Source organism: Bradyrhizobium stylosanthis (assembly GCF_001641335.1).
Lineage (GTDB): Bacteria > Pseudomonadota > Alphaproteobacteria > Rhizobiales > Xanthobacteraceae > Bradyrhizobium > Bradyrhizobium stylosanthis.
Genome location: NZ_LVEM01000007.1, coordinates 56,180 through 112,877, shown reverse-complemented (window position 1 = coordinate 112,877; position 56,698 = coordinate 56,180). Strand labels below are relative to the sequence as shown.

At 65.0% G+C, this 56,698-nt stretch carries 55 protein-coding genes (2 of these 55 cut by a window edge); 41 read left to right on the top strand and 14 right to left on the bottom strand.

Going from position 1 to position 56,698, the window contains the following annotated elements; genetic code table 11:
- Window positions 1-350, top strand: the 3' portion of a protein-coding gene (locus A7X65_RS37375; RefSeq protein WP_063694410.1) for a flagellar basal body rod protein FlgC. The gene continues 76 nt to the left of window position 1, outside the view; 350 of the gene's 426 nt are visible here — the last part of the coding sequence; its start codon lies beyond the left edge, outside the window; it ends in the stop codon at window positions 348-350.
- A gap of 33 nt (window positions 351-383) precedes the next feature.
- Here A7X65_RS37375 and A7X65_RS37370 read toward each other — a convergent pair whose 3' ends face one another.
- Entirely contained in the window at window positions 384-1,325 is a 942-nt protein-coding gene (locus tag A7X65_RS37370) for an ornithine cyclodeaminase family protein (RefSeq protein WP_063694497.1), read from the bottom strand.
- 165 nt (window positions 1,326-1,490) lie between these two features.
- On the opposite strand from A7X65_RS37370, the gene A7X65_RS37365 reads away from it, so the two are divergent.
- Entirely contained in the window at window positions 1,491-1,703 is a 213-nt protein-coding gene (locus tag A7X65_RS37365; protein WP_063694409.1) for a hypothetical protein, read from the top strand.
- Between the two features lie 3 nt (window positions 1,704-1,706).
- Here the strand turns inward: A7X65_RS37365 and A7X65_RS37360 are convergent, their stop codons facing one another.
- The 3 genes from A7X65_RS37360 to A7X65_RS37350 all read right to left on the bottom strand — a co-directional run bounded on the left by A7X65_RS37360 (window position 1,707) and on the right by A7X65_RS37350 (window position 5,207).
- Window positions 1,707-2,282 (bottom strand): GNAT family N-acetyltransferase, encoded by a 576-nt coding sequence (locus tag A7X65_RS37360; RefSeq protein WP_063694496.1) that lies wholly within the window; start codon window positions 2,280-2,282, stop codon window positions 1,707-1,709.
- 6 nt (window positions 2,283-2,288) lie between these two features.
- Window positions 2,289-4,646, bottom strand: coding sequence for an Orn/Lys/Arg family decarboxylase (locus tag A7X65_RS37355; protein WP_063694408.1), 2,358 nt, complete (start codon window positions 4,644-4,646; stop codon window positions 2,289-2,291).
- Between the two features lie 81 nt (window positions 4,647-4,727).
- Window positions 4,728-5,207: an Lrp/AsnC family transcriptional regulator gene (locus tag A7X65_RS37350; RefSeq protein ID WP_063694407.1), complete on the bottom strand. Its 480-nt coding sequence runs from the start codon at window positions 5,205-5,207 to the stop codon at window positions 4,728-4,730.
- A gap of 143 nt (window positions 5,208-5,350) precedes the next feature.
- Between A7X65_RS37350 and ald the strand changes: the two genes are divergently transcribed.
- The gene (gene ald, locus A7X65_RS37345; protein ID WP_063694406.1) at window positions 5,351-6,466 is read left to right on the top strand and encodes an alanine dehydrogenase; all 1,116 of its coding nucleotides are present in this window, start codon (window positions 5,351-5,353) and stop codon (window positions 6,464-6,466) included.
- 3 nt (window positions 6,467-6,469) lie between these two features.
- On the opposite strand, the gene A7X65_RS37340 is transcribed toward ald, so the two are convergent.
- The 4 genes from A7X65_RS37340 to A7X65_RS37325 form a co-directional block, all read right to left on the bottom strand.
- Entirely contained in the window at window positions 6,470-7,105 is a 636-nt protein-coding gene (locus tag A7X65_RS37340; protein ID WP_063694405.1) for a 2-hydroxychromene-2-carboxylate isomerase, read from the bottom strand.
- A gap of 185 nt (window positions 7,106-7,290) precedes the next feature.
- Window positions 7,291-9,201, bottom strand: a complete 1,911-nt coding sequence (locus tag A7X65_RS37335) for a flavin-containing monooxygenase (protein WP_063694404.1) — start codon at window positions 9,199-9,201, stop codon at window positions 7,291-7,293.
- Window positions 9,198-9,839, bottom strand: a complete 642-nt coding sequence (locus A7X65_RS37330) for a TetR/AcrR family transcriptional regulator (protein ID WP_063694403.1) — start codon at window positions 9,837-9,839, stop codon at window positions 9,198-9,200. Before A7X65_RS37330 ends, A7X65_RS37335 begins: the two co-directional genes overlap by 4 nt.
- The gene (locus A7X65_RS37325; protein ID WP_063694402.1) at window positions 9,836-11,329 is read right to left on the bottom strand and encodes an AMP-binding protein; all 1,494 of its coding nucleotides are present in this window, start codon (window positions 11,327-11,329) and stop codon (window positions 9,836-9,838) included. The genes A7X65_RS37330 and A7X65_RS37325 overlap by 4 nt, the downstream gene beginning before the upstream one ends.
- A 172-nt stretch (window positions 11,330-11,501) precedes the next feature.
- Here A7X65_RS37325 and A7X65_RS37320 point away from each other — a divergent pair, with 172 nt between their 5' ends.
- The 7 genes from A7X65_RS37320 (at window position 11,502) to A7X65_RS37290 (ending at window position 17,783) form a co-directional block, all read left to right on the top strand.
- On the top strand, window positions 11,502-12,761 hold the full coding sequence (locus A7X65_RS37320; RefSeq protein ID WP_063694401.1) for an ABC transporter substrate-binding protein: 1,260 nt from the start codon (window positions 11,502-11,504) through the stop codon (window positions 12,759-12,761).
- Window positions 12,762-12,844: 83 nt separating this feature from the next.
- Window positions 12,845-13,747, top strand: a complete 903-nt coding sequence (locus A7X65_RS37315) for a branched-chain amino acid ABC transporter permease (protein ID WP_063694400.1) — start codon at window positions 12,845-12,847, stop codon at window positions 13,745-13,747.
- The gene (locus tag A7X65_RS37310) at window positions 13,744-14,763 is read left to right on the top strand and encodes a branched-chain amino acid ABC transporter permease (protein WP_063694399.1); all 1,020 of its coding nucleotides are present in this window, start codon (window positions 13,744-13,746) and stop codon (window positions 14,761-14,763) included. Before A7X65_RS37315 ends, A7X65_RS37310 begins: the two co-directional genes overlap by 4 nt.
- A 2-nt stretch (window positions 14,764-14,765) precedes the next feature.
- Window positions 14,766-15,521 (top strand): ABC transporter ATP-binding protein, encoded by a 756-nt coding sequence (locus A7X65_RS37305; protein WP_063694398.1) that lies wholly within the window; start codon window positions 14,766-14,768, stop codon window positions 15,519-15,521.
- Window positions 15,518-16,231, top strand: a complete 714-nt coding sequence (locus A7X65_RS37300) for an ABC transporter ATP-binding protein (RefSeq protein ID WP_063694397.1) — start codon at window positions 15,518-15,520, stop codon at window positions 16,229-16,231. Before A7X65_RS37305 ends, A7X65_RS37300 begins: the two co-directional genes overlap by 4 nt.
- 163 nt (window positions 16,232-16,394) lie before the next feature.
- Entirely contained in the window at window positions 16,395-16,613 is a 219-nt protein-coding gene (locus A7X65_RS37295) for a hypothetical protein (protein ID WP_063694396.1), read from the top strand.
- Window positions 16,614-16,724: 111 nt separating this feature from the next.
- A complete protein-coding gene (locus tag A7X65_RS37290; protein WP_063694395.1) occupies window positions 16,725-17,783 on the top strand; it encodes a YeiH family protein in 1,059 nt (352 codons plus the stop codon).
- Between the two features lie 329 nt (window positions 17,784-18,112).
- On the opposite strand, the gene A7X65_RS37285 is transcribed toward A7X65_RS37290, so the two are convergent.
- The 5 genes from A7X65_RS37285 to A7X65_RS37265 form a co-directional block, all read right to left on the bottom strand.
- Window positions 18,113-18,985 carry an ABC transporter ATP-binding protein gene (locus tag A7X65_RS37285; RefSeq protein WP_063694495.1) on the bottom strand — a complete coding sequence of 291 codons (873 nt, stop codon included), beginning with the start codon at window positions 18,983-18,985 and terminating at the stop codon, window positions 18,113-18,115.
- Window positions 18,982-19,890, bottom strand: a complete 909-nt coding sequence (locus A7X65_RS37280; RefSeq protein WP_156528421.1) for an ABC transporter permease — start codon at window positions 19,888-19,890, stop codon at window positions 18,982-18,984. Before A7X65_RS37280 ends, A7X65_RS37285 begins: the two co-directional genes overlap by 4 nt.
- Complete coding sequence (locus A7X65_RS37275; protein WP_063694393.1) at window positions 19,887-21,308, bottom strand: ABC transporter substrate-binding protein; 1,422 nt, start codon at window positions 21,306-21,308, stop codon at window positions 19,887-19,889. Before A7X65_RS37275 ends, A7X65_RS37280 begins: the two co-directional genes overlap by 4 nt.
- A 180-nt stretch (window positions 21,309-21,488) precedes the next feature.
- Window positions 21,489-22,262: a Crp/Fnr family transcriptional regulator gene (locus A7X65_RS37270; protein ID WP_063694392.1), complete on the bottom strand. Its 774-nt coding sequence runs from the start codon at window positions 22,260-22,262 to the stop codon at window positions 21,489-21,491.
- Window positions 22,263-22,477: 215 nt separating this feature from the next.
- Window positions 22,478-22,783: a gamma-butyrobetaine hydroxylase-like domain-containing protein gene (locus A7X65_RS37265; RefSeq protein WP_063694391.1), complete on the bottom strand. Its 306-nt coding sequence runs from the start codon at window positions 22,781-22,783 to the stop codon at window positions 22,478-22,480.
- A gap of 195 nt (window positions 22,784-22,978) precedes the next feature.
- Here A7X65_RS37265 and A7X65_RS37260 point away from each other — a divergent pair, with 195 nt between their 5' ends.
- The 17 genes from A7X65_RS37260 (at window position 22,979) to A7X65_RS37175 (ending at window position 42,720) form a co-directional block, all read left to right on the top strand.
- A complete protein-coding gene (locus tag A7X65_RS37260) occupies window positions 22,979-23,752 on the top strand; it encodes a ferredoxin--NADP reductase (RefSeq protein WP_063694390.1) in 774 nt (257 codons plus the stop codon).
- A 101-nt stretch (window positions 23,753-23,853) separates the two neighbouring features.
- Window positions 23,854-25,596 (top strand): fumarate reductase/succinate dehydrogenase flavoprotein subunit, encoded by a 1,743-nt coding sequence (locus A7X65_RS37255; protein WP_063694389.1) that lies wholly within the window; start codon window positions 23,854-23,856, stop codon window positions 25,594-25,596.
- Window positions 25,597-25,627: 31 nt separating this feature from the next.
- Window positions 25,628-25,861 (top strand): 4Fe-4S dicluster domain-containing protein, encoded by a 234-nt coding sequence (locus A7X65_RS37250; RefSeq protein WP_063694388.1) that lies wholly within the window; start codon window positions 25,628-25,630, stop codon window positions 25,859-25,861.
- 2 nt (window positions 25,862-25,863) lie between these two features.
- Window positions 25,864-26,841: a HEAT repeat domain-containing protein gene (locus A7X65_RS37245; RefSeq protein ID WP_063694387.1), complete on the top strand. Its 978-nt coding sequence runs from the start codon at window positions 25,864-25,866 to the stop codon at window positions 26,839-26,841.
- Between the two features lie 135 nt (window positions 26,842-26,976).
- Window positions 26,977-28,149 carry a fumarylacetoacetate hydrolase family protein gene (locus A7X65_RS37240; protein WP_063694386.1) on the top strand — a complete coding sequence of 391 codons (1,173 nt, stop codon included), beginning with the start codon at window positions 26,977-26,979 and terminating at the stop codon, window positions 28,147-28,149.
- A gap of 370 nt (window positions 28,150-28,519) precedes the next feature.
- Window positions 28,520-29,485 (top strand): galactofuranose ABC transporter, galactofuranose-binding protein YtfQ, encoded by a 966-nt coding sequence (gene ytfQ / locus A7X65_RS37235; protein WP_063694385.1) that lies wholly within the window; start codon window positions 28,520-28,522, stop codon window positions 29,483-29,485.
- Between the two features lie 117 nt (window positions 29,486-29,602).
- Entirely contained in the window at window positions 29,603-31,147 is a 1,545-nt protein-coding gene (locus A7X65_RS37230) for a sugar ABC transporter ATP-binding protein (protein ID WP_063694384.1), read from the top strand.
- Window positions 31,144-32,136, top strand: a complete 993-nt coding sequence (locus A7X65_RS37225; protein WP_063694383.1) for an ABC transporter permease — start codon at window positions 31,144-31,146, stop codon at window positions 32,134-32,136. Before A7X65_RS37230 ends, A7X65_RS37225 begins: the two co-directional genes overlap by 4 nt.
- On the top strand, window positions 32,133-33,113 hold the full coding sequence (yjfF, locus tag A7X65_RS37220; RefSeq protein ID WP_063694382.1) for a galactofuranose ABC transporter, permease protein YjfF: 981 nt from the start codon (window positions 32,133-32,135) through the stop codon (window positions 33,111-33,113). Before A7X65_RS37225 ends, yjfF begins: the two co-directional genes overlap by 4 nt.
- Entirely contained in the window at window positions 33,110-33,886 is a 777-nt protein-coding gene (locus tag A7X65_RS37215; RefSeq protein WP_063694381.1) for a FadR/GntR family transcriptional regulator, read from the top strand. Before yjfF ends, A7X65_RS37215 begins: the two co-directional genes overlap by 4 nt.
- Window positions 33,883-34,809, top strand: coding sequence for a Gfo/Idh/MocA family protein (locus tag A7X65_RS37210; protein ID WP_063694380.1), 927 nt, complete (start codon window positions 33,883-33,885; stop codon window positions 34,807-34,809). The genes A7X65_RS37215 and A7X65_RS37210 overlap by 4 nt, the downstream gene beginning before the upstream one ends.
- 2 nt (window positions 34,810-34,811) lie before the next feature.
- Window positions 34,812-35,891, top strand: a complete 1,080-nt coding sequence (locus A7X65_RS37205; RefSeq protein ID WP_063694379.1) for an aldose epimerase family protein — start codon at window positions 34,812-34,814, stop codon at window positions 35,889-35,891.
- Entirely contained in the window at window positions 35,891-36,769 is an 879-nt protein-coding gene (locus A7X65_RS37200) for an SMP-30/gluconolactonase/LRE family protein (protein WP_063694378.1), read from the top strand. Before A7X65_RS37205 ends, A7X65_RS37200 begins: the two co-directional genes overlap by 1 nt.
- A 73-nt stretch (window positions 36,770-36,842) precedes the next feature.
- Window positions 36,843-37,913 (top strand): multiple monosaccharide ABC transporter substrate-binding protein, encoded by a 1,071-nt coding sequence (chvE, locus tag A7X65_RS37195; protein ID WP_063694377.1) that lies wholly within the window; start codon window positions 36,843-36,845, stop codon window positions 37,911-37,913.
- Between the two features lie 187 nt (window positions 37,914-38,100).
- Complete coding sequence (gene mmsA, locus A7X65_RS37190) at window positions 38,101-39,672, top strand: multiple monosaccharide ABC transporter ATP-binding protein (RefSeq protein ID WP_063694376.1); 1,572 nt, start codon at window positions 38,101-38,103, stop codon at window positions 39,670-39,672.
- A complete protein-coding gene (gene mmsB, locus A7X65_RS37185) occupies window positions 39,669-40,859 on the top strand; it encodes a multiple monosaccharide ABC transporter permease (RefSeq protein WP_063694375.1) in 1,191 nt (396 codons plus the stop codon). The genes mmsA and mmsB overlap by 4 nt, the downstream gene beginning before the upstream one ends.
- Before the next feature lie 604 nt (window positions 40,860-41,463).
- Window positions 41,464-42,720, top strand: coding sequence for a sensor histidine kinase (locus tag A7X65_RS37175; protein WP_347336399.1), 1,257 nt, complete (start codon window positions 41,464-41,466; stop codon window positions 42,718-42,720).
- Window positions 42,721-42,745: 25 nt separating this feature from the next.
- On the opposite strand, the gene A7X65_RS42965 is transcribed toward A7X65_RS37175, so the two are convergent.
- Window positions 42,746-42,901 (bottom strand): hypothetical protein, encoded by a 156-nt coding sequence (locus tag A7X65_RS42965; RefSeq protein WP_167358335.1) that lies wholly within the window; start codon window positions 42,899-42,901, stop codon window positions 42,746-42,748.
- Between the two features lie 172 nt (window positions 42,902-43,073).
- On the opposite strand from A7X65_RS42965, the gene A7X65_RS37170 reads away from it, so the two are divergent.
- The 14 genes from A7X65_RS37170 to A7X65_RS37105 form a co-directional block, all read left to right on the top strand.
- Window positions 43,074-43,649, top strand: a complete 576-nt coding sequence (locus A7X65_RS37170; RefSeq protein WP_063694372.1) for a cytochrome c oxidase subunit 3 family protein — start codon at window positions 43,074-43,076, stop codon at window positions 43,647-43,649.
- Window positions 43,650-43,651: 2 nt separating this feature from the next.
- On the top strand, window positions 43,652-43,912 hold the full coding sequence (locus tag A7X65_RS37165; protein WP_063694494.1) for a cytochrome C oxidase subunit IV family protein: 261 nt from the start codon (window positions 43,652-43,654) through the stop codon (window positions 43,910-43,912).
- A gap of 95 nt (window positions 43,913-44,007) precedes the next feature.
- Entirely contained in the window at window positions 44,008-44,460 is a 453-nt protein-coding gene (locus A7X65_RS37160) for a c-type cytochrome (protein WP_063694371.1), read from the top strand.
- 39 nt (window positions 44,461-44,499) lie between these two features.
- On the top strand, window positions 44,500-45,846 hold the full coding sequence (locus tag A7X65_RS37155) for a cbb3-type cytochrome c oxidase subunit I (protein WP_063694370.1): 1,347 nt from the start codon (window positions 44,500-44,502) through the stop codon (window positions 45,844-45,846).
- A 60-nt stretch (window positions 45,847-45,906) separates the two neighbouring features.
- Entirely contained in the window at window positions 45,907-46,719 is an 813-nt protein-coding gene (locus A7X65_RS37150; protein ID WP_063694369.1) for a CbbQ/NirQ/NorQ/GpvN family protein, read from the top strand.
- 10 nt (window positions 46,720-46,729) lie between these two features.
- Entirely contained in the window at window positions 46,730-48,649 is a 1,920-nt protein-coding gene (locus A7X65_RS37145; RefSeq protein WP_063694368.1) for a nitric oxide reductase activation protein NorD, read from the top strand.
- 142 nt (window positions 48,650-48,791) lie between these two features.
- Entirely contained in the window at window positions 48,792-49,304 is a 513-nt protein-coding gene (locus A7X65_RS43445) for a hypothetical protein (RefSeq protein ID WP_245324048.1), read from the top strand.
- Between the two features lie 115 nt (window positions 49,305-49,419).
- A complete protein-coding gene (locus A7X65_RS37135) occupies window positions 49,420-50,757 on the top strand; it encodes a TAXI family TRAP transporter solute-binding subunit (RefSeq protein WP_245324047.1) in 1,338 nt (445 codons plus the stop codon).
- A gap of 85 nt (window positions 50,758-50,842) precedes the next feature.
- A complete protein-coding gene (locus A7X65_RS37130; RefSeq protein ID WP_063694367.1) occupies window positions 50,843-51,505 on the top strand; it encodes an HAD family hydrolase in 663 nt (220 codons plus the stop codon).
- Window positions 51,506-51,511: 6 nt separating this feature from the next.
- The gene (locus tag A7X65_RS37125; RefSeq protein WP_063694366.1) at window positions 51,512-52,462 is read left to right on the top strand and encodes a sugar-binding transcriptional regulator; all 951 of its coding nucleotides are present in this window, start codon (window positions 51,512-51,514) and stop codon (window positions 52,460-52,462) included.
- Window positions 52,463-52,712: 250 nt separating this feature from the next.
- Window positions 52,713-54,023 (top strand): ABC transporter substrate-binding protein, encoded by a 1,311-nt coding sequence (locus tag A7X65_RS37120; protein ID WP_063694365.1) that lies wholly within the window; start codon window positions 52,713-52,715, stop codon window positions 54,021-54,023.
- Between the two features lie 84 nt (window positions 54,024-54,107).
- Complete coding sequence (locus tag A7X65_RS37115; protein WP_063694364.1) at window positions 54,108-54,980, top strand: carbohydrate ABC transporter permease; 873 nt, start codon at window positions 54,108-54,110, stop codon at window positions 54,978-54,980.
- A 1-nt stretch (window position 54,981) separates the two neighbouring features.
- Window positions 54,982-55,812: a carbohydrate ABC transporter permease gene (locus A7X65_RS37110; RefSeq protein WP_063694363.1), complete on the top strand. Its 831-nt coding sequence runs from the start codon at window positions 54,982-54,984 to the stop codon at window positions 55,810-55,812.
- Between the two features lie 10 nt (window positions 55,813-55,822).
- On the top strand, window positions 55,823-56,698 hold the 5' portion of the coding sequence (locus A7X65_RS37105; RefSeq protein ID WP_063694362.1) for an ABC transporter ATP-binding protein. Its footprint extends 96 nt past the window's final position; only the first 876 of its 972 coding nucleotides appear in the window; its start codon is at window positions 55,823-55,825; its stop codon lies off the right edge, out of view.

The following is a 56,698-nucleotide window of genomic DNA, read 5'->3' as shown; positions in this document are numbered from 1 at the left end:
CCAACGTTCAGACCACCGGTCCGCTGCCTGCGTCGGGCGGATCGAGCACACCGGCCAGTCCAGGCATTGCTCCGACGTTTCCCGCGGCCTATGTGCCGCTGCGGGTCGATCAGGTTTCGACGCCCGGCGGCACGGCCGCGACCGTATCCGCGGTGTCGCCGAGCTATACTGCGCAATCCGACCCGAGCGCGCCCTTCGCAAACCAGGACGGTCTGGTCGCCGCACCGAATGTCGATATCGCCAGCGAATTCGTCGAGCTGGCGACCGCGAAGTACAGCTTCATTGCGAATGCGAAGGTCATTCAGGCCTACGCCGAAACGACGGATACGCTCCTCGACATCAAGGCGTGATCGCTGATGACGGCCCGTCTCGGGGGCGGGCGCCTACCCCAGCTTTGTGCCGATCTGCCTGAACACGGCCTCGCACGTCATGAGGTCGAGATGGCCGCCGCCCGCGTTCTTGAAGAAGGTGATGTCGGACGGTGACGTGCGTCCTCGCACGCGGCCACTCGCGAGATCGTAGTGATCGCCGAGGACGTCCTTCTCGCTGATCGCGCCGCTTGCGATCGGCTGCAGGATGTCGCCGACGCCGTGGAAGGCAGATTCCCGCATGTCGACGAACACACGCGACACCTTTGCTGCATCGTCATCAGCCTCGCGGGTTTGCGGCGTGTAGCCGCCGACGAGATCCAGATGCGTGCCCGGCCGCAGATTGCGGCCCTTGATCAACGGCTGATGCGCGCGGGTGCAGGTGGTGATGACGTCGGCCTCCCGCGTCGCCGCGTCGAGGTCCGTGACGGTCTCCGCCTTGATGCCGTCCGTGGCCAGTCGCCTGGCGAGATGATCCGCCCGGTCCGGGCTGCGGTTCCAGATCAGCACCCGTTGCAGGGACGGCCGCACGGTGCGGTGGCCCCGGATCAGCCACTCCGACATCTCACCGGCGCCGACGCACAGCAGCGTCTCGGGATTGGGCGGGGCGAGCAGTTTCGTGCCCAGCGCGGAATCGGCGGCGGTGCGCCAGTGCGTGATCTCGGTGCCGTCCATCGCCGCCAGCGGCCGCCCGTTGGTGCCGTCGAACAGCACGCACACGGCCTGCACCGCCGGCATCTTGCCGTGCGCCAGATTGGCCGGAAAGCTGGTGAACATCTTGCTCGCCATGTACCGGCCGGGGTCGACGGCACTGCGAATGACGTATTGCCCCTTCTCGTCTCCAAGGAAGGCGTCGAGCACTTCCATCTTCGGCCGGCGATGCGCGTCTTCCAGGGCCGCAATGAGGATCGGGAAGGTCAGAACCTTCGTGACTTCGGTATCGGAGGCAAAGTGCAAGACGGAATCCTCATGGGCGACCGGCATTTGCCCATAAACCTGCGCGGTAGGTTCCGCAATGAATCTTCGGCGTTGATTCGAGCTGTCCTTGATCCGCGTCAAAATCTCCTTCCCCCGTCCGGCCTAAATGGGATTAGAGTGCCGCCGGGGCAGCAGGGAGGTCCCATGTCAACTTTTGTGGTCAAGTTCATGAAGGATGTGCTCGGCCAGTACGGCCGCGAGATCGAGGTGTGCCAGGGCACGCTCGAGATCGATGCAGCCGACGAGGACGAGGCCAAGGAACGGGCGAAAGCAAGATTCTGCAAGGACCAGGCGTTGCATCATTGGTCGCTGCATGCCGACCGTATCCAGGTCAGGCCGGCTGACTTTCCTTCGTAAGATCTAGCGTCCGGGTGCGGTGACGGGCGGGGGCGCTGTCGTGCCGGCCCCGAGCGAGCGCTGCACCATCACGGTGTCGGACCAGCGGCCGTGGCGATAGGCGACGCCGCTGAGCAGTCCCGCGCGCGTGAAGCCGAACCTTTCGTGCAGCGCCAGCGAGGGCGTGTTGTCGGCGTCGATATAACCGATCATCTGGCGGAACCCTGCCGCAGCGCAGGCATCGATCATTGTCCCGAGCAACAGCCGTCCGACTCCGCGGCCGAGATGGGCGTGGTGGACGTAGATCGAATGCTTGGCCGTGTAGCGATAGGCCGGGCGCTTGCGGAACAGCACGGCATAGGCATAGCCGATGACCTCGCCGCGATAGGTCGCGACCAGATGCGGCAGGCGGGTCTGCTTCAGGTTCTTGCGGCGGTCGCGCAGGTCGTCCGGCTCCGGCGCACCGGTTCCCTCGACGTCGCGCGGCACACCGGTGCGGACGTGATGGCGGTAGATCGCCAGCATTGCCTCGACATCGCCCTCGCGTGACGGCCTGACCAGGACGGGTTCGTCACTCGCGCGCGCAGCTGTTTCGTTCATCGGCACCTACTCGGCAACGACGTAGGTATAGAGCCCGATGCGTCCCTGGGCATCGATCTCCTTGTAGACGCCCTGGATTTCGACGTCGAAGCCCGGGAAGGTGTTGAAGCAGGTCTCGAACATCTTGAGGTAATCGATCATCGGCTTTGCCCGTTCGGTCAGCCGCTCGCCGGGCACGATGGTGGCGATGCCGGGCGGGTAGACCACGAAGGGCGTGGTGGCGATGCGGCCGGCGATCGCCTCGATCGGCAGGTAGTCGACGTCGTTCTTGAACAAATAGCGGGCGGCATCGCGCGGCGACATCGCGATCTCGGGCATGTGTTCCGGCATGAACTGCCGGGCCTGCAGCGCACTGACGTCGGCGGCGCGGAAGAAGCGGTGCATGTCGCCGCAGAGGTCGCGCAGGCGCACGCCGGCATAGCGCGTTTGCCGCCGCTGGTAGAATTCCGGGATCGCGTCGGCCAGCAGCGCATTGTCGTCATGCAGCCGCTTGAACGCGACGAGGCCGGAGATCAGCGTGCCGGCCTTGCTCGCCTCGACGCCCGGGGTGAGCAGGAAAAGCAGGGAGTTGAGGTCGTTCTTCTCGGGAACGATGCGGTTCTCGCGCAGATATTGCGCGACGACAGGCGCAGGGATGCCGTGATCGGCATAGGCGCCGGTGGCGCGATCGAAGCCCGGCGTGAGCAGCGTCAGCTTGTTCGGATCGGTGATGGCAAAGCCTTCCGCCAGATCGGGAAAGCCGTGCCAGTTGGTGTCCGGCGAGAGCTGCCACAGCGCGGGATTGGTCGCGAGCTCGTCGGTGGAGAGCGTCTCCCAGGCGACGTTGTGGACGGCGCCGGGGCGGCCGACGTCGGGGATGGCGACGCGGTCGGGAACGAAGGGCTCGAAGAACCAGCGGCGATCCGGATTCTGCTCCTTCTCCTCGAACTCCCGGCGCATCGCGCGGACCTTCTTGCGCAGCTCGATGCCGAGGCGGATCGTATCGTCCCACAGCACCTCGCCGGAGCGGCCCTTCATCATCTGTGCGCCGACGTCGAGCGAGGCGAACAGCGGGTAGAACGGCGAGGTCGAGGCGTGCTGCATGAAGCTTTCGTTGAAGCGGCGGTGCTCGACGCGGCGCTTCTGCCCCCGGATGTGGCGATCCTTGATGTGGATCTGCGAGGCCTGCGAAAAGCTCGCGAGCTGCTTGTGGGTCGACTGCGTCGCGATGATGCCCGGCGCTTCCGGTGGAAGGTTGTTCAGGCCCATGGCGAAGCGGCCGGCATACAGCGGGTGGAATTTCATGAAGCCGGCCCAGGCCTCGTCGAACAGGATGTATTCGCAGAGATGGCCGATGCGCTTCAGGATCATCTCGGCGTTATGGATCGTGCCGTCATAGGTGCACTGCTCGACCACGGCGACGCGGAACGGCCGCTCCTTGCGCCAGGCGTCGCGATCCGTCACCAGCGGATGGTTGCGGATCGCCTCGCGCAGGGTCTTCTCGTCGAGCATGTCCCAGCGCATCGGGCCGATCAGGCCCCAGGCATTGCGGACGGTCGGGACATAGACCGGGATGCCACCATTGATCATCAGCGCGCCGTGATGGGCGGCCTTGTGGTTGTTGCGGTCGAACAGCACGAGATCGCCGTCGGTGACGAGGGCGCCGAGCGCGACCTTGTTGGAGGTCGAGGTGCCGTTGAGCACGAAATAGGTCTTTTCCGCGCCGAAGATCGCCGCCGCTTCCTTCTGCGCCTTCAGCGCCGGCCCTTCATGGGTGAGGAGGTCGCCGAGGTCGAGCACGGAATTGTCGAGGTCGTCGCGGAACACGGACTCGCCGAGATGCTCGACGAAGACCCGGCCGATCGGGCTGCGGTTGTAGAACACCCCGCCATTGTGACCGGGGCAGGTCCAGAGCTGGTTGCCTTCCTCGGCATAGTCGACCAGCGCGCCGAAGAACGGCGTCTTCAGCGTCTCTGCATATTGCTTGAGACGGCTGATCAGGTTCTTGGCGATGAAGGGCGGCGTCTCCTCGGACAGGAAGACGTAGCCGTCGATGAAATCGAGCACCTCGACCGGAAGGTCCTCGAAGCGCTTGCGCCGGATCAGCAGGATGATCGGGAAGTCGAGGCCGCGGCGCCGCATCAGATTGATCAGCGCCGAAGTCTTGCCTTCGAGGCCTTTCTTGCCCCAGTCCACCACCATGCAGCCGATCGCGGCGTCGGTCTGCACCGCCATCTCGGCGTCTTCCAGCTTGCGGGCCCGGACCACCTCGAAGCCGGAGCGCTGGATCTCCTCGATGATCTGGTTGAAGCGGACGCCCTCGAGGTCGTCGGCGTCGAACATGGGGGCGGCGAACAGGAAGTTGAAGCGCTTGAAATAGTCCATTGTCTGTCCCGAATGTGCAGGAGACACAGCTCTCGGCACAATCGATGACAGTTCTATGACGGAGGGCGGGGCTGAGGCGTGCTAGCGCTTCACTTCACCGAACACGACCGTCGGCACCGCACGGTTGACGATCTCGCGCAGGGCAAAGCTCGATTGCACCCGCGCGACGCGCGGCAGGCGCGACAGCTCGGTGCGGTGGATGCGTTCGAAGTCTTGGATGTCGCGGGCGAGCACGATCAGGATGTAGTCGTCGGTCCCCGACATCAGGAAGCAGCGCACCACCGAGGGGCATTTCACCACCTCCGCCTCGAACGCCTTCAGCGCCTCGTCGCTCTGGCTCTCCAGCGCGATACGGACCAGCACCGTCGTGGTGAGACCGAATTGTGCCAGGTCGAGCGCGGCCTGGTAGGCCTGGATGTAGCCGTCGTCCTCGAGCGCCTTCTGCCGCCGCGCCAGCGCCGTGCTTGACAGCCCGACCTTGTTCGCGAGCTCGGTGTGGCTGGCCCGCGCATTGGTCGTGAGTTCCGCGAGGATGGTGAGATCTTTCCGGTCGAGGGCCAATGTTTCGTTTCCAGCGTCAAAGGACGTTTCCGCGCCGGAAACCGGCGCGCGCGCCCCGAAACTAGCGGATATTTGCACGAAACCAAACCGGCGCCGTCGCTACGATCAACAGCGGAATCAACATATTGGCGAGGGAGAGCAAGATGCGTGTCGGTGTACCCAGGGAGATCAAGGTACAGGAATATCGCGTCGGGCTCACCCCGGGCGCCGTCCGCGAATATGTCGCGGCCGGGCACCAGGTGACGGTCGAGACCGGCGCCGGCAGCGGCATCGGCGCGTCCGACGAGGTGTACCAGCGGGCAGGGGCCTCCGTTGCCGCGAGTGCGCGCGACATCTTCGCCAAGTCCGACATGATCGTGAAGGTGAAGGAGCCGCAGGCGAGCGAATGGGCTCAGCTCCGCGAAGGCCAGATCCTGTTTACTTACCTTCATCTTGCGCCGGATCCCGAACAGGCCAAGGGCCTGCTTGCGTCCGGTTGTACGGCGATCGCTTATGAAACCGTCACCGACGCGGCTGGTCACCTCCCCCTGCTCGCGCCGATGAGCGAAGTCGCCGGCCGCCTCGCCATCGAGGCCGCCGGCGCCGCGCTCAAGCGGTCGGCCGGCGGTCGCGGGCTGCTGCTTGGCGGTGTTCCCGGTGTGCAGCCGGCGCGGGTCGTCGTGCTTGGCGGCGGCGTGGTGGGCATGCAAGCCGCGCGCATGGCCGCGGGCCTTGGTGCGGAAGTCACCGTGATCGACCGTTCAATCCCCCGCCTGCGCGAACTGGATGACATCTTTGTCGGACGCGTGCGCACGCGATTCTCCACCATCGAGTCGGTAGAGGAGGAGGTGTTCGCCGCCGACGTCGTGATCGGCGCGGTGCTGGTGCCGGGCGCCAGCGCGCCGAAGCTCGTCACGCGCGCCATGCTCAAATCGATGCGGCCGGGCGCGGTGCTGGTCGACGTCGCGATCGACCAGGGCGGCTGCTTCGAGACCTCGCATCCGACCACGCACACCGATCCGACCTACGAGGTCGACGGTGTCGTGCATTACTGCGTCGCCAACATGCCGGGCGCGGTGCCGGTGACGTCGAGCCAGGCGCTGAACAACGCGACGCTGCCGTTCGGCTTGATGCTCGCCGGCAAGGGTTTCGCCGCGGTGCTGGAGAACCCGCACTTGCGCAACGGACTGAACGTGCACCGCGGCCGCATCACCAACAAGGCGGTGGCGGAGAGCCTCGGATTGGAGTTCGCTCCGGTGGAGAGCGGGCTGGCGGCCTAGCAATCAGGCCGGCTTGCGGTGGCGGCTGCCGAGCGCAGCCTCGATCGTCTCGGGCTTCTCGATGCGTTCGATCAACATGTCGATGCGGTCGCCGCCCCAGAACAGCTCGCCGTTGAACACCATGGTGGGCACGCCGAACACGCCGAGTGCCTCGGCCTCGTCGATGATACGGTCGTGTTCGGCACGGGCAGGGCCGTTCACGTAGGTTTCGAATTCGCTCGCCGAGCCGCCGCACGATGCGATGATGTCCGCAATGGCGGCGAGATCGTCGATCTCGAGTTCATGGCTCCAGAATTTGCGGAATACCGTGTCGTGGTACGGGCGGAAGAAGCCGTGCGCTTGCGCGAACAGCATGCCGGCGCTGGCATAAAAGGCGTCGTAGATCCGCCGCGGCCCCTTCATGACGAGCCCTTGCGCATTGGCATAACGCCGCGCGTCCATATAGGCGTAGCGTACCTTGCGCCAGAAATGCGGCGTGCGCTGCTCGACCCTCCCCATGAACTCGGCGATGCGCAGCGTGTAAGGCAGCCATTCCAGCTCGACGCCGTGAGTGTCTTCGAGCTTGAACAGGCGCGCGTTGGCGACGAATGCGTAGGGGCTCTTGTAGTCGGTGTAGACGCGGACGATTGGCTTGGGCATGGCGGGCGTCCTTTTTCTTCCTTCTCCCCTTGTGGGAGAAGGTGGCGCGAAGCGCCGGATGAGGGGTTCTATCCGCTCGCAAGACCGTTCGTGGGGATAGAACCCCTCACCCGGCTTCGCTGTCGCGAAGCCACCCTCTCCCACAGGGGGAGAGGGTGCACCGGTTCTGCCGAGCGATCAACGCCTCACGCCACCGTCAGCCTGTACTGCCCCAGATCCGGGTCATGCGTCATGCGCCAGTAGTCCACGAACCGCCACGGCATCGCCGAGAACACGCGACCGCTTGAGTTGCGGTAGTACGTGCTCATGCCCGGATGGGTCCAGATCATCGCCTCGTGCTCGGCATCGACTTTGCGGACGTAGTCGTCGAGCACGTCCTCGCGGACGTCGATCGCGGCGATATCCTGTTCGATCATGCCGGCGAGACAGGCCGAGATGTAGCGGCTCTGGCATTCCGACTGGAAGATGACGCTGCCGCCATGCGCGGGGCCGGAGTTCGGGCCGAGCATGCAGAAGAAGTTGGGAAAATCGGGCACGGTGAGGCCGAGGAACGCCGTCGGATTGTCGTTGGTCCAGGCCTCGCGCAAATTCTTGCCGCGGCGGCCAGAGATGTTGAGTCGCGCGGCCATCTCCGTGACCTTGAAGCCGGTCGCGACCACGATGATGTCGGCCGCGCGGTGCTTGCCGTCGGCAGTGACGATACCGGTTTCGTCGAAGCGGTCGATCGTGTCGGTGACGAGCTCGACATTGTCCCGCGTGAGCGTCTTGAACCAGTTGTTGTCGAGCAGGATGCGCTTGCCGTAGGGCGGGTAGGTCGGCACGCATTTCTCGATCAGGTCGGGACGGCCCTGCAATTCGGACAGGATGAAATCGGTCAGCTCCTGGCGATGCCGGTCGTTGCCCTTGTTGACCGCGCGCTCGGGGTGCGGCCAGGCCGGGTCCTTGCGCAGGAACGGCAGCAGGCCGTCACCGTAACGCCAGAACATGTTGAAGCGGTACCATTGCACATAGAACGGCAGATGTGCGAGCAGCCAGCGCGCGCCCTCGGTGATCGGATCGGAGTAGCCCTTCACGGGACGCGCCCATTGCGCGCTGCGCTGGTAGACCGTGACGGAGGCGACGCGGCCGGCGATCGACGGCACCAACTGCATCGACGTCGCGCCGGTGCCGATCACGGCGACATGCTTGCCGTCGAACTTGACGTCGTCGGACCAAAGCGCCGAGTGCAGGATCGTGCCCTTGAATTTCTCCTCGCCCTTGAAGCGGGCGCGCGAGGGATCGTTGAGCTGACCGATGGCCGAGACCAGCGCGGTGGATTCGAAGGTCTCCTCACCATCCTGCGTTTTCAGGGTCGAGATCCAGCGCTTCTTGCCCTCGTCCCATCGCGATGCCGTCAGCTCGGTGTTGACGCGCAGATGCTGGCGGATGCCGTGTTCATCCGCGACCTTGAGGAGATAGCCGAGCAGCTCCTCGCGCTGGCAGAAATAGCGCGTCCATGCATTGCCCGAGCCGAACGAATAGGAATAGGAGTGGTTCGGCGTGTCGACGCCGCAGCCGGGATAGCGGTTGATCCACCAGGTGCCGCCCAGCTCCGCGTTCTTCTCGACGATGGTGTAGGGGATGCCGAGATGCCCGAGCGCGACGCCGAGCGCGATGGCGCAGACGCCGGCGCCGACGATCAGCACTTGCTGCCCGGCGAGCTTGTCCTCGGAGGGCTTTTTGGTCCAGCGCGCCTCGCGCGGCACAAAGCCCATCTCCTCGCGCATCAGCGGCGCGTATTCCGGCGCAACGTTCTCGCCGAGGCAGGCGCGCATCATCCTCAGCAGCAATGCCTCGCCGGGGTCGGCGATGACAGGCTTTGGCGTGCCGTCCGCAAACAGCTTGACCACGGCGGCGCGGATCTCAGCCTGGATTTCCCGGGGCACGCCGGCTTCCGGATCCGGAATGAGACGGATGTCGCGCTTGGGCAAATACGGCGGCTCGAGCCATTTCTCGTCCCCGGTCATGTGCACCAGCACCATCAGCAGGCAACGGATATCGCCCTCGGCGATGGTCGAGGCGAGGTCGAGCGGCCTGTGCGGAGATTCGATGTTCATGGCTGGTCCTGATCTCCGGTTGAGCTGAAAAGGCCGCGCGTCATCAGCTTGCGATAGGCTGAGATGACGTGATCGGGCACCGCGGTGACGCCGTTTTCCGAATAGGAGTAGCGGCGGCTGAGATAGCCCCGCGCGCCCATCAGCATGTGGACGATGGCCTCGAATTCCTCGTCGCTGTAGTCAGTGATCGCGCCGGCCCCTCGCGCGCGCCGCAAAATGCGGACATAGGCGACCGAGATGTTGTCGAGATGCTTCTGGTATCCGGTCGGCGCGAAGAACTCGGCCTCGTTGAGGATGCGCAAAAATTCCGGCACCTCGCGGATGAAGTCGAAGAAGGCGGAGAAGCGCGAAATCTCCTGCCGCGCGGCATCCGCCGTACCGGTGCGGGCGCGGATGAACTCGACCATGTCGAGGCCGATCTTGGGCAGCAGCTGGTCGAGCAGCTCCTGGCGGTTCTCGAAATGATTGTAGAAGGTGCCCTGGGCGACACCGGCCTCTTCGGTGATGCGGGCGACGGAGGCTTCGGCGTAACCATGCTTGCCGACGACCTTCGTTGCGGCATCGAAGATCTTCTGCTTGGTCCAGGCGTTGCGCTCGACGCGGTTGAGCTTTGTCACCTTGGCGTTCGCTTGCGTCATTCGGACGTCTCCAGCTCGGCGCGCAGCACGCGCTTGAGGATTTTTCCGCTCGGATTGCGCGGCAGGCTGTCGCGGATGATTAGCTGCTTCGGCACCTTGAAGCTCGCCAGCCGTGCGCGGCAATGCTCGGTGAGGGCAGGGAGCGCGAGGCTAGCGCCCTCGCTCAGCACGACGATCGCGACGGGACGCTCGCCCCAGCGCGCATCGCGCAGCCCAATCACCGCAACCTCTCGCACCTCGGGCAGATCGTAGATGACGCGCTCGACCTCGGAGGAGGCGATGTTCTCGCCGCCGGAGATGATCATGTCCTTCCTGCGGTCGGTCAGGTACAGGAAGCCCTCGTCGTCGAGATAACCGACATCGCCGGAGCGGAACCAGTCGCCGAAGAAGGCCGATGCCGTCTTCTCCGGGTCCTTCCAATAGCCGCGCGTGATCTTGGAGCCGCGCAGGCAGATTTCGCCGTTGACGTTGGGCGGCAGCCTTTTGCCGTCCTCGTCGCGGATCTCGATCTCGACATGGGCAATCGCGCGCCCCGTGGAGCCGATCTTCTCGATCTCGCGGCCGGCTTCCATGAAGGTGTCGCCGCCGACCGTTTCGGTGAGACCATAGGCGTCGATGTAGCGTGCATTGCGGAAGTATTCGGAGAAGGCGCGGATGCGCAGCTCCGGCGTCTTCTCGCCGCCGCCGATCGCCCATTTCAGGCTGGAGACGTCGTAGCGGTCGCGGGTCGGACAGGTCAGCATCGCCGTGGTCATCACGGGTGCGAACCAGGCGGCGTTGAGCCTGTCCTCGGCGATCGCCGCAAGCGCGCTCTCAGGTTCGAAATTGCGCTCGATACGCATGAAGCCGCCATGCCAGAGCACGGCGATGCCGGGCAGGTCGAGCGCGCCGACGTGATAGAGCGGGCCGACGACGAGAAGCCGCGTCTCGGCGCTTAAGCCCAGCGCGATGGTCTGGTCGGCCGACTTCCAGTAGAAATTATCGTAAGTGAGCATCACGCCCTTGGGGCGGTCCGTCGTGCCCGACGTGTACATCAGCCGCATCAGGTCTGATGGCTGGCGCACGTGCATGGAGGCGGGGGCCGCCTCGCCTGCGAGGTGCGAGATGCTCTGCTGCGCGGCGTCGTTCAGCACAACAGTCTTGGCGCCCGTGGCATTCGCGGCCAATTCCTCATCGACGATCAACAGCCGCGCGCCGGCATTCCCGGCGATGTAGCCGACCTCGTCGCGCGAGAGGCGGAAGTTGATCGGCAGGAACACCGCGCCGAGATGGCTGGTGGCAAACACCAGCTCGAGGAACGCCGCGCTGTTCTTCATCAGCACGGCCACGACATCGCCCGCGCCGATGCCTTGCGCCGCGAGCCAGCCGGCCGCTTGCCGGATGCGCGTGTCGAACACGGCGTAGGAAATCTCCTCGCCGCGATATTTCAGCGCAGACCGCTGCGGCGTGCGCCGCGCGTGGAAGGTGATGAAGCTCGACAGGTTGATCATTTTCGCTGGTTTCGGGCCGGTTGTCGGCCTCGTTTCCTCCCATTCTGAATGATGAATCATAATTCATGTTTGTCTTGACGTCACCCCCTGCCTCTGAAATTGTTGGGAACACGGAGACGAGACGATCTCCGGCAAGGGACTGGAAACGCCGACCCGAAAGAGGGAGGGGAAAATGACGAAGACCCGCACGCCGGGCATCAGCCGCCGTTCAACACTGGCGCTGATGGGCGCCGGTGCGATGAGTGTTGCCGCGCCCTGGGTGGCGCGTGCCCAAGCCAAGACCATCAAGATCGGCATGCCCACGATTTTGTCGGGGCGCGTCGCGCAACTCGGCACGTCCTCGCGCAATGCGGTGATGCTCGAGGTCGAGAAGGTCAACGCCGCCGGCGGCCTTGCCGGCCGGCAGATCGAGATGGTGATCCGCGACTCCAAGGGCCAGCCGCAGGAAGCCGCCCGCGTCGCGCGCGAGCTCGTCAACACCGACGGCTGCGAGCTGCTGCTCGACGGCGAGGCGTCGTCCGGGTCCTTTGCCGTGCATGAGGTCGCGCGTGATCTCGGCGTGCTCTGCATCCACACCTGCTCGGAAGCGTCCTCGCTCACCGCCGATCCCAAGCAGCACATCCCGAACGCATTCCGTTGCGTGCGCCAGGGCATCCACGATTCCATCGTCGGCGGCAGCTACGCCGCCTCCATCGCCAAGGCCAAGGGCCTGAAGAAATGGGCGACCTGCTCGCCCGACTATGCCTATGGCCGCGACACGACCGGCGAGTTCACGCTGTACCTGAAGCGCTTCGCGCCCGATGTCGAGGTCATCAGCGAGTCCTGGCCAAAGCTGTTCCAGCCCGACTACACCGAGGTGGTGACGAAGATTTTGCAGGCGAAGCCCCAGGCGCTGTACTCCTGCCTGTGGGGCGGCGATCTCACCTCCTACATCGACCAGGCCAATATCTACGCGATGTTCAGCCAGATGGAGGTGTTCGCGGTCAACATGGCCGACTACACCGCGCTCACCGTGGTGAAGAACCTGCCGAAGGGCATCCACTCCGGCAACCGCTACATCAAGACCTTCCCGACCACGCCGGAGAATGCGGCCTGGGGCGATGCCTACCGGGCCAAGTACAACGAATATCCGACCAATTGGTCGTGGCAGAACGCGACCGCGGTGATGTTCCTGGCCGAGGCCGCGAAGAAGGCGAACTCCGCCGACGGCAAGAAGCTCGCGGAGGTCCTGAAGGGCCTCACCATCAAGTGCCCGTTCGGCGCCGACGGCACCGTCACCATGCGCGGCGACGACCACACGCTGGTCGGCTATGCCATCGGATGGGGCACCACGATCCCGCAGGAGCCCTATGTGCCCGAGGTCAAGGCCGGCGACTGGAAGACCATCTTCGAGCTCGAAGCCGAGTGGAAGAAGAGCAAGGGCTACACCTGATCTGACGCGCGGCGGAGGCGGGCGACCGTCTCCGCCATTTGTTTTCCGCGCCATGCCCGGCGCGCTGCCATGAAAGTGCTCCCGTGGATCTCGACGCGCTCGCCGGCTGTCTTGCCAGCTCCGCCTGCCTGGTGACGCAAACCACCAGCGGCCTCATTATCGGCATGCTGCTGTTCCTGGTCGCGGTCGGGCTGACGCTGATCTTCGGCGTGCTCAAGGTCGTCAATTTCAGCCACGGCGCCTTCTACATGTTCGGCGCCTATTTCGCGATGACGGCCTATCAGCTCACCGGCAGCTTCGCGCTCGCGATGCTGGCGGGTGCGGCCGGCACCGCGGTTCTCGGCCTGGTCTTCGAGCGCGTCTTCATGAGTCGCGTCTATGGTGCGGACGTGCTGATGCAGTTGCTGGTCTGCTACGCCTTCGTGCTGATCTTCGACGATGTGGTGCGCCTCATCTGGGGACCCGAGTTCAAGGCGATGGGCATGCCGTCCGCGTTCCAGGTGATGCCGCTGTTCATCGCGGGCGGCGTGGTGCCGCCGTATTATCTCTTGCTGATCGGCGTCGCGCTTGTCGCGGCCATCGTGCTTGGCGCGGGCCTGTCGCGCACACGCATCGGCAAGGTGATCCGCGCCGCGGCCCATAACCCCGGCATGGTCTCCGCGCTCGGCATCAACACCGGCTTGATCTATGGCGGCGTGTTCGCGCTCGGCGGCATGCTGGCGGGCCTTGCCGGTGCGCTGGCCGCACCCGTGCGCTCGTTGACTCCAGGCATGGGATTTTCCGTGCTGATCGAGTCCTTCATCGTCACCGTGATCGGCGGCATGGGCTCGATCCTGGGCGCACTGATCGGCGCGTTGCTGCTCGGCCTTATCAGGTCGTTCGGCTCGCTCGGCTTTCCGCTGTTCACGGAAGGTCTGATGTACCTGTTCATGGTCATCGTGCTGGTCTCCAAACCCACCGGCCTGTTCGGCAAGGAGGCGGCATGACCGAGCTCGAGGCCGGACGCGCCGAGAGGCTGGCGCCCGTGCGCAGCGGTGCAGCGCTGCAACGCTATCGCGACGTGCTGATCGCGCTCATCGCCTTCGCCGTGCTGGCGAGCCTGCCGCTCTTCACCGGCAGCAAGGCGCTGCTCGACTTCGTCATCCGCTGTTCGGCCTACGGCCTGTTCGCGACCTCGCTCAATCTGCTGGTGGGCTACACCGGCCTGACCTCGTTCGGTCACGGCATGTTCTTCGGCCTTGGCGCCTACAGCTTCGGCCTGATCATGCAGAAGCTCGGCGTGCCCATTCCGGTCGCCTTCGTCGCGACGCTGGCGATCACCGCGGCCGTCGCGGCCGTCATCGGCGCGATCTGCGTGCGGCTGAAGGAGATCTACTTCGCCTTCGTCACGCTCGCCTTCCAGATGCTGATCCACTCGACCATCCTGTCCTGGGCCTCCTTCACCGGCGGGGATCAGGGCCTGCGCGGCGGCATTCCACGGCCCGCCTTCCTCGGCATCAATCTGGCCAATCACGTTCATCTCTATATCGCGAGCTGCGCGCTGCTGGTCCTCGGCCTGCTCGCGATGCGCCAGATCGCGCAATCGCCGTTCGGCTACACGCTGCGCATGATCCGCGACAATGCCGCGCGCGCGAGCTTCCTCGGCATCGACGTCTGGCGTGCAAAACTCACGGTGTTCGTGCTGGCGGCACTGTTCGCATCGATGGGCGGCATGGTCATGGCGCTGTTCGTCTCCGGCGCCTATCCGGAGTTCGCCTATTGGACGATCTCGGGCGAGGGCATCTTCATCAACATGCTCGGCGGCGTCTCGACCTTCCTCGGGCCGATGGTCGGCACGGTGCTCTTGCTGCTGCTCAACGACACCGTCACGCGCTTCACCGAATATCACGGCATCGTGCTCGGCGTGGTCATCCTGTTCTTCGCGCTCGGTCTGCGCAAAGGCCTGCTCGACTTCGTCGCCGAATGGTTTGCGCAGCGGCGCGACGCAGGCGAGGGGCGCTAGCCATGCTCGAGATCCGCAACCTCGCGAAATCCTTTGGCGGCGTGAAGGCGACCAACGACGTCTCGCTCGAATTTCCCGACGGCTCGCTCACCGCGGTGATCGGCCCGAACGGCGCCGGCAAGAGTACGTTCTTCAACCTGATCACCGGCGCCTTGAAGCCTGATTCCGGGCAGGTGCTGCTCGACGGCGTCGATCTTGCCGGCCGTTCGCCGCCGGAGATCGTGCGCCACGGCATCGGCCGCGCCTTCCAGGTCGCCAGCATCTTCAAGTCGCTCACCGTGCAGGAGACCATGCTGGCCGCAGTCAGCGCCGACCAGCGCTCGTCCGCGGTGCTGCACAAGCGGTTTCCATTGCCCGAGACGCGCGACCGCGCCGAGCATGTGATGGAGCTGCTAGGCCTGGCAAGCAAGCGTCATCGCACCGCCGCGACGCTGTCGCATGGCGACCAGAAGCTGCTCGACATCGCGCTGGCGCTGGTGCTCGAACCAAAGGTGCTACTGCTGGACGAGCCGACCGCCGGCATGGGGCCGGAAGAGCGCTGGCGCATGATCGACAAGGTGCGCGAGCTCTGGGAGACCCAGAAGATCACCGTCGTCTTCATCGAGCACGACATGGACATCGTGTTCAAGATCGCCCCGAAGATCGTCGTGCTCTGCTACGGCCGCATCCTCGCGACCGGCACGCCGGACGAGATCCGCAACAACACCGCGGTGATCGACGCCTATCTAGGTACCGAACATGCGGGAGCCGCCGCATGAGCGCTCCCGTCATCGAAGTCGCCGACCTCGACGTCTATTACGGCACGAGCCAGATCCTGTTCGGCGTCGGCCTCTCGGTGCGGCAGGGCGAGACCATGGCGCTGCTCGGCCGCAACGGTGCCGGCAAGTCCACCACGATGAAGGCGATCATGGGCCTCGCGCCGCCGCGGCGCGGCAAGGTCAGCCTGCGCGGTGCGGTGATCTCGGGCCGGAAGCCGCACGTTATCGCGCGCGCGGGTCTCGGGTTCGTCCCGGAGGATCGCCAGATCTTTCCGGAGCACACGGTCGAGGACAATCTCGTCATCGGTCGCAAGAAGGGGCCGGACGGCCAGGACGAATGGCCGATCAAGCGCATCTACGAGGTCTTCCCGCTGCTGGAGCCGCTGCGCCATCGCATCGCGGGGCGTCTCTCCGGCGGCGAGCAGCAGATGCTGGCGATCGCGCGCACGCTGATGGGAAACCCCGCGCTGCTGCTGCTGGACGAGCCGAGCGAAGGCCTCGCGCCGATCATCGTGCAGCGGATAGGCGAACTGCTGCGCCAGCTCCGCTCGCTCGGCTCGACCGTGCTGATCGCCGAGCAGAACATGCATTTCTGCCTGGGGCTGGCGAGCCATGCCACGGTCATCGACAAGGGCCAGATCGTCTATGCCGCCGGAATCGACGAACTGAAGGCCAACGACGGCATTCGCCGCCGCTATCTGGCCCTGTAGACCGGCCGCCGGTGCCCCAATAGGCCGGAAGAACAAAACTGTTGCCTCGGGACCCTCCGACGGAAGGAGTTTCCCCTCCCGGGGGCAAAAACGCCAATCGCTTCCATTGCTGTTTGGGGCCGAAACGACGACATTTCCGTCAGAAATTGATGGATTGACGACCATGGAACGTACCGGATTTGAGCCCTTCGGCGAGCAACTGGTGTCCGCAACGGACGCCCAGCCCAAGTCGCGTGCCTCGAAGCTCCTGCTGCGGGCCGGCACCACGGTGTTCTGGTCGCTGGTCGCTGGCATCGTGCTGGCGCGTGCCGCCTTCTTCGAGCCGGGCATCTATGACGGCTTTGCCCGCGTCGCTTCACTGGCCAAGAATCTGATCTTCTGAGCCCGATTATTCCCGGCCGAGGACAGAACTTCCCTCGGCCCTGATATGTCGAAAACATATTTCCCAAACGGGTCGCGCTGCGTATAAATCCTTCTCCTCCGGGAGAAATTTGTGTCGCAGAATCAAGCATCCAGCCAGGCCGATTCCAAGCCGGCCACCGCCGTCAGCCGCATCGCGGCGCTGATTCCCGGCATCCTCCTTTGCATTCTCGTTGCCGGCGTCTCGGCCCTGCTCGAGCGGGCGGAACTGGGCGTGTTCGAGCACCCCTATGTCGAGGCGCTGGTGATGGCGATCCTGCTCGGCATGGCGCTGCGCAGCTTCTGGAAACCGGCACCGCGCTGGCAGGCCGGCATCGCCTTCAGCGCCAAGCAGCTGCTGGAAGTCGCGGTCATGCTGCTGGGTGCCTCGATCAGCTTCGCCGCGATCGCGGCTTCGGGCATCGCGCTGCTCGCCTCCATTGCCGCCGTCGTCGTGATCGCGCTCTGCGTCTCCTTCGGCCTCAGCCGGCTGCTCGGCCTGTCGACGCGCCTGTCCATCCTGATTGCCTGCGGCAACTCGATCTGCGGCAATTCGGCGATTGCCGCCGTGGCGCCGATCATCGGTGCCAACAACGACGAGATCGCATCCTCGATCTCCTTCACCGCCATCCTCGGCGTGATGATGGTGCTGGGTCTGCCGCTGCTGATCCCGCTGCTGCAACTGTCCGCCACTCAATACGGCATTCTCGCCGGTCTCACCGTTTACGCGGTGCCGCAGGTGCTGGCGGCGACGGTGCCGGCGGGGCTCATCTCGACCCAGATCGGCACGCTGGTGAAGCTGATGCGCGTCCTGATGCTGGGTCCCGTCGTCGTCGGTCTCTCTCTGGCCGCCTCGCGCTGGCAGAGCGACGCCAAGAAGACCAGTGTCGGCTTCTTCCGCTTGGTGCCGTGGTTCATCCTGGGCTTCCTCGCGCTGGCGACCCTGCGTTCCCTCGAGATCGTGCCGAGCACGGTGGTCGGACCGGTGACGAAGATCACGAGCTTCCTCACGGTGGTGTCGATGGCGGCACTCGGTCTCGGCGTCGACGTCCGCGTGCTGGCCAATGTCGGGGGCAGGGTGACGGCGGCCGTGACGCTGTCGCTGATGCTGCTGCTTGGGATCAGCATCGCGCTGGTACACTGGTTCAAGTGATCAGAGCAAAACTGCCGTAGGGTAGGCAAAGGCGCGAAGCGCCGTGCCCACCACCTGTCTCCGTAGACGAATTTTGGTGGGCACGCTCCGCTTTGCCCACCCTACGAGACCGGGTTTATCGGAGAGACGCCTTCGCCACGAACTCCTCTTCCTTCTCCCCTTGCGGGAGAAGGTGGCGCGAAGCGCCGGATGAGGGGTTCTATACAAGAATCTGAACTTGAGACGGGAGTTTGCCGAAGCATACTCCTCATCCGCCTTGCCTTTCGGCAAGGCACCTTCTCCCACAAGGGGAGAAGGGAAGTAACAAGCGCAAGCGTCGAGACGGATCGCTAGATCACATCCGCCAGCGAGTGGCCGTGCAGCTCGATGCTCAGCCCCTGCATGCCCATGTCGTTGATCTCGCCGCCCATCGCCTTCAGGCTTTCCTCGCGGATCAGCGACATCAGCCCGCGGCGGAGTGCCAGGAATTCCGACGACATCATCATGGATTGCTGCCGCGGCCGCTCCAGCGGGATCGGGATTTCCGCCTTGATCGAGCCGGGGCGTGCGGTCATGCAGTAGACGCGGTCGGACAGGAAGATCGCCTCGTCGATGTCGTGGGTGACGAACAGGACCGAGATCTTCAGCCGCTGCCACATGTTGGTGAGGATCTGCTGCATGATCACGCGGGTCTGCGCATCGAGCGCGCCAAACGGCTCGTCCAGCAGCAGCACCTTCGGCCCCGTCGCGAGCGCGCGGACGATGCCGACGCGCTGCTTCATGCCGCCGGAGAGCTTTTCCGGATAGTGCTTCTCGAACGCCTCGAGCCCGGCGAGGCCGAGCAGCGTGCGCGCCGCGCGCTCGCGCTGGGAGCGCGGCATGCCGCGCATCTTCAGGCCGAACTCGACATTCTCCCGCACCGTCTTCCAGGGAAACAACGAGTATTGTTGGAACACCATGCCACGCTCGGCGCTGGGGCCGTTGACGCGTTCGCCGTCGACGGTGACGATCCCCGTGGTGGGCTTGAGGAAGCCGGCGACCGCGTTGAGCAGCGTCGACTTCCCGCAGCCGGAGGGGCCGACGATCGAGACGAACTCGCCGGGCTTGACGTGAATTTGCGTATCCGTGACGGCTTGGACAGGCCCCTCGATAGTCTCGTAGGCCAGGGAGAAGTTCCTGACCTCGATATGGCCTTTCGGAGTGCTTGCAAGAATCTCGCTCACGTCGTCCTCCACGGCATTACCAATCGTCCGGCGCCCCGGATGAACAGGCTCGATCCGAGGCCGAGTACGCCGATCGCGATCATGCCGAGCGCGATGTCTGCATACTGGACCAGCGAATAGGCCTCCCAGGTGAAATAGCCGATGCCGTACTGGCCCGAGATCATCTCGGCGGCGATCAGCGACACCCATGCGACGCCCATGCCGACGGTGAGGCCGGTGAAGATGTGCGGCAGCGAAGCCGGGAAATACACCTCGCGGAAGATCGAGCGCTCGCGCGCCCCGAGGCATTGCGCGGCGCGCACCAGCACGGGATCGACCAGCGACATGCCGTGCAGCGTGTTGACCAGGATCGGGAAGAACGAGCCGAGGAAGGTGATGAAAACAATGCTCTGCTCGTTGGTCGGCCACAGCATGATCGCCATCGGCACCCAGGCGATCGCCGGAATCGGCCGCAGCACTTCCGCGACGGGGAAGATGATCTCGTGCACCAGCTTGAAGCGCCCCATGATCAGGCCGAGCGGCACGCCGACGATCGCCGCCAGCGAGAAGCCGATGAAGATGCGCCGGCAGCTGAGCAAAATGTGCATCAGGAACTTGGGATCGTGCATCGCCTTGCTGAAGCTGGCATAGACTGCGAGCGGCGAGGGCACGTTGGTGAAGCGCACGAAGAACACGACGCGGTAGGTCGTGAGCAGGTGCCAGACCAGCAGGAAGGCGATCAGCGACGTTACGCCGATCGCGATCGCCCGCAGTCCCGCCCGATTGAGCCGGTACCAGCGCAGCGCGAGCGTGCCGAAGGAGGGCGGTGCTGCGGGCGGCGTGGCGGCGGGCGCGGGGCCCGCCTCTGCAATGGCTGTTGCCGGCATGCTGTCCTCGGGATGTCTGACGAGGGCGGGGCTGCTCACGTCTTGCCTCCGCCGACGGCCGCCTTCACCGCGTCCTCGAAGCCGAGCACCTTGCCGCTGATTTTGGCGGCGTAAGCCTCGGCGTCCTTCTTGAGCAGGAACGGCGCGACCTCGCCATTGCCGACAGCGAAGAAGGCTTGGTCGGCGAACAGCTTGATGCCGCGCGTGGTGTCGAAGACGTAGGCGACGTTGATCTTCTTGCCCTTGGCCTTGTAATCGGCATAGGCGCCGAGGGTGCAGCTTGCGGAGGAGAACGGCATGATGCCGGCATCATCCACCCAGACTTCGCCGGCCTTGCGTGGATCGCCGATCGGCTTCTTGCAGAAGGAATCGTCGCCTGCGATTTCGTAGTTCTTGGTGCTCGCAAGCTGCGCGTCGTAGTCCAGCTTCATCTCGGCATAGGCCTTGCGGATGTAGCTGTCGTCGACCCACTTCTTGGGATCGAATTCCTTCATGCGGCCGAGATTCTGCAGCACCTTGACGTCGGTCGTCGCCGCATCGATCAGGGCCGGCTTGATCGTGGGATCGGTGGTCATGTTGCCGCTCGGCCCTAAGAAGATGTAGACGACCTCCTTGCTGATGCCGGTCCACTCCTGGATCTTTTCTGCGGCCAGCTTGGGATCGTCCCGTAGCCACTGGTTGGCGGCGATCACCGCCTTGAAGTAGGCGACGACAACCTCCGGATATTTCTCGGCGAAGTCGGTGCGGACCACGATGCCGTGGAAGGTCGGCAGGTTGGTCTCGACGCCGTCGAAGATCTTTCGCGCGAAGCCGCGGAACGGCAGCAGTTCGGCGAAGGGGACGAAGTCGGCATGCGCGTCGATCTTCTTCTCCTGAAGGTTGGTCGAGCCGACCTCCGGGCTCTGACTGACAAGCTGGAAGAAGTCGGACGCATAGCCGCGGTCCTGCATCGCCTTCAGCACCATACCGTGCGCGGCGGAGCCGAAGGGGACGCTGACGAGCTTGCCTTTGAGATCGGCGAGATCGTAGTAGGGCGAGTCCTTATGGACGACGAGGCCGTTGCCCGAACCGTAGAGGCTGTAGGCGGCGATGCCGATCAGGCGGCTCTTGCTCTCCGGATTGCTCTCGAAGGTGAAGCCGTTCACGATCAGCGGATAGTCGCCCATCATGCCGATCTGCAGCTTGTTCGCCATCATCGCGTTGGTGACGGGCGGGCCCGAGGTGAAGTTCTGCCACTCGAGCTCGAACTTGATGTTGGCGTATTTGCCGTCCTTCGGCAGGTATTTTTCGAGCAGATGCAACTGGCGGATGACGACGCCCGCGGTCACCGTGTTGGTCGTGGTGTCCTGCGTTCCAATCCCGAGCGTGACGGTCTCCGCCGAGGCCGGCTGCGTGACGAGTAGCGCCAGCGACGTCACCGACATCGCGATCGAGAGCGTGGGAAGATGGCGGACCATTCTCATCCTCATTCGGTTGGATGTGCTGTGGTTGCCATGATTGAGGGAGGGCGCCGGCACGGCAAATCCGGAGTGGCCGCCGCAGTCGATTAGTTGCCGGGAAAAGCTGATTGCATACTCCTTGAGCAGTCCTGCACTATAAAGCCGCTTGCCTGTGCACCGGCGCTGGTCGTGGGCCCCTCAATCCGAGGCCTGGCCGCGCATCTCCTCCAGCACGTCGGTCCGGCACACCACGATCTGGGAGCGCTTGGTGACGACGATTCCCTTCTCCTGCATTCGCTTCAGGCTGATCGTGACCCATTGCCGGGTAGCACCGACCATGTGGGCGATATCGGCATGGGTGAAGGCCGCCGCGATCACGGTGCCGTCGGCATCCTCGACGCCGTAGAGCTCGACGAGGTGCAGCAGGAGATGCGCAAGGCGCTGCGTGATCGAGCGCGTTCCCAGCATCTGGGCCAGCGCCGAATAACATTTGCCCTTGAAGGTCAGGCCTTCAATCAGGCCGATCGCAAGGTTGGGGATCTCTGCGGCAAGGGACCGCAGTTCCTTTCCGGGCAGGTGCACGACGCTGCAATTGCTGGATGCGACGCCGGACCATTGATGCACGGTGCCTTCGAACACTTCGGGCCCGCCGACGAAATTGCCGACATGCCAATAGGCCAGCGTGATCTCGCGCCCGAGCGGCGAGGTGTAGAAAACGCGGATACGGCCGCTCTCGATCAGCCAGATGCCGTCATGCTTGCCGCCCTGGCTGAACAGCGTCTGGCCGCGGTTGAGCACCTTTCGCCGGCCCTGTTTCAGCACCAGCTCCCGTTCGCGCGGCGAGAGCTTGTCCATCAGCGGCGGCGGCCCTCCGATCCATTGCTGGTTCTCGGTGAGCAGCAGCGAGGAACTGCCGGCAGGCCGGATTGCCGGAGGCGCAGCCCCACGACCAGCATTCGCCGCCTGCAACATTCGCCTGCCTCCGGAACGTTCAAATCGTTCTAAAGGGGAGCAATGTCCGTGCCAGATGGGGGACGGCGCGCGCCGTTGCCACACCCTACGCCGTCATCGCCCGCGAAGGCGGGCGATCCAGTATTCCAGAGACGCCAATGGGTTACGGAGAGGCGGCGGACCGGATTCCCCGCCTTCGCGGGGAATGACAGCGGTGCGCGTAGGGAGACCGAGGCCTACCGCCCCGCTAGGCTCAACAAATACGGCTTCGGATAAATTCCCCGGTTGTGCCCGTCCGAAAACGCGATGTTCAGCCCGTAGCCGAGATCGCCGATCTCGGTGATCGCGATCCCCGGAAATGTATCCGGGAAGCGGCCGTCGAAGCGGGCGCGGGTGCAGTGGGCGCATTTGCAGGAGAGGCGAAGCTTTTCGGCAGGGACGCTCAGCGCATCGTCCTGCGTGGTGCGGACGAGAAGCGAGGCGAGATCGGCGCTGGCTTCATAGTCGGCCACGGTCGGTGCCACCAATGCGGTCATGGTCATGACGAACCTCCGCCTCTTCTCTACTTCGGCGCGGGCGCGCACGAATAGCAACTAATTGCCGGCGTGGGCGTGACTGCGTGCCCGCTCTTCGATCATCGCCCGCGAAATGTGAAACTAATCGACCGGGAATTTCACTTCCGAATTGCCGGACTCTCTTCTCTCCGAGACTTTGGGCGTCATCGACAAGGAGAGATTATGAGCGCATTTCAGAAGGAAACGGTTTTGTCGGTCCGTCACTGGACCGACTCGTTGTTCAGCTTCACGGCCACGCGCGATCCCGGCTTCCGCTTTCAGAACGGCCAGTTCGCGATGATCGGCCTCGAGGTCGAGGGCAAGCCGTTGATGCGGGCCTACAGCATGGCCAGCGCCAATCATGAAGAGGCGCTCGAATTCTTCTCGATCAAGGTGCAGGACGGTCCGCTGACCTCGCGCCTGCAGAAGATCAGGGAAGGCGATATCATCCTCCTCGGCCGCAAGGCGACGGGTACGCTGATCACCGGCAACCTCATTCCCGGAAAGCGCCTGCTGCTGCTCTCGACCGGCACGGGCCTTGCGCCCTTTGCCAGCCTGATCAAGGACCCCGACGTTTACGAGAATTACGAGACCATCGTGCTTGCGCATGGCTGCCGCCAGGTCTCCGAGCTGTCTTATGGCGAGCACGTCGTCGACGGCCTGCGCAATCACGAGTTCTTCGGTCCCTTGATCCGCGACAAGCTCGTCTATTACCCGACCGTCACCCGCGAGCCGTTCCGCAACCGCGGCCGCATCACCGACCTGATCGCCTCAAACCAGCTGTTCGAGGATATCGGGCAGCCGGGCCTCGATATCGAGACCGACCGCATCATGCTGTGCGGCAGCCCGGCCATGCTCGAGGAACTGCACGCGATGTTTTCTGCGCGCGGCTTTGTCGAGGGCAATCACAGCCGACCCGGCCATTTCGTCATCGAGAAGGCCTTCGTCGAGCGCTGAGGCGCAAATCGCATCCCGGCGACAACTAATTGCTATCGCCGGCAAGCCGACTGAACAAATCTGATGCAAAGGCGCCGGGATCGGCGAACCAGGAGCAAGTGATGGCACTAGATCAGATCGTCGACGGACTTTCGGAGGTTTCCTGCGATGTGCTGGTGATCGGCGGCGGCACGGCCGGCCCGATGGCGGCGCTGAAGGCGAAGCTGAAGAACCCGAAGGCCAACGTCGTCCTGCTCGAAAAGGCCAACGTCAAGCGCTCGGGCGCGATCTCGATGGGCATGGACGGGTTGAACAACGCCGTCATCCCCGGCTATGCGACGCCGGAGCAGTACACCAAGGAAATCACCATCGCCAATGACGGCATCGTCGACCAGAAGGCGGTCTATAAATACGCGCAGAACTGCTACAAGATCATCGAAGAGCTCGACAGCTTCGGCATCCGCTTCCTGAAGAACGAGAACGGCGACTACGCCGTCAAGAAGGTGCACCACATCGGCACCTACGTGCTGCCGATGCCGAACGGCGAGACCGTGAAGAAGGCGCTCTACCGCCAGCTCCGCCGCGCCCGCATCCTGATCTCCAACCGTTACATGGCGACGCGGCTGCTCAAATCCGCCGACGGCCGCATCGCCGGCGCGGTTTCGGTCAACACCCGCACCGCGGAGATGCTGGTGATCAAGGCCAAGGCCGTGATCCTCTGCATGGGCGCCGCCGGCCGTCTCGGCCTGCCGACCTCCGGCTACATGTTCGGCACCTACGAGAACGCCGCCAATTCCGGCGACGGCTACGCCATGGCCTACCACGCCGGCGCCGCGCTCGCGAACCTCGAATGCTTCCAGATCAATCCGCTGATCAAGGACTATAACGGCCCGGCCTGCGCCTATGTCGCCGGTCCCTTCGGCGCTTATACGGCAAACAACGAAGGTTCGCGCTTCATCGAATGCGACTACTGGTCCGGCCAGATGATGCTGGAGTTCTATAACGAGCTGCTCTCCGGCAAGGGGCCGGTGTTCCTCCAGCTCAAGCATCTCCACCCCGACACCATCTCCGAGATCGAATCCACGCTGCACAAGGTGGAGCGGCCGACGCGCGGGCTGTTCCAGCAGGGACGTGGCGTCGACTACCGCAGCGAGTCCATCGAGATGCACATCTCCGAGATCGGCTTCTGCTCCGGCCACAGCGCCTCCGGCGTGTTCGTCGACGACAATGCCCGCACCACCGTGCCCGGTCTCTACGCCGCCGGCGACATGGCGAGCGTGCCGCACAATTACATGCTCGGCGCCTTCACCAACGGCTCGGTCGCCGGCGTCGATGCGATGGAGTTCGCCGACAGCCACGATTTCGCGGAGTTCGATGCGGCCGATGTCGCGCTGGAGCGGGACCGTGTCATGGCGCCGACCAAGCGCGAGGACGGCATTCCGCCCAACCAGATCGAGTACAAGACGCGCCGCCTCGTCAACGACTATCTCCAGCCGCCGAAGGTCACGCGCAAATATGAGCTCGGCATGCGCCGTCTTGCCGAGGCTCGGGAGGACATGCAGGAGCACATGATCGCGCGCAATGCGCACGAGCTGCTCCGCGCCCTCGAAGTGCAGTCGATCATGGACTGCGCCGACATGGCCGCGCACGCTTCGCTCTATCGCGAGGAGAGCCGCTGGGGCCTCTATCACTGGCGCACCGATTTCCCGGAGAAGGACAACGAGAACTGGTTCTGCCACACGCTGCTCTCGAAGCAGAACGGCAGGATGACCAGCGAGAAGCGCGCCGTCGAACCTTACGTCGTGCCGATCGCCGACGACGAGAAGGATCTCTACGACAAGCAGCGCATCCGCGCCTCCGCCTGATCCGCCAGAACACAGCAACAGGAGACAGCAAATGCCTCTCGCATCCTTTCAGACCTCGGTTCCGGTGGTCGTGGACGACGCCAAATGCATCGCCGACAAGGGCTGCACCGTCTGCGTCGACGTATGTCCGCTCGACGTGCTCCGCATCAGCGAGATGACCAACAAGGCCTACATGGCCTATGACGAGTGCTGGTACTGCATGCCCTGCGAGGCCGATTGCCCGACCGGCGCCGTCACCGTCAACATTCCCTATCTGTTGAGGTGAGCATGTCGAGCCCGTTCGAATCCTATGACGATTTGGAGGACGCCGACGAGCGGCTCCAGGCCGCCGATCCCGCCGAGCGCCGCGTCGCCATCATCGCGCTCGGCCATTCCGGCGACCCGGCTGCGGTCGCGCATCTCTCGAACCTCGTGGCCGATCCCGACGCCGGCGTGCGCCAGCAGGTGGCGATGGCGCTCGGCGAGTTCGACGGGCCGGAGGCTGCGAGCGCGCTGGTCAAGCTGCTCGTCGATCCCGAAAGGATCGTGGCGGCGGCCGCTGCCGACAGCATGGCCGAATTCAAGGATCCCGCCTGCGCCGGGATCATCCTGCCGCTGGTCAAGCACGCCCACGCCTTTGTCCGCATGGGCGCGCTGCGTGCGCTCAAGGAATTGCGTTGCAAGGACACGTTGAAGCCGGCGCTGGAGGCGCTCCAGGATGCTGATGCCGCCGTGCGCGTGCAGGCCATCGGCGTGATCGGGTTCCTTAAGCTCGAAGAATCCATCCCCGCACTGACGGCGCTGATCAACGATCCCGATGCTCATGTCCGCCGCGCCGCCGTGAGTGCACTGGCCTTCTCGCAGATGAAGCCTGCGGCCGAGACGATCACGCGCGCCTTGAAGGATTCCGACTGGATGGTCCGCGAGATGGCGGCGGAGACGCTCGGCCTCAACGTCAACGGCTCAATTGCCGCGGACCAGCTCGTCACCGCGCTCGCGGACGAATTCTGGCAGGTGCGGCTGAAGTCGATCCGTAGCCTCGGCAAGATGAAGATCGAGCGCGCGGTGCGCCCGATCGGCCATTGCATCAACCACGACCAGGCCAATCTGCGGAAAGAGGCGGCCGCTGCGCTCGGCGAGATCGCCCATCCCGACGGCGAGGCCTTCCTGGCCGTGATCGCCGACGATCCGGATCCTGACGTCCGCAAGAACGCACGCTGGGCGCTGCAGCAGATCGCGGCCCGCAAGGCGCGCGCAGGCGCATAAGGGGCGCGCGGGCAGGGGCATAGCGGCTCTTCCGGGCCGCTCTGGACTTCGCCCGCCAGACGTTTATTGGTCTTCGCCAACGGGATTGGCCGCTTGCGTGAGTGGCCGGTCCGAGAAACAGCGAGGACGCCGGCCATGACGACATTGACTGTGAAGGACCTTCTCCCCGAGGACGGTACGCGGGGAACATTGGTCGGCCGCGTCTGGCTGCCGCAGGTCAATGGTCCGGCCGTGGTCGCCGTGCGCGGCGACGGCGTGTTCGACGTCACCGCGAGATTTCCGACCATCAGCGCGCTGTGCGAGGAGGACAATCCCGCCAAGGCACTTGCCGCAACCAAAGGCGAACGCATCGGCGATCTCGAAGCCATCGTTGCCAATACCGTGCCGGACGGCCGCGACCCGAAAAAGCCCTGGCTGCTCGCGCCTGTCGATCTCCAGACGCTGAAGGCGGCCGGCGTCACCTTCGCGATCTCGATGCTGGAACGCGTCATCGAGGAGCGCGCCAAGGGTAATCCGGCTTCGGCCGAAGCGATCCGTAAAGAAGTCACTCGGCTGATCGGCGACGATCTGTCGAAGCTCAAGCCGGGCTCGGACCAGGCGATGCACCTGAAGCAGGTGCTGATCGATCAGAACGCCTGGAGCCAGTATCTCGAAGTGGGCATCGGCCCCGACGCCGAGGTCTTCACCAAGGCGCCGACGCTGTCCTCGGTCGGCACCGGCATGGATGCCGGCCTGCATCCGAAATCGACCTGGAATAACCCCGAGCCGGAGCTGGTGCTGTTCGTCTCCAGCCGCGGCAAGATCGTCGGCGGTGCGCTCGGCAACGACGTGAACCTGCGCGATTTCGAGGGCCGTTCTGCCCTGCTGCTCTCGAAGGCCAAGGACAACAACGCGTCCTGCTCGATCGGCCCGCTGCTGCGCCTGTTCGACGACAGCTTCACGCTCGACGATGCGCGAAAACTCGACATCAGCCTGAACGTGACGGGCACGGACGGCTTCGTCCTCGACGGCCATTCCTCGATCAGCAAGATCAGCCGCGATCCGACCGATCTCGTCGAGCAGACCATCGGCAAGGTCCACCAATACCCCGATGGTTTCGTGCTGTTCCTCGGCACGATGTTCGCGCCCGTCAAGGACCGCGACGCGCCGGGGCAGGGCTTTACGCACAAGCGCGACGACATCGTCACCATCTCCGCGCCTGAGCTCGGCAAGCTCGTCAACCGCATGCGCACCAGCGACGAGTGCGAGCCCTGGACGTTCGGCATCGGCGCGCTGATGAAGAGCCTGGCGCAGCGGAAGCTGATTTAGCTTGCTCCGTTCTCGGCGCGCAGAAGCGAGCTTGCGGAAGGTCGTCATGCCCGGGCTTGTCCCGGGCATCCACGCTCTTGGTGCCGCACCGTGAGGCGTGGATGGCCGGGACAAGCCCGGCCATGACGGTGTGCTTCCACCCCGTAAAATTCCTTCATCTCCCCGTTGCATCCTCGGAACAAAATCGCGCTTGGCGTGTCTTAAGATCGCCTGCAAGCCGCCGGCGCGTGTTTTCCGCTAATTAGTCAAATAATATGACTAGTCGGAACCCATCTTCCGTGAAATAGTGCCTCCCGCCGCCTTAAAGGCCGGCCTGCGGGTGCCATGCTACCGATCGGCGCCCCGGATAACATCTTGGGAGACACGCCTGATGACCCCTAAAGCCCTCTTTGCGGCCAGCGCCATGGCCGCGTTGCTGCTCGCGCTGCCGGCCAGTGCCGGTCAGCTCACCATCGGCTTCTCGCAGATCGGATCGGAATCCGGCTGGCGCGCGGCCGAGACGTCGGTCTCCAAGCAGGAGGCCAGTAAGCGCAAGGTCAATCTCAAGATCGCCGACGCCCAGCAGAAGCAGGAGAACCAGATCAAGGCGATCCGCTCCTTCATCGCGCAGAACGTCGATGCGATCTTCCTCGCCCCCGTCGTCTCGACGGGCTGGGATTCGGTGCTGAAGGAGGCCAAGGAGGCCAAGATTCCGGTCGTGCTGCTCGACCGCGACATCGATCCCTCCGGCAAGGACCTCTATCTCACCGCCGTCACCTCCGACAGCGTGCACGAAGGCGCTGTCGCCGGCGACTGGCTCGCCAAGACCGTCGGCGACAAGGCCTGCAATATCGTCGAATTGCAGGGCACGGTCGGCGCCAGCGTCGCCGCCAACCGCAAGAAGGGCTTTGACACGGCCATCGCAAAGCATCCGAACCTGAAGGTGGTGCGCAGCCAGACCGGCGACTTCACCCGTGCCAAGGGCAAGGAAGTGATGGAAAGCTTCATCAAGGCCGAAGGCGGCGGCAAGAACATCTGTGCGGTCTATGCCCACAATGACGACATGATGGTCGGCGCCATCCAGGCGATGAAGGAAGCCGGTCTCAAGCCGGGCAAGGACATCCTCACCGTCTCGATCGACGCGGTCCCCGACATCTTCAAGGCGATGGTTGCGGGCGAGGCCAATGCGACGGTCGAACTGACGCCGAACATGGCGGGCCCGGCCTTCGACGTCGTCGCGGCGTTCAAGGAGAAGGGCACGGTGCCGCCGAAATGGATCCAGACCGAATCCAGGCTGCTTACCGCCGCCGACAATCCGCAGAAGGAATACGACAGCAAGAAGGGCCTCGGCTACTGAGGCCGGTACCTTGCCGGACCGCGTCTTGTGGTCCGGCAAGCCCCTTCGAATCCGCTGCGCGAACGAATAGGCTGGGTGCCCGCGTCATGGGCGGGCGCCGGTGGGAGTGAACTTGCCATGGAGAACAGCCGCGATCCTGCTGCCCCACTGCTGGAAGTGCGTGGGATCAGCAAGAGCTTCGGCGCCGTGCGTGCGTTGCAGGAGGTCGACTTCACGCTGCGTGCCGGCGAGATCCATGCGCTGCTCGGCGAGAACGGCGCCGGCAAGTCCACGCTGATCAAGGTTGTCACCGGCGTGTTCCCGCGCGATGCCGGCGTCGTCCGGCTCGGTGGCGAGGAGGTCGCACCGCGCTCGGCAAAGGCCGCGCTTGGGGCCGGCATTGCCACCGTCTACCAGGAGGTCAATCTGCTGCCGAACCTCTCGGTGGCGCAGAACCTGTTTCTCGACCGCCAGCCGATGCGCTTCGGCATCGTGCGCGACGGCGAGATGCGCCGCCGCGCCAGGGCATTGCTCGCCGACTTCGGCCTCGACATCGACGTCGCCGCACCGCTCGGCAACTATTCGGTCGCCATCCAGCACGTCACCGCGATCGCCCGTGCGGTCGATCTCTCCGCGCGCGTGCTGATCCTGGACGAGCCGACCGCGAGCCTCGATCGCCACGAGGTCGAGATCCTCTTCCGCATCATGCGTCAGCTCGCGGGGCGCGGCATCGGCATCGTTTTCGTCAGCCACTTCCTCGACCAGGTCTATGAGATCTCGGATCGCATCACGGTCTTGCGCAACGGCCGCCTCGTCGGCGAGCGCGAGACCGCCTCGCTGCCGCGCCTCGAGCTGATCCGCATGATGCTCGGCCGCGAGCTCGCGGAAACCACCAGCGCGCGGGCCTCCGCAGGCGAGCACAAGCCGCGCGAGGTCTGCGCCAGCTTCGAGAACTATGGCAAGACCGGCTATGTCACGCCCTTCAATCTCGAGCTGCGCCATGGCGAGGTCGTCGGCCTTGCCGGGCTGCTCGGCTCCGGCCGTACCGAGACGGCGAGGCTGGTGTTCGGCGCCGAGCGCGCTGATCGCGGGCAGGCGAGGGTGGAAGGCGCAGCCGTACGGCTGCACTCGCCGCGCGACGGCGTGCGTCACGGTTTTGGCTATTGTCCGGAGGAGCGCAAGACCGACGGCATTGTCGCCGAGCTCAGCGTGCGCGAGAACATCGTGCTCGCGCTCCAGGCCAAGCGCGGCCTGCATCGTCCGCTGTCGCGCCGCGAGCAGGACGAGATTGCTCGCCGCTACGTCAGGATGCTCGATATCCGCCCGGCGGATCCGGAGCGCTCCGTCGGCCTGCTCTCCGGCGGCAACCAGCAGAAAGTGCTGCTTGCGCGCTGGCTTGCGACCTCGCCGCGGCTCCTTGTGCTGGACGAACCCACGCGCGGCATCGATGTCGGCGCCCACGCCGAAATCATCCGCCTGATCCGCGAGCTCTGCGACGACGGGCTGTCGCTGCTCGTGATTTCCTCCGAGCTCGACGAGATCGTAACCTATTCGGACCGCGTCGTGGTGCTGCGCGATCGCGCCCATGTCGAGGCGCTTGCGGGCGAGGCGATCGACGTCGGTAACATTCTCGCAGCCATCGCCGCCGACGGCGCTGCCCCGGCGCATGGGGCTCACGCATGACAGCGCTGCTGCCGCGCCGCGGCCTTGCCCAGATCCTCGCGCTGATCGTCATCCTCGCGGTCGACCGCGTGGTGTCGCCGCAATTCTTCGATTTGCGCCTGCAGGATGGCCGCCTGTTCGGCAGCCTGATCGATGTGCTCAACCGCGGCACGCCGGTGGCGCTGCTCTCGCTCGGCATGGTGCTGGTGATCGCGACTCGCGGCATCGATCTGTCGGTCGGTGCGGTGATGGCGATCTGCGGCGCCATCGCGGCGAGCCTTGCCGACAGCCACGGTCTTCCGATCGTGCTGGCGGCCGCGCTTGGCGCCGGCCTCGTCTGCGGCCTCTGGAATGGCTTTCTCGTCGCCGTGCTGGGCATGCAGCCGATCGTGGGGACCTTGATCCTGATGGTCGCCGGGCGCGGCATCGCCCAGCTCATCACCGAAGGGCGGATCGTGACCTTCTCCTCGCCGGACCTGGTCTGGCTCGGCAATGGCTCGGTGCTCGGCCTGCCGGTGCCGGTCGTGATTGCGCTGGGCATGCTCATCATCACCGGCGCGGTGGTGCGCGGCTCGGCGCTCGGCCTGCTGATCGAGGCGACCGGCGGCAATGCGCGGGCGAGCGAGCTCGCCGGTGTCGGCACCCGCGCGATGATTTTGGCCGTCTATGTCTGGTGCAGCGTCTGCGCCGCGCTCGCCGGCGTGATCGCGGCGGCCGACATCATGGGTGCGGACGCCAACAATGCCGGCCTCTGGCTCGAGCTCGACGCCATCCTCGCGGTGGTGATCGGCGGCACCTCGCTGTTCGGCGGCCGCTTCAGTCTCGTCCTGGCCGTCCTGGGTGCGCTGATCATCCAGACCATGAACACCGGAATTCTGTTGTCGGGCTATCCCCCGGAGTTCAATCTGCTGGTCAAGGCGGTGGTGGTGCTCGCGGTGCTGCTGCTGCAATCGCCGAAATTCTCAGGCCTGGCCGGGATCGCTGCGCGGCTGCGGAGGACCAAAGCATGAGAGGCCTGCCGCCTGTCCTCATCACGGCGATCGTGCTCGTCGCGGGCTTCGCGCTCTGCGCCATGCAATTCCCCAACATTGCCTCCACCCGCGTGGTCGGCAATCTCCTGACCGACAACGCCTTCCTCGGCATCGTCGCGACCGGCATGACCTTCGTCATCATCTCCGGTGGCATTGATCTGTCGGTCGGCTCGGTGATCGGTTTCACCACCGTGTTCGTCGCGCTGGCGATCGAGCGCTGGGGCGTGCCGCCGCTGGTCGCCTTCGTCGCCATCCTGGCGCTCTCGGCCGCCTTCGGCGCGGCGATGGGCGCGGTCATCCACGTCTTCGACCTGCCGCCCTTCATCGTCACGCTGGCCGGCATGTTCCTCGCGCGTGGTGCAAGCTTCCTGCTGTCGACGGAATCGGTGCCGATCACCGCACCGGTCTATTCCACCGTGTCAGACTTCGCGCTACGCATGCCCGGCGGTGGACGGTTGACGGCGGTCGCGATCATCATGCTGGTGATCGTGATCGGCGGGGCGCTGCTGCTGCATCTCACGAGGTTCGGTGCCAACGTCTATGCGCTCGGCGGCAACCGGGCCACCGCAAGCCTGATGGGCGTTGCCGTCGGCAAGATGACGATCAAGATCTACATGCTGTCGAGCCTGCTCGCCGGAATCGCCGGCATCGTCTTTTCCTTCTATACCAGCGCCGGCTATTCGCTCTCCGCCGTCGGCGTCGAGCTCGACACCATCGCCGCCGTCGTGATCGGCGGCACGCTGCTCACGGGCGGGCAGGGCTCGGTGATCGGAACCTTCCTCGGCGTGTTGATACAGGGCCTGATCCAGACCTACATCAATTTCGACGGGACGCTGTCGAGCTGGTGGACCAAGATCGCGACCGGCGTCTTGCTGTTCGCCTTTATTGCCTTGCAGCAGGGCCTGGTCGCACTCGCACGCCGGCCCGTGGCCAAGAGCATGGGAGCGGCCTCATGACCTCGCGCATCGTCGTCATCCCGACGCGGCGAGCCCACTCCAACCATGCGGAGGTGGCGCGTTCGATCGGCGTCGACATCATCGCCGGCCGCTACGCGGAAGGCACGCGCCTGCCGGGCGATGCCGAGATGATCGCGATGTTCGGCGTGTCGCGGCCGGTGCTGCGCGAGAGCGTGAAGACGCTGGTCGCCAAGGGCCTGCTCACCACCAAGGCCCGCGTCGGCACCGTCGTGCGCGAGCGCGGCGCCTGGAACATGTTCGACGCCGACGTGCTGGCCTGGCATCTCGATGCCGGCATCGACAAGCGCTTCCTCAACGATCTCGCCGAGATTCGTCTGGCGGTGGAGCCGCGCGCGGCGATGCTCGCCGCTGTGCAGCGGTCCGAGGAGGATGTCGCCGAGCTTCGCCGCAGCATGGACCGCATGCGGCGCGAGGCGTCGGACTCCGTCGGGTTCGCCGATGCCGATCTCGCGCTGCACGTGGCCGTAGCGCGCGCCTCCGGCAATCTGTTCATGCGGTCGATCGGGCATGTCATCGAGGCCGCGTTGCGCGCCTCGTTCCTGCTCAGCGCTCCCGTCGAGACGGAGGACCGCGACACCGTGCTGCTCTGGCATCAGAACATCGTCGATGCCATCGCAGCAGGCGATGCCGAGGCTGCCTCGGAGGCCATGATTTACGTCATTCACAACGGCATGCGCCGCCACGAGGGCACGGTGATCGAGACCGCCCCGGCCGAGCCAATGCCGTCTGCCGATACTGGAGAACAAGCGTGACAGACCTTCGCATCGCCATCGTCGGCTTCGGCAAGATTGCGCGGGACCAGCATGTCGGCGCGATCGCCGCGACGTCGGGGGCGACACTTGCAGCCGTGGCGAGCCGGAATGCTTCGCTCCCGGAGCTGCCGCATTTCGCCACCATCGAGGAGCTGCTGGAGAAGGGGCCGCCGATCGACGCGGTCTCGCTCTGCACGCCGCCGCAGGTACGCCGCGCCCAGGCCGCCGCAGCGCTCAGGGCCGGCAAGCATGTCATGCTGGAGAAGCCGCCGGGCACCGGTGTGGCCGAGCTCGATCCTCTAATCGCGATGGCGAGTGATGCCAAGCGCACGCTGTTTGCGACCTGGCATTCGCGCTACGCACCGGCGGTCGAGCCGGCCCGCGAATGGCTGGCGAGCCGCCGGATCAAATCCGTGCACATCAACTGGAAGGAAGACGTCCGCGTCTGGCACCCCGGCCAGGCCTGGATCTGGGAGCCGGGCGGGCTCGGCGTGTTCGATCCCGGCATCAATGCGCTGTCGATCCTGACCCGCATCCTGCCGCAACCCATGTTCGTGACCGCGGCCGAGCTTGCCTTTCCCGCCAATTGCCAGGCCCCGATCGCCGCGGACCTGAAGCTGACGGATATCGACGGCCTGCCCATCACCGCCGCGTTCGACTTCCGTCAGACCGGGCCGCAGAGCTGGGATATCCTCGTGGAGACCGATCAAGGCCGGATGACCTTGTCCGGTGGCGGGCGGCGGATGGCCGTCGACGACAAGCCCATTGCCGAGGCGCCCGATCAGGAATATCGCGAGCTGTACCAGCGCTTCGTCAAGCTGGCGGCGTCAGGCGCGAGCGATGTCGATCTGGCGCCGCTGCGTCTCGTCGCCGACTCTTTCCTGCTCGGCAAGCGCACGATCGTCGAACCGTTTGTGGATTGATCATGGCTGGCTCAAAGAAAATCGAACAAGACGTTTTCGGAACCCTGCCCGACGGCCGCAAGGTCGAGCGCATCGTGCTGCGTGGAGAAGGGGGCTTCGAGGCCCGCATCATCACCCACGGTGCGGTGATCCAGGCGCTGATCGCGCCCGACGCCAAAGGCGGTTATGACGACGTCGTGCTCGGCCATGACGCCTTTGCCGGCTATCTCGCCGAACGGAAGTTCTTGGGTGCTACTGTCGGCCGCTACGCCAACCGTATCGCCAAAGGGCAATTCTCGCTCGACGGCGAGAGCTTCCAGCTTCCCGTCAACAACGGCCCGAATGCGCTGCATGGCGGCCTCGACGGGTTTGATCGCAAGCTCTGGGTCATTGCCGGCATCGAGGACGGCGCCGAGCCCGCGGTGACGCTCACCTATTCCAGTCCGCACGGCGAGGAGAATTACCCAGGCAAGCTCGACGTGCGGCTGACCTATCGCGTCACCGGCCGGGCCGAGCTGTCGCTGATGATGGAAGCGCACACCGATCGTCCCACCATCGTCAACCTGACCAACCACAGCTTCTTCAATCTGGAAGGCGCGACGTCGGGGGTGTCGATCCTCGACCACAAGCTCACGGTGGCCGCCGAGCATTTCCTGGCCATAGATCCCACCGCCATTCCGCTGCCGGAGCCGCCGCGCGCGGTGGCGGGCACACCATTCGACTTCCGTGACGCCAAGGCGGTCGGCGCCCGCATCCGCGAGAGCCACGAGCAGTTGCGCAACGGCAGGGGCTACGACCACACCTATTGCCTCGGCCGCGACGGCAAGCTCGCGCTTGCGGCGCGGCTGGAAGCGCCGCGTTCGGGGCGCGTCATGGAGCTGTTCACCAATCAGCCCGGGCTCCAGGTCTATTCCGGCAACTATCTCGATGGCACGATCTCGGGCAAGGGCGGCAAGCTGATCCGGCAATCGGACGCCATGTGCCTGGAGCCGCACATCTGGCCCGATGCGCCGAACCGGCCCGACTTTCCGAGCCCACGCCTCGATCCCGGCCAAGTCTATCGGCATCACACCGTCTATCGCTTTGGAGTGAGAGCGCCATGATGGAACAGGTGCCGACTTCGGTTCTATCGACCGAGCAATGCCATCTCGGCGAAGGGCCGACCTATGACGTCACCACCGATACCGCCTGGTGGTTCGACATCCGCGAGGGCAAGCTGTTCGAGGCGCAGCTCGGCAGCGGTTCTGTCCACAGCCACGCGCTCGGCCGGATGGCCAGCGCGCTCGGGCGTATCGATGCCGCGCGCCAGTTGATCGTCGCGGAGGATGGTCTTTACATCCGCACGCTTGCCGATGGCGCGATGACGCTGTTCCTTCCGCTCGAAGCGGACAATCCCGCCACGCGCTCCAACGATTGCCGCGTGCATCAATCCGGCACGTTCTGGATCGGCACCATGGGCAAGAAGGCCGAACCGAAGGCGGGCGCGATCTACGCGCTCCATCGCGGCAAGATCTCGACGCTGTTTCCCGGCATCAGCATTCCCAATTCGATCTGCTTCTCGCCCGATGGCGCCACCGGCTATTTCACCGACACGCCGCGCGCGGTGCTCTATGCCGTGCCGCTCAACCCCGCCACCGGCTTGCCGCGCGGCGAGCCGGAGGTGCTCCTGCGCCATAGCGGCATCGGCGGTCTCGACGGCTCGGTGTGCGATGCCGATGGAAACATCTGGAACGCGTGCTGGGGCGCGAGCCGCGTCGACGTCTACTCTCCGCATGGCGAGCGCCTGCGCTCGCTCGGCGTGCCGGCCAAGCAGTCGAGCTGCCCGGCCTTTGTCGGTGCCGACCTGTCGCGCCTGCTCGTCACCTCGGCGTGGCAGGACATGGATGCCGCGGCACGTGCCGCCGATCCGCAAGCCGGCTGCACCTTCCTGTTAGAGGCATCCGCGCGTGGTCGCGCGGAGCCCGACGTCAAGCTCGCATAGGAGACCTCAAGGCAACCGACCTCCGTTCTCGACGAAACCAAAGAAACAGTCTGACACCCAAAGGGAGTGAAACATGCTGAAACTGAAGACCACATTCCTCGCGCTGGCGCTGGCCGGCGCTGCGACGATGGCGGCAGGCCCGGCCTCCGCGCAGGAGAAGGCGACCGTCGGCATCGCGATGCCGACGAAGTCGTCGGCGCGCTGGATCGACGACGGCAACAACATGGTCAAGGTGCTGAAGGAGCGCGGCTACAACACCGACCTGCAATATGCCGAGGACGACATCCCGAACCAGCTCTCGCAGGTCGAGAACATGGTCACCAAGGGCGCCAAGGCGCTGGTGATCGCCGCGATCGACGGCACCACGCTGTCGGACGTGCTCAAGCAGGCGAAAGCGAAAGGCATCACCGTGATCGCCTATGATCGCCTGATCCGCGGCACGCCGAACGTCGACTATTACGCCACCTTCGACAATTTCCAGGTCGGCGTGCTTCAGGCGGAGTCGATCGTGCAGGGCCTCGGCCTCAAGGACGGCAAGGGTCCGTTCAACATCGAGCTGTTCGGCGGCTCGCCCGACGACAACAACGCCTACTTCTTCTACAACGGCGCGATGAGCGTGCTGAAGCCCTATATCGACAGCGGCAAGCTCGTCGTCGTCTCCGGCCAGACGGGCATGGACAAGGTCGCGACGCTGCGCTGGGACGGCGCCACCGCCCAGGCCCGCATGGACAATCTGCTCAGCGCCTACTACGGCAACAAGAAGGTCAACGCCGTGCTGTCGCCCTATGACGGCCTGTCGATCGGCATCATCTCCTCGCTGAAGGGCGTCGGCTACGGCAGCGCCGACCAGCCGATGCCGATCATCTCGGGTCAGGACGCCGAGGTGCCCTCGATCAAGGCCATGCTGCGCGGCGATCAGTACTCGACCATCTTCAAGGACACCCGCGATCTCGCCAAGGTGACCGCCGACATGGTCGACTCCGCGCTGGCCGGCAAGCAGGTCACGGTCAACGACACCAAGACCTACGAGAACGGCGTCAAGACCGTGCCGTCCTATCTCCTGAAGCCGGTCGTGGTCTACAAGGACAATTGGGAGAAGACCCTGGTCGACAGCGGCTACTACAAGAAGTCGCAGTTCCAGTAAGACTCTCTTTCCCCTCTCCCCGCGTGCGGGAGAGGGGGCTTTCCATGAGGGACGAATAGTATGCCCGCAAACTCGTCATGCCCGGGCTTGTCTCGGGCATCCACGCCCTTCTTCGCAAGCGGCTGCACGTGGATGGCCGGGACAAGCCCGGCCATGACGGCGCGGAGACGTTCAGGAGTATGATGCCATGACCGCCATGCTGGAGATGCGTAACGTCAGCAAGAGCTTTTCGGGCGTGCAGGCGCTGCGCGACGTCAATTTCTCGGTTCAGGCCGGGCAGATCCACGCGCTCGTCGGCGAGAACGGCGCCGGAAAGTCGACGCTGATGAAGGTGCTCAGCGGTGTCTATCCGGCAGGCAGCTACGAGGGCACCATCGTCTTCGACGGCGAGGAGCGCCGTTTCCGCGACATCAACGATTCCGAGGCGCTCGGCATCATTATCATCCACCAGGAGCTGGCGCTGATCCCCTTGATGTCGATCGCGGAAAACATCTTCCTGTCGCATCCGCCGTCGAAGTTCGGCGTGATCGACCGCGACGAGGTGTACCGGCGCACGCGCGAGCTCCTGGCGCAGGTCGGTCTCAAGGAATCCCCGGATACGCTGATCACGGATCTGGGCGTCGGCAAGCAGCAGCTGGTCGAGATCGCCAAGGCGCTGTCCAAGCGCGTGCGGATGCTGATCCTGGACGAGCCGACCGCCAGCCTCAACGAGGCCGACAGCGCCGCGCTGCTCGAGCGGCTGATGGCGTTCCGCGAGCAGGGCATCGGCTCGATCCTGATCTCGCACAAGCTCAACGAGGTCGCCAAGGTCGCCGACCACATCACCGTGCTGCGCGACGGCCGCACCGTCGACAGCATCGATTGCCATGCCGAGCCGATCCAGGAAGACCGCATCATCCGCAGCATGGTGAACCGTGATATGGCGCACCGCTTTCCGGAGCGCAGCGTGAAGATCGGCGAACCTGTGCTCGATGTCACGAACTGGTCGGTCTATCACCCCATCCATCCCGAGCGGCAGGTGATCAAGAACGTCAATTTCGGTGTCCGGCGCGGCGAGGTCGTGGGCATTGCCGGGTTGATGGGGGCAGGCCGCACCGAATTCGCCATGAGCCTGTTCGGCCGCTCCTGGGGCACCAATATCAGCGGCAGCATTGCCCTCGAGGGCCGCCAGATCACGCTGCCGAGCGTGGCCGCGGCGATCGACGCCGGCCTCGCCTACGTCACCGAGGACCGCAAGCAGCTCGGCCTGATCCTCGCCGACGACGTCCGCAAGAACATCACGCTCGCCAGCCTCGACCAGGTCGCACCTAACAGGGTAATCGACGACATCGCCGAGCTGAAGGTCGCCAGCGACTACCGGAACCGCATGCGCATCCGCTGCTCCGACGTCTACCAGGAGACCGGCCAGCTCTCCGGCGGCAACCAGCAGAAGGTGGTGCTGTCGAAATGGCTGATGACGGACCCCAAGGTCCTGATCCTGGACGAGCCGACCCGGGGCATCGACGTCGGTGCCAAATACGAGATTTACTGTATCATCAACGAGCTGGCCGAGGCGGGCCGGGGCGTCGTGGTGATCTCCTCGGAGATGCCCGAGCTGCTCGGCATCTGCGACCGCATCTGCGTCATGAACGAGGGCGCCTTCGTCGGCGAGTTCAGGGGCGCAGAGGCGACACAGGAAAAGATCATGCGCGCCATCATGCGCAACGAACGTAGCAACGGCGTGCCTGAGGCCGCGGAGATGGGAGGAACGCAGCCATGACCGACAAGACGGTATCGCTGCCCGAAGAGCGCCGGCACGGCAACTTCATCAAGAACAATTTGCGCAACTACGGCATGCTGATGTCGCTGGTCGCGATCATGCTGTTCTTCCAGGTCATGACCGGCGGCACGCTGCTGCAGCCGCTCAACCTCACCAATCTGGTGCTGCAGAACAGCTACATCGTCATCATGGCGCTGGGGATGCTGCTGGTGATCGTCACCGGCCATATCGACCTCTCGGTCGGCTCGGTCGCAGGGTTCGTCGGCGCGGTCGCCGCGCTGCTCATGGTGACCTACAAAGTCGACTACACGCTCGCCTTCATCATCTGCCTCGCGGTCGGCGCGGCCATCGGCGCCGCGCAGGGCTATTGGGTGGCTTATTTCAAGATCCCGTCCTTCATCGTGACGCTGGCGGGCATGCTGGTGTTCAAGGGGCTGGCGCTCGCGGTGCTGCAGGGCCAGTCGCTCGGGCCGTTCCCGCCGACCTTCCAGAAGCTGTCGTCGGGCTTCATTCCGGAGCTGCTGCCCGAGGCCGGCACGCTGCATCCGACGTCGATGCTGATCGGCGCCGTGCTCGCGCTCGGCCTCGTTTATGCCGGCGCCAAGGGGCGGTCGCGCGAGCAGTCGCACGGCATCGAGGTCGAGCCTTACGCATTCTTCCTCGGCAAGAGCATTCTGCTGGCCTGCGCCGTGCTTTATTTCACCTATCTGATCGCCTCGCATCGCGGCCTGCCCAACGTGCTGGTGATCATGACCGCGCTGATCGCGCTCTACGGCTTCGTCACCCGCCGCACCGTGATCGGCCGGCAGATCTATGCGGTCGGCGGCAACGCCAAGGCGGCCAGCCTGTCGGGCATCAAGACCGAGCGGCTGACCTTCCTCACCTTCGTCAACATGGGCGTGCTCGCCGCGCTCGCCGGCCTCGTGTTCGCCGCAAGGCTCAATACCGCGACGCCCAAGGCCGGTCTCGGCTTCGAGCTCGACGTCATCGCCGCCTGCTTCATCGGCGGCGCCTCGGCCTATGGCGGCGTCGGGCGCGTCGGCGGCGCCGTGGTCGGTGCCATGATCATGGGCGTGATGAACAACGGCATGTCCATCCTCGGCATCGGCATCGACTATCAGCAGGTCATCAAGGGCCTGGTGCTGCTGGGTGCCGTGTGCATCGACGTGTATAACCAGCGGCGGTAGTCGCATAGGGTGGGCATAGGCGCAACGCGCCGCGCCCACCATGTCGCGGCATCCTCGCATAGGCTGGCATAGGCTGGCGGGCACGCGGACCAGTCCGCTTTGGCCACACTTGAGGCCGCTACAGTTTTCCTCAATTGCGATCACGGCATCGCGACCGAGGTAAATGCCACGCCTTGACCATGATTTGGGGTACAATTGGGGGGCTGAACAGAGCACGGGCAGGGCAGTGCCAGTGGCGGCTCAAATCCAAGACATGACAGACGATGAGTACGAGGCGCGGCTTCGCATTCTCGTGCGCATCGTTTCTGTCTCCACCCTGGGTCTCTGCTCCTTTGCGGCGGGTTTGCTGATCGGCGCCTTTGTTCTGTTTTAGACGGGGCGATCCCGCCAACAGGCGGCGTTCCCTCGGCTTCAAGAACGCAATGAAGGCGGCGCGGGGTTCGCAAGCCGACGGATGGCGGCGGCACCGCGCGATAGCTGTGAGGCGCAGGAGCGACTGAGGTTCACAACGAAGGGCATTGCTTGTCCCGTTGATCTAGATCAACGGTCGGTCAGACCCCTGCGAATGTCATGCGATTGGCGCAAGGGACAATGGGGAACTTGAGTGACGAGTGCAGTGCGGTCATCGCCGGCTTCGGAGGTGACGCTGGTCTCGACATTGCCGGCGTTGCAATTGATCTACGATACCGCCCCGATCGGGCTTGCCTGTCTGTCGCTGGACTGCCGATACCTGCTCATCAACCAGCGCCTGACCGAAATCTGCGGCATATCCGTCGAGGGGCATCTTGGGCATACGGTCAGGGACTGCGTGCCTGCGTTGGCCGACTCCGTCGAGCAGATCGTGCGCTCGATCGTCGCGACGGGTGATCCCGTGATCGGCATCGAGGTGGCGGGACAGCGGGCCGATCAGCTCGAGGAGCGCTCCTGGGTCACCTATTGGCATCCGCTGCGCATGCCGGGCGGCGAAATCGTCGCGGTCAATGTGGCCGCGGAGGAGGTCACCGAACGCAAGCGCGCCGAGCGGGAGGTCCGCAGCGCGAGGGATGCCGCCGAGACCGCGCTTCGACATTTGCGCGATATCCAGGACGTTCTGATTGAGGCTGAAAAGCTGGCCGCGCTCGGGCGCATGGTTGCCGGTGTCGCGCACGAGATCAACACGCCGCTCGGCAGCAGCCTGACTGTTGCCTCGACGCTGCAGCGCAAGGCGGAGCAGTTCGCGGCGGAGGTCGCGCGGGGCAATCTCAAGCGCTCGACATTGACTGGCTTTCTGGAATTGGTCAGCGATGCGTCGGCGCAGCTGGTCGACAATCTCGGTCGCGCTGCCGAGCGCGTTCAGTCTTTCAAGCAGGTCGCGGCCGATCAGACCGAGTCATACCGGCGTAGCTTCGATGCGGGCGAGCTGACTGGTCAGGTTCTCTCGCAGTTCGAGCGTCAGCTGCGAACGCACGAGATCACGCTGAGTTTCAGCTGCGATCCCGATCTGGTCATGGACAGCTATCCCGGTCCTTTCGGCCAGGTGCTCAGCAATCTTGCCGTCAACGCGATGACGCATGCGTTCTCCGGCGGCAAGACCGGGACTATCAATGTCTCGCTCCGTGCCATCGATCATCACTCGGTGGAATTGCTCTTTTCCGACGATGGCTGCGGCATGGCACCCAACGTGGAGCGGCAGGCCTTCGACCCCTTCTTCACCACGCGCCGGCATGACGGCGCAAGCGGTCTCGGCTTGCATATCGTCCACAGCATCGTCGTCGATCGGTTGGGCGGACAGCTCCGGCTCGAGAGCGAAGCCGGCGCGGGCACCAGGTTTCAGCTCGTCCTGCCAAGGACGGCGCCCGATCGGCGATCCCGCAACAGCTGAGCGCGGCCCCTGCCTCAGTGCGCGGCTACTGCGTCGTGAACAGCACCGTCGCGATCGCGATGGAGAGGCTTACCGCCGACACGGTCGCAACCGTCGACAATACGCCCATGCGCCGGAGCGCGATCGCAAAGGCGATGATGATGGGTGTCGCGGTCATCAGCCCGATCTGTGCATCGCTCATGTCATTGCCCGCTGCTCCGTGGGAACCTTTGACCCTGTCCGTAGCGCGCTCGGGCGGGCCGGACGTTGCGTCGGCGCAAAGATGTCCGCCCTCGGTCCCCAGTTTGTCCTGCGACAAATTCCGAACTGGACGGGTCAGCTAAGTCTGACCGGTGTCCCGATCCGGAAAGACGATGTCGGCAGCCGATTGCGAACAACAGGGAACCGGCTGGGGAATCCTGGAAGATCTCCCCGGCGATCCCATGATCTGGGTGCTGATCTTCAGCGAGCTTGTCGCCTTCGGCTTGTTCCTCGGCACGTTTGTGGTCGCTCGCGCCATCCATCCCGCGATGTTCGCGGCGGGGCAGGCCACCCTCAATTCGACCCTCGCGGGCCTCAACACGCTCGTGCTGGTGACCAGCGGCTGGGCTGCGGCGCGGGCCACCAAAGCCGCGCGGGCGCGTGAACCGCGAACGACGCGCCGCTGGCTCCTCATCGCCATGGCGCTCGGCGGCTTCTTCATCGCGATCAAGCTCGCGGAATATGCCGAAGAGATCGGTCGCGGCGTCGGGCTCGAAACCAGCCCGTTCTTCACCCTGTACTTCCTGCTGACCGGCTTCCACCTGCTGCATGTCGGCCTCGGCATCGTCATTCTCGCCGTGGTCTGCCGCCGCGCTGAGGTATCCGGCGTCGAGACGGGCGCCGCCTTCTGGCACATGGTCGATCTGGTCTGGATCGCCATGTTCCCGATTCTCTATCTGGTGCGATGACGATGCCGGATCGCCTCGACGTCACCTGGATCGCGCTGATCGGTCTTGCGCTCGCGACCATCCTGCTTCCGCCGCTGATGCCGCGGCCATTGCTCGGCAACGCCGTGCTGCTGGCGCTCGCCGTGATCAAGGGCCGCCGGATCGCGCTCGATTTCATGGATCTGCGCGCCGTGCCCGCGCTCTGGCGCGGCCTCGTCAGCGCCTGGATCGTCATCCTGCTGCTGTTTGCCTGGCTCGCATCGGCCGTCGCCGCCCTGATCTGATGTGCTCATTGCGCCCTGACAAAGAACCCGACGGGCGAAGCGGCAATAAATCGCAGCATCGCATTCTCTAGACAACCAACCGGAAAGGATTGGCAATGGCTGAACGCCTGACCAAGTCGGCCGCTCGAAATGTCTTCTACGGCGGCTCGGCCTTTTTCTTCGCCATCTTCATAGGGCTGACGGCGCACAGCCATTACTACATGGCCACGAGCTCGACCGACGCGACCACGCTGACGTCGTCGGTCGCCCGCGGCAAGCATGTCTGGGAGAAGAACTCCTGCATCAACTGCCACACGCTGCTCGGCGAGGGCGCTTATTTCGCCCCCGAAGTCGGCAACGTCTGGGATCGCTGGGGCGGCAAGGAGGATCCGGCCGGTGCGCGCGAGACGCTGAAGGCCTGGATGCAGGCGCAGCCCTCGGGCGCGCCGGGCCGGCGGCAGATGCCGCAGTTCAACCTGACCGACCAGGAGCTCAACGATCTCGCCGACTTCCTGCAATGGACCTCGACGATCAAGCGCCAGAGCTGGCCGCCGAACCAGGCCGGCTGAGCGCAGCCAATCCTTCTTTCAAGCCAGAGAGAACCCGAGATGAAATACCAAACCCAGAAAGTCGCGATGCTGTATTTTTACGGCGCGCTGACCTTGTTCTTGGCCCAGGTCGTGTTCGGCCTGCTCGCCGGAACCATCTACGTCCTGCCCAACACGCTGTCGGTGCTGCTGCCGTTCAACATCGTCAGGATGATCCACACCAACGCGCTGATCGTGTGGTCGCTGATCGGCTTCATGGGCGCAACCTACTATTTGCTGCCTGAGGAGACCGAGACCGAGCTGTACAGCCCGCTGCTCGCGAAGATCCAGTTCTGGATGTTCTTCGGCGCCGCCGGCGTCGCCGTGGTCGGGTATCTCTTCCACTATCACGAGGGCCGCGAGTTCCTCGAACAGCCCTTCATCATCAAGGTCGGCATCGTCGTCGTCTGCCTGATGTTTCTGTTCAACGTCACCATGACGGCGCTGAAGGGCCGCAAGACCACGGTCACCAACATCCTGCTGTTCGGCCTGTGGGGCGTTGCGATCTTCTTCCTGTTTGCCTTCTACAACCCGGCGAACCTCGCGGTCGACAAGATGTACTGGTGGTACGTCGTCCATCTCTGGGTCGAGGGCGTCTGGGAGCTGATCATGGCCTCCGTGCTCGCCTATCTCATGATCAAGCTCAACGGCATTGATCGCGAGGTCGTGGAGAAGTGGCTCTACGTCATCATCGGCCTTGCGCTGTTCTCCGGCATCCTCGGCACCGGCCACCACTTCTACTGGATCGGCGCCCCCGGCTACTGGCAGTGGATCGGCTCGCTGTTCTCCACGCTCGAGGTCGCACCCTTCTTCACCATGGTGATCTTCACGGTGCAGATGACCTGGAAGGCCGGCCGCAAGCATCCGAACCGCGCCGCGCTATTGTGGTCGGTCGGCTGCTCGGTGATGGCGTTCCTGGGCGCCGGCGTCTGGGGCTTCCTGCACACGCTGTCGTCGGTGAACTACTACACCCACGGCACCCAGGTCACCGCCGCGCACGGCCATCTCGCCTTCTTCGGCGCCTATGTGATGCTGAACCTGTCGGTGATGGCCTATGCGATCCCGCAGCTCAAGGCACGCGCGCCGTACAATCAATGGCTCAGCATGGCCAGCTTCTGGATCATGTGCACGGCCATGATGACGATGACCTTCGCGCTGACCTTCGCCGGCGTGATCCAGGTCCATCTCCAGCGCATCCTCGGCCAGAGCTACATGGACGTGCAGGACCAGCTCGCCTTCTTCTACTGGATCAGGCTCGGTTCCGGCGTGTTCGTCGCGATCTCCGCGCTGATGTTCGTCTGGGCCGTGCTGGTGCCCGGCCGCGAGAAGCAGGCGACCATTCCCGCCGCGCTGCAACCGGCTGAGTAGGAAAGAGGGGCGGCCGCGACCGTCGCGGCCGCCCCGCCAATGTGAATTCGGAGAGAGATCATGAAAGCTGCCCTTCACGCCGTCACGGCACCGGCGCCCGCGCTGCCGCCCTATGTCGCAAGCGGCAACGAATGCGCGCTGTTCGAGCACGCCTGGCGGCATCAGCTTCCCGTCCTGCTGAAGGGGCCGACCGGCTGCGGCAAGACGCGCTTCGTCGCGCATATGGCGGCGCGGCTCGGCCTGCCGCTGCATACCGTGGCCTGCCACGACGATCTCACCGCCGCCGATCTCACCGGCCGCTATCTGCTCAGGGGCGGCGACACCGTGTGGACCGACGGCCCGCTGACGCGCGCGGTGCGCGAGGGCGGCATCTGCTATCTCGACGAGGTCGTGGAAGCGCGCAAGGACGTCACCGTGGTGCTGCATCCGCTCACCGACGATCGCCGCATCCTGCCGCTGGAGCGCACCGGGGAGGAGCTCGCGGCGCCCGAGAGCTTCATGCTCGTGGTCTCCTACAATCCCGGCTACCAGACGCTGCTCAAGGCGCTCAAGCCCTCGACGCGGCAGCGCTTCGTTGCCATCGAGTTCGGCTTCTTGCCCCCCGAGCAGGAGATCGCCGTCGTGTCCGCCGAAAGCGGACTGTCGGCCGAGCGCGTGCGGCCGCTGGTCGGGCTGGCCGGCCGGCTGCGCGCGCTCAAGGGCCACGATCTGGAGGAGGGCGTCTCGACCCGGCTCGTCGTCTATTGTGCGACCCTGATCGCCGCCGGCATGCCGACTGCCGATGCCGTGCTCGCCGGCATGATCGAGCCGTTGACCGATGATGCCGACGTCAAGGCCGCGCTGCTCGACGTCGCGCGCGCCGTGATCGGGTGAGGCGGCTCCCATGCTCGATTTCCTCGAACTGGAGGAGACGGTCGGACGTGCCTGGCACAGGATGGTCGGCGGCACCGCGAGCTATCCCGCTCACGACGATCATTCGGTGACGCTTGCGGAGGTGAAGGGCCGGCTTGCTGTGATGTTCCGCGCCCTCGGCGGCGAGAGCGGTGTGCAGATCGCGAGCGCCGGCGCCCGCAGATCCGGACACCGGCTCGGCTGGCGGCAGCGCATCGGCCTCGGCGATGAGCGCCTCGAGCAGCCGGGCCGCGATGCCGCAACCATCTTCCTGCCCGATCGCATCGCGCTGTTTCCCGACCGCGCGCTCAATGCATCGCTCTATCGCTGGCTCGCGGCGTGGTTTGCGGTTGCGCCGGTCGAGGCGATCGGCGAGATCGATCCGCTCCGGCGCGACCTGCTCGTGCTGCGCCGCGCCGCCGAGACGGCGGTCTTCGTGCTGACGCAGTTTCCCGGCCTCGTCTCGGACTACGCAAAGCTTGCCGCGGCGACAGCCGAGGCCAGGCCGCGGCGGCCGTTGCCGCGGATCGAGCAGGAGGTCGAGCAGATCGCTCTCGCCTTGCTCGGCGCCGGACCTGCACCCGCAGGAAAGCTGTGGCCGGCCATGATGGGCACGGGACCGCTGCCGGACAAGGCGCCGCCCGGCTATCGTCCGATCCTGCCGTGCCCGCTCTGGGGCGAATGCTGGTCGCGCGAGCTGTCGCCCGCGCATGCCAGCGAGGATGAATGCGCTGGTGGTGCGGAGCCTGCGAGCGGTGACAATCGCAAGCGCTTCGCCGTCCGCGAACGCGAGGACGGCGCCAATCGCCGCGATCCGTTCGTGCTCAACCGGTTCGAGAAGATCCTGGCGATGGCCGAAATGGTCAATGTCGATCGCCCCGCCGACGACAGCGACGACGAGGAAGCGCAGAAAGCCGCCGACGATCTCGAGGAGATCACGCTCAGCCGACGCAGCGGCAAGCCCGCGAGCCGGTTCAAGTTCGATCTCGACCTGCCGCCGGAGGCGCTCGATGCTTCGCGGCTGAATGCGGACCTGACCTATCCCGAATGGGACTATCGCAGCAGCGCCTATCTGCCGGATCATTGCCGCGTGCTCGCGGGCGCGGCCTCCGAACTCGGCGAGAGCTGGACGCCTGACGACGCCATGCGCCGTCACATCCGCCAGGTGCGCCGCCGCTTCGAGGTGTTGCGGCCGCGCCATGAATTGCTGCGGGCCCAGGCCGACGGGCATGATCTCGACCTCGATGCGCTGGTGCGCGCGCGGTGCGATCTCCGTGCCGGCGGCAACGGGGCAGGACTTGATCGCGTCCACATGGCGATGCGCCCGCAGGGGCATGATCTCGCCGTCACGCTGCTCGTCGACGTCTCGCTCTCGACGGACGCCTGGGTCGATGGCTGTCGCGTGCTCGACGTCGAGAAGGAAGCGCTGCTCGTGCTCGCGCATGGGCTGTCGGCCTGCGGCGACCACCACAGCATCCTGACCTTCACCTCGCGCCGACGCTCCTGGGTACGGATCGAAACCGTCAAGGCGTTCGGCGAGCCAATGAGCGGCATGGTCGAGCGGCGCATCGGCGCGCTCAAGCCCGGCTATTACACACGGATCGGCGCGGCGGTCCGCCACGCCTCGGCCGAGCTTGCGCGACAACCGCAGCGCAAGAAGCTGCTGCTCGTCCTGACGGACGGCAAGCCGAACGACGTCGATCATTATGAGGGGCGCTTCGCGGTCGAAGACACCAGGAAAGCCGTGCAGGAAGCGCGCCGGAGCGGTATCGCGGTCTTCGGCGTGACGGTGGACGCGGCGGCGCAATCCTATTTCCCGACGCTGTTCGGGCACAGCGGCTACGCGATCGTCAGCAACATCAAGCGGTTGCCCGCGGCACTGCCGGCGATCTACCGGCAAGTGGCGCATTGAGGGACAGCCGCAACTGATGCGTCAGCCCTTCTGGCCCTGCAGAGGTGCGAAGGCTCGCCTCATGAAACATTGATGTAGCGCAAGGCACGCAGATGACGAGGGCGCATCGTTTCCCTCGGGCAGTAAACTGTGGAGCCAATCCATGAGCCAGATGAGCGTGAGAAAAGCTGCAATAGCAACCGCGACCTTCGCATGCGCGACACTGCTGTCCGTCGGCTGGTCCGAACAAGGCGGCGTGTCGCTCTCGACCGAAAGCGCGCAGGCACGCGTCGGTCGCCCGCTCACTCCCGTCAGCGTTGCGGGTGTTGCGCGCCGGCAAAATCGCCGGGCCGCGTATGGGTACGGTGCGGGAGCCGTCGGTGCCGGTCTCGCCGGTGCTGCGGTTGTCGGCACGGCGGCAGCTGTCGCCGCCACTTCACCCGGATGGGGCTATTATGGGAACAGGCCTTACGTCGGTAGCGGCGCTTTGGCCGCCAACGCCTATTATGGCAGCCCCGTCGAAACCGGCCCGTTCTACGCGCAACGCGCCTATTACGGCCGTGGCCCCGGGTACGGCTACAACGGTTGGAGTGACTACAAGGCTCGCAACGGGATTGTCTGTGATCCCGGCAGCATGGTCAAAGGTGACGACGGCCTGATGCACGTCTGTCAGTAGAGCGGTTCCTTCGACAAGCAGGGGCGGCTCCAGAGCTCGCCCCTGCTTGTACCGCAAGACGGCGCCTGGCCGTTCCGCTGGTTAACGCTGACCGCCAACATGGGGCGTGCCGAGATTGGGCAAGGAGACAATCAAGCTACCAATCTGGCTGCGCATCGTGGTCATCGTCGGCTTGGCTACCCTAGCCACTGCTGCAGGCCTGATCGCGTATCGCTGGTACGTGCGGCCGGTGACGCTATCGATTGCGGTCGGCTCGTTCGACGGCGACGCTCCAAAAATCGTATCGGCGCTGGCGAGCAGGCTTGTCGTCAACAACGCACCGGTGCGGCTCAAAGTGGTGGAGACGAGCGGCCTGATCGAATCCGCGGCGACGTTCTCCTCGGGCAAGGCGGATCTTGCCGTCGTCCGCGGCGATGTCGGCGATCTTTCGCAGGCGCAGGCGATTGTGGTCCTGGCCCAGGCCGTGGCGGTGCTCGTTGCGCCGCCGGGCTCGGCCATCACGGACATGGCCGCCCTGAAGCGTACGACCGTCGGGGTGGTCGCCGGCGAGACCAACCAGAAGCTCGTCGACGTGTTGAGACGAACATATGACCTTGACCGCGCCAACGTCGCGTTCAAGAGCGTCGCGCTCGATCAGGTCCGCCGGGCGCTCGAAACCAAGGAGATACGCGCCGTCCTGTTCGTGATGCCCTTGAGCGACAAATACCTGTCGCTGGTGCGAGGGCTGTTCCCTCAGAACGCGAAGACCGCGCCGGTCCTGATTCCGATCGAGAGCGCCGGGGCCATCGCGGAAAAGGAGCGTGCCTACGAGAGCTTCGACATCCCCAAGGGAACGTTGCGCGGATCGCCTCCCGTCCCCGAGGATGACGTGACCACGCTCCAGACGGCTTTCTATCTGGTCGGCAAGAAGAGTCTCGATAACGATATGATCGCGGGCTTCACGCAAGCCCTCGCGACCGCTCGCAGGGACCTTCTGGCCGAGCTGCCGATCCTGGCGCAGTTCAAGGCGCCTGACACCGACGCGGGCGCTTATCTTCCGGTTCATGCGGGCGCGGCGGAGTTCTACAACGGCAGTCAGGTCTCGTTCCTGGACAAGTGGAGCAACGCCATCTTCCTGGCACCGATGGCGCTTGGCGCGCTCGTCACGGTGGTCGCGGCAGCCTGGCGGTTTCTCCGATCCGGCGAACTGAAGCCGACGAGACCGGCGCTCGACACGCTCTATGCGTTGGGGCAACGGATAAGACACGCCGGTAGCGCCTCGGAATTGCTGGAGATCGAAGATCAGATCGACAACGTATTGCGCGCGCAGCGCGCCAGGGCTGACGACGATGAACAGGCCCTGGATGCTGCCACCCTGAATGTTGCTGCTCATCGCCTCGAGAATCTGATTCATGATCGCAGGGCGGCGCTCGCCGCCGCAGGCTCGGAGGCGCCGCAAAAAGCAAAATCGTGATGAAGCCGGGTTCGAGGGGGAGCCGCGGCGACAAGGTCCGGGTTGAGCTATTGCCCATAGCGTGGGTATATGATCGAATATCCGGATGGACCAGGGCCGGCCGAAACCCGATCTGATCATCTTCGACTGCGACGGCGTGCTGGTCGACAGCGAGCTGTTGAGCTGCCGCTGCCTGTCCGAGGTGCTGGCCGAATTCGGCTTCGTGCTCAGCGTAGAGCAGGCGCTAGAGCTGTTTCTCGGACGCAGCACCAGGGCGATCGAGCAGCATTATCGCGATCTGGGTCGGGTCGTGCCGGATGACTTTCTGCCGCGATTGAAGTCGCGCGTCTTGAAGACCTTTGCCGCCTCGCTCGAGCCGATCTCCGGGGCGGGGGCCGTGATCTCAGGATTGACCGTGCCGTCCTGCGTGGCCTCGTCCAGCGACATCGACCGGGTGTCGCTCTCGCTCGACGTCACCGGCCTTCGGGCCCATTTCGGCGATCGCATCTACACCGCGCAGATGGTCAGCCACGGCAAGCCGGCACCCGATCTGTTTCTCTACGCGGCCGACAAGATGGGCGCAGATCCCGCGCGCACGCTGGTGATCGAGGACAGCGTCAGCGGCGTGCAGGCGGGCAAGGCGGCCGGCATGACCGTCTGGGGATTTGTCGGCGGCGGCCATTACAGCACCCGCGACGGCCGCGCTATATTGTCCGCCGCCGGAGCCGATCGGGTCTTCGCGCGCATGAGCGATTTCTGGGAGGCGTAGGCCCGCATGGCCGCCGAGAACGACAAGTCGAGACTCGACGACGCCGCGCGTGCCGGCTGGCTCTATTTCATTGCCGGCCACACCCAGGACGAGATCGCCAAGATGCTCCAGGTCTCGCGCGCCTCGGCGCAGCGGCTGGTTTCGCTGTGCCTCGCCGAGCGGCTCATCACCTTCCGGCTCGAGCATCCCATCGCCGCCTGCATGGAGCTGGCGGCGCGCCTGAAGGAGCGGTTCGACCTCGTCCATTGCGAGGTGGTGCCGGCCGATCCTGCTTCGCCGCAAGCGACCGCAGGCATTGCCGAGCGCTGCGCCAACCTGCTCGATTCCACGCTGCGCTCGGAGACGCCCGTCATCGTGGCGCTCGGCACGGGGAGGGCGGTGCGCGCCGCGGTGGAGCGCGTCACGCCGATCGACCGCCCCAACCACCAGATCGTCTCGCTGGTCGGCAACATCTCCGCCGACGGCTCGGCGAGCTTCTACGACACCGTCGGCCGGCTCGCCGACCGCACCGGCGCCCGGCACTATCCGATGCCGCTGCCGTTCCTGATGTCGTCGGAAGACGAGCGCAACAAGATGGTGCGCATCGAGCCGATCGCCAAGGTGAAGGCGGTCGCGGCCAGGGCCGATCTGCGCCTCGTCGGCATCGGCCAGATGGACCAGAAGGCACAGGTCCATATCGACGGCTTCGTCACCCGCGACGAATTGTTCGAGATGATGCGGCAGGGTGCGATCGGCGAGATCACCGGCTGGGCATATGACGCGAAAGGCCGCCTGCTCAAGGCCGGCACCAACAAGCGCCTCACCAGCATCCCGCCGGAAGTGCCGGCGAAGACCACCACGATCGGCGCCGCCGTCGGGGCCGCCAAGGTGCCGGCCATCGCGGCGGCGTTGAATGGCGGGCTGATCAACGGGCTGATCACGGACGAAGCGACCGCAAGGGCGATTCTGGAGCGGTAGTCGACGTCGTCATGGCCGGGCTTGTCCCGGCCATCCACATTCTTGGCACCGCTCGTGACACTCTCGTGGATGCCCGGGACAAGCCCGGCCATGACGACCTCGTGTGTCCAATCAGCCCACCTCCCGCACCGCAGCACTCATAAGTTGCGCAAACGCCAGCGCGCCTGCTTGACAACGGTCGTCCCTCCGTTGAACATACGCCCAACGCGTGGGCATATGCTCAAAAGCGCGAGTCCAAGGGAGGTCCACCGTGAAACATGTCCTCGGCGCCGTCTGCGGCGCGTCTGTTCTGCTGGCCGTCCCCGCGATGGCCGAAACCACCCTGACGATCGCCACCGTCAACAATGGCGACATGATCCGCATGCAGGGGCTCACGAGCGAATTCACCAAGAAGAACCCCGATATCACTGTGAAATGGGTGACGCTGGAGGAGAACGTGCTGCGTCAGCGCGTCACCACTGACATCGCCACCAAGGGCGGCCAGTTCGACGTGCTCACCATCGGCACCTATGAGGTTCCGATCTGGGCCAAGAAGGGCTGGCTGGTGCCGCTCGCCAATCTCGGGGCGGACTACGACGTCGCCGACCTCTTGCCGAAGATCAGGGACGCGGTCTCGACCGACGGCAAGCTCTATGCCGCACCGTTCTACGGCGAGAGCTCGATGGTGATGTATCGCACCGATCTGTTCGAGAAGGCCGGCCTGAAGATGCCGGAAAAACCGACCTGGGATTTCGTCATCGATGCCGCCAGGAAGCTCACCGACAAGAACGCCGGTACCTACGGCATCTGCCTGCGCGGCAAGGCCGGGTGGGGCGAGAACATGGCCTTCCTCTCGGCGATGGCCAATTCCTACGGCGCGCGCTGGTTCGACGAGAAGTGGGAGCCGCAGTTCAACACGCCGGAATGGAAGACGACGCTCACCACCTACGTGAACCTGATGAAGGAGGCCGGCCCTCCGGGCGCCAGCTCGAACGGCTTTAACGAGAATCTGGCGCTGTTCAACGCCGGCAAATGCGCGATGTGGATCGACGCCACGGTCGCGGCGTCCTTCGTCACCAACCCGAAGGACTCCAAGGTCGCCGACAAGGTCGGCTTTGCGCTCGCGCCCAACACCGGGCTCGGCAAGAACGCCAACTGGCTGTGGGCCTGGAACCTCGCGATCCCCGCCGGCTCCAAGAAGACCGAAGCCGCCGAGAAGTTCATCGCCTGGGCGACGAGCAAGGACTACACCAAGCTGGTGGCATCGAAGGACGGCTGGGCCAACGTGCCGCCGGGCACGCGGACATCGCTCTATCAGAACGATGAGTATCTCAAGGTCGCGCCCTTCGCCAAGCTGACGCTGGCCTCGATCGACGCGGCCGATCCGAACAAGCCGACGGTGAAGCCCGTGCCCTATGTCGGCGTGCAATACGCCGCCATTCCTGAATTCCAGGGCATCGGTACGCAAGTGGGCCAGCAGTTCTCGGCCGCACTCGCGGGATCGACCTCCGTCGACGCAGCGCTCGCCGCCGCGCAAACCGCGACCGAGCGCGAGATGAAGCGCGCCGGCTACATCAAGTAAACCCGAGCTCTCCCTGAGCTCAAACTTGCGGCCATCCATCCTTGCTGGATGGCCGCCCTTCTTCCTCCGAGCGGAGAGCCAAGGATGGCAACCCGGCAGACGCAGCTTCTTGCGCGGTCGCTCCTGACCCCGGCCGTCGGGCTACTCTTCATCTGGATGATCGTTCCGCTGGCGCTGACGATCTATTTCTCGACGCTGCACTATAGCCTGCTCGATCCCGGCTCCGAAGAATTCGTCGGCCTGGAGAACTTCCGCTACTTCCTCACAGACCCGGCCTTCCTCGCCTCGCTCCAGAATACGCTGGTGCTGGTCGGCTCCGTGCTGGCGCTGACCATCCTGCTCGGCATTCCCCTGGCGCTGCTGCTCGATCAGCCCGTAATCGGGCGCAATTTCGTGCGGCTGATGGTAATCGCGCCATTCTTCGTGATGCCGACGGTGAGCGCTCTGGTCTGGAAGAACCTGTTGATGCATCCGGTCTCCGGCCTGTTCGCGTGGCTGGCGAAACTGGTCGGGCTGACGCCGGTCGACTGGTTCAACGACGTGCCCCTGTTCTCGGTGATCCTGATCGTCGCCTGGCAATGGCTGCCGTTCGCGACGCTGATCCTGCTGACAGCGCTGCAATCGCTCGACGAGGAGCAGAAGGAGGCCGCCGAAATGGACGGCGCCAGCGCCGTCTCGACCTTCATCTACATCACGCTGCCGCATCTGGCGCGGCCCATCACCGTGGTGATCCTGATCGAGACCATCTTCCTGCTGACCGTGTTCGCGGAGATCTTCGTCACCACCGGCGGCGGACCGGGCCTGCAGACCACCAACATCGCCTTCCTGATCTATTCGCAGGCGCTGATCCAGTTCGACGTCGGTAGCGCCTCGGCCGGCGGCCTCGTCGCGGTGGTGATCGCCAACATCGTCGCCTTCTTCCTCGTCCGCATCGTCGGCCGCAATCTGGAGGCCTGACATGGCACGCATGGCGACGAGGCAGCGCGTGGTCATCTCGACGATCGGGGCCTGGCTGTTCGGCTTCCTGATCTTCTTCCCGATCCTGTGGATGGTGCTGGCGAGCTTCAAGACCGAGCTCGAGGCCTTCGCCATCCCGCCGTCCTTCCTGTTCTTCCACTGGACCCTCGAGAACTACGTCACCGTGCAGGAGCGCAGCGACTATTTCCACCACGCGATGAACTCCGTCATCATCGCCGGCGGCTCGACCCTCATTGCGCTGTTGATCGCGATCCCCGCGGCGTGGTCGATGGCGTTCTCGCCGACCAAGCGCACCAAGGACATCCTGCTCTGGATGCTCTCGACCAAGATGATGCCGCCGGTCGGCGTGCTGGTGCCGATCTACCTGATCTACAAGACCGTCGGCCTGCTCGATTCGCGCATCGGTCTCGTCTTCATCCTCTGCCTCGGCAATCTGCCGATCGTGATCTGGATGCTCTTTACGTACTTCAAGGAGATCCCGCGCGACATCCTGGAGGCCGCGCGCATGGACGGTGCCACCATCGGTCGCGAGCTGGTCTATGTGCTGACGCCGATGGCGATCCCGGGCCTCGCGTCCACGCTGCTGCTCAACCTGATCCTGGCCTGGAACGAGGCGTTCTGGACGCTCAACCTGTCGACGTCGAACGCCGCGCCGCTCACCACGTTCATCGCCTCCTACTCGAGCCCGGAAGGGCTGTTCTGGGCAAAACTGTCGGCGGCCTCGACGCTGGCGATCGCGCCCATTCTCGTCCTCGGTTGGTTCAGCCAGAAGCAGCTCGTGCGCGGGCTCACCTTTGGCGCGGTGAAGTAGAGGGGCTGCCATGGGTCAGATCACACTTCAGGACGTGCAGAAATCCTTCGGCCCGGTGCACATCATCAAGGGCGCTGATCTCGACATCGCCGACGGCTCCTTCGTGGTGTTCGTCGGACCCTCCGGCTGCGGCAAGACCACGCTGCTGCGGCTGATCGCGGGGCTCGAGGACGTCAGCGGCGGCAAGATCCTGATCGACGGCAAGAACGTCGTCGACACGCCGCCGGCCAAGCGCGGGCTGTCGATGGTGTTCCAGTCCTACGCGCTCTATCCGCATATGAGCGTGCGCGGCAATATCGGCTTCGGCCTCAAGATGGCGGGCCTGCCGAAGGACGAGATCAACCGCAAGGTCGAGGCGGCCGCCGCGACGCTGAACCTCACGCCCTATCTCGACCGCAAGCCGCGCGAGCTCTCCGGCGGCCAGCGCCAGCGCGTCGCGATCGGGCGCGCCATTGTCCGCGAGCCCAAGGCATTCCTGTTCGACGAGCCGCTCTCCAACCTCGACGCCGCGCTGCGCGTGCAGATGCGCATCGAGGTGACGCGGCTGCAGAAGCAGCTCGGCACCACCGCGATCTACGTCACCCACGACCAAGTCGAGGCCATGACCATGGCCGACAAGATCGTCGTGCTCAACGGCGGCAAGATCGAGCAATACGGCTCGCCGCTGGAGCTCTACGAGCGGCCCGCCAATCTCTTCGTGACCGGCGAGTCGGCCTTGCAGCGCGGTGCGGCCACGATCGGGGTGCGCCCGGAGCACCTCAGGATCGAGCGCGAGGGCGCCGGCGGCTGGCAGGGCACGATCTCGGTCGCCGAGCATCTCGGCAGCGACACCTTCCTCTATGTCGATGCGGGGCCCCTCGGCATGCTGACGGCGCGCTACATCGGC

Bases quoted from the DNA above. Each gene is read 5' to 3' on its own strand.
- A7X65_RS37305 (WP_063694398.1), top strand. From the start codon at position 14,766: ATGCTCGAGATCCGCAACCTCGCGAAATCCTTTGGCGGCGTGAAGGCG.
- A7X65_RS37265 (WP_063694391.1), bottom strand. From the start codon at position 22,783: ATGACCATGACCGCATTGGTGGCACCGACCGTGGCCGACTATGAAGCC.
- mmsA (WP_063694376.1), top strand. From the start codon at position 38,101: ATGACCGCCATGCTGGAGATGCGTAACGTCAGCAAGAGCTTTTCGGGC.
- A7X65_RS37260 (WP_063694390.1), top strand. From the start codon at position 22,979: ATGAGCGCATTTCAGAAGGAAACGGTTTTGTCGGTCCGTCACTGGACC.
- A7X65_RS37330 (WP_063694403.1), bottom strand. From the start codon at position 9,839: ATGACGCAAGCGAACGCCAAGGTGACAAAGCTCAACCGCGTCGAGCGC.
- A7X65_RS37165 (WP_063694494.1), top strand. From the start codon at position 43,652: ATGCCGGATCGCCTCGACGTCACCTGGATCGCGCTGATCGGTCTTGCG.
- A7X65_RS37310 (WP_063694399.1), top strand. From the start codon at position 13,744: ATGACCGAGCTCGAGGCCGGACGCGCCGAGAGGCTGGCGCCCGTGCGC.
- A7X65_RS37255 (WP_063694389.1), top strand. From the start codon at position 23,854: ATGGCACTAGATCAGATCGTCGACGGACTTTCGGAGGTTTCCTGCGAT.
- A7X65_RS37225 (WP_063694383.1), top strand. From the start codon at position 31,144: ATGACAGCGCTGCTGCCGCGCCGCGGCCTTGCCCAGATCCTCGCGCTG.
- A7X65_RS37110 (WP_063694363.1), top strand. From the start codon at position 54,982: ATGGCACGCATGGCGACGAGGCAGCGCGTGGTCATCTCGACGATCGGG.
- A7X65_RS37230 (WP_063694384.1), top strand. From the start codon at position 29,603: ATGGAGAACAGCCGCGATCCTGCTGCCCCACTGCTGGAAGTGCGTGGG.
- A7X65_RS37300 (WP_063694397.1), top strand. From the start codon at position 15,518: ATGAGCGCTCCCGTCATCGAAGTCGCCGACCTCGACGTCTATTACGGC.
- A7X65_RS37145 (WP_063694368.1), top strand. From the start codon at position 46,730: ATGCTCGATTTCCTCGAACTGGAGGAGACGGTCGGACGTGCCTGGCAC.
- ald (WP_063694406.1), top strand. From the start codon at position 5,351: ATGCGTGTCGGTGTACCCAGGGAGATCAAGGTACAGGAATATCGCGTC.
- chvE (WP_063694377.1), top strand. From the start codon at position 36,843: ATGCTGAAACTGAAGACCACATTCCTCGCGCTGGCGCTGGCCGGCGCT.
- A7X65_RS43445 (WP_245324048.1), top strand. From the start codon at position 48,792: ATGAGCCAGATGAGCGTGAGAAAAGCTGCAATAGCAACCGCGACCTTC.
- A7X65_RS37245 (WP_063694387.1), top strand. From the start codon at position 25,864: ATGTCGAGCCCGTTCGAATCCTATGACGATTTGGAGGACGCCGACGAG.
- A7X65_RS37295 (WP_063694396.1), top strand. From the start codon at position 16,395: ATGGAACGTACCGGATTTGAGCCCTTCGGCGAGCAACTGGTGTCCGCA.
- A7X65_RS37125 (WP_063694366.1), top strand. From the start codon at position 51,512: ATGGCCGCCGAGAACGACAAGTCGAGACTCGACGACGCCGCGCGTGCC.
- A7X65_RS37250 (WP_063694388.1), top strand. From the start codon at position 25,628: ATGCCTCTCGCATCCTTTCAGACCTCGGTTCCGGTGGTCGTGGACGAC.
- A7X65_RS37150 (WP_063694369.1), top strand. From the start codon at position 45,907: ATGAAAGCTGCCCTTCACGCCGTCACGGCACCGGCGCCCGCGCTGCCG.
- A7X65_RS37115 (WP_063694364.1), top strand. From the start codon at position 54,108: ATGGCAACCCGGCAGACGCAGCTTCTTGCGCGGTCGCTCCTGACCCCG.
- A7X65_RS37275 (WP_063694393.1), bottom strand. From the start codon at position 21,308: ATGGTCCGCCATCTTCCCACGCTCTCGATCGCGATGTCGGTGACGTCG.
- A7X65_RS37320 (WP_063694401.1), top strand. From the start codon at position 11,502: ATGACGAAGACCCGCACGCCGGGCATCAGCCGCCGTTCAACACTGGCG.
- A7X65_RS37360 (WP_063694496.1), bottom strand. From the start codon at position 2,282: ATGAACGAAACAGCTGCGCGCGCGAGTGACGAACCCGTCCTGGTCAGG.
- A7X65_RS37355 (WP_063694408.1), bottom strand. From the start codon at position 4,646: ATGGACTATTTCAAGCGCTTCAACTTCCTGTTCGCCGCCCCCATGTTC.
- mmsB (WP_063694375.1), top strand. From the start codon at position 39,669: ATGACCGACAAGACGGTATCGCTGCCCGAAGAGCGCCGGCACGGCAAC.
- A7X65_RS37155 (WP_063694370.1), top strand. From the start codon at position 44,500: ATGAAATACCAAACCCAGAAAGTCGCGATGCTGTATTTTTACGGCGCG.
- A7X65_RS37240 (WP_063694386.1), top strand. From the start codon at position 26,977: ATGACGACATTGACTGTGAAGGACCTTCTCCCCGAGGACGGTACGCGG.
- A7X65_RS37215 (WP_063694381.1), top strand. From the start codon at position 33,110: ATGACCTCGCGCATCGTCGTCATCCCGACGCGGCGAGCCCACTCCAAC.
- A7X65_RS42965 (WP_167358335.1), bottom strand. From the start codon at position 42,901: ATGAGCGATGCACAGATCGGGCTGATGACCGCGACACCCATCATCATC.
- ytfQ (WP_063694385.1), top strand. From the start codon at position 28,520: ATGACCCCTAAAGCCCTCTTTGCGGCCAGCGCCATGGCCGCGTTGCTG.
- A7X65_RS37160 (WP_063694371.1), top strand. From the start codon at position 44,008: ATGGCTGAACGCCTGACCAAGTCGGCCGCTCGAAATGTCTTCTACGGC.
- A7X65_RS37340 (WP_063694405.1), bottom strand. From the start codon at position 7,105: ATGCCCAAGCCAATCGTCCGCGTCTACACCGACTACAAGAGCCCCTAC.
- A7X65_RS37170 (WP_063694372.1), top strand. From the start codon at position 43,074: ATGTCGGCAGCCGATTGCGAACAACAGGGAACCGGCTGGGGAATCCTG.
- A7X65_RS37200 (WP_063694378.1), top strand. From the start codon at position 35,891: ATGGAACAGGTGCCGACTTCGGTTCTATCGACCGAGCAATGCCATCTC.
- A7X65_RS37130 (WP_063694367.1), top strand. From the start codon at position 50,843: ATGGACCAGGGCCGGCCGAAACCCGATCTGATCATCTTCGACTGCGAC.
- A7X65_RS37205 (WP_063694379.1), top strand. From the start codon at position 34,812: ATGGCTGGCTCAAAGAAAATCGAACAAGACGTTTTCGGAACCCTGCCC.
- A7X65_RS37270 (WP_063694392.1), bottom strand. From the start codon at position 22,262: ATGTTGCAGGCGGCGAATGCTGGTCGTGGGGCTGCGCCTCCGGCAATC.
- A7X65_RS37335 (WP_063694404.1), bottom strand. From the start codon at position 9,201: ATGAACATCGAATCTCCGCACAGGCCGCTCGACCTCGCCTCGACCATC.
- yjfF (WP_063694382.1), top strand. From the start codon at position 32,133: ATGAGAGGCCTGCCGCCTGTCCTCATCACGGCGATCGTGCTCGTCGCG.
- A7X65_RS37365 (WP_063694409.1), top strand. From the start codon at position 1,491: ATGTCAACTTTTGTGGTCAAGTTCATGAAGGATGTGCTCGGCCAGTAC.
- A7X65_RS37325 (WP_063694402.1), bottom strand. From the start codon at position 11,329: ATGATCAACCTGTCGAGCTTCATCACCTTCCACGCGCGGCGCACGCCG.